The following is a 57,671-nucleotide window of genomic DNA, read 5'->3' as shown; positions in this document are numbered from 1 at the left end:
GACGCGGTGGACGAGGCAACGCGCAGCATGGACGAGCGCGTCCCGCCCAGCTGCACGGAATCCATCCCGCTGCTGGGGGCCAGCGGTTTCAAGGCCGCCTGGAACAAACGGAACAGGATGGCGGAGGAGACCGGCGTCCATGTGGCCCGGATCGAGCATCTGCTCAACCGCTACGGCGCCATGGCACCGGAAGTGCTTGCCTTGATCTCCGGCAACCCGGAACTGGGCGAGCCGCTGCCGGGCGCGGACGACTATCTGGCCGCCGAGGCCGTCTATGCCGCCACACACGAGGGCGCCCGCCATGTCCAGGACGTCCTGACCCGCCGCACCCGTATTTCGATCGAGGCGTGGGACCGGGGTGTCTCGGCCGCTCCGGTAGTCGCTAAACTAATGGGAGACGTTCTCGGCTGGAGTGATGCGCAGCGCGAGGGCGAAATCAAGCACTATCTGGCCCGGGTCGATGCCGAGCGCCTGAGCCAGCAGCAGCCGGACGACGAATCCGCCGACGCCGCACGGTTGGGCGTGGAGGATATCGTGCCCCTGCGCTGAGCCTCAGCGCCGGCCGGCAGTGCGGACAACGCTAGTCATTTGACTGCCGGCCGGCGTGAACTGACGCCACTTTGAAGGGACATCTCTTGGCGGAACCACTGGACCGGTATGACGCCGAGCTTACAACGCCCGAGATGGTGATCCTTGAAATGGACGCCACGGACAAGCTCGATGCCACGTCCCAGCTCGCAGAGCGCATGTATGCGGCCGGACGGATTTCCGATCTCGAGGGCTTCCTCAAACAGGTCAACGCCCGGGAACACCAGCTCGCCACCGGCCTGCCCGGCGGGGTGGGACTGCCGCACGCCCGGAGCGAGCTGGTTTCACAGACTTCCATCGCGGTCGGCATCACCAAATACGGCAGGGCGCTGGACTTCGGTGCCGCGGACGGGCCGGCCACCGTGATTCTGCTCATCGCCACCCCGGCGAGTTCCTTCTCCGATCACCTCGAAGTGCTGGCCACACTGGCACGGTCGCTGTCCAAGGAGTCCTTCCGCGAGTCCCTGCGCCGGGCCTACGACGCCGAAGTGATCGCCGAACTCATCAATTCCAGCCTGGTGTTCTTCGACCACTAAGGATTGGGGCAGGCCAAGCAACGCGGGGTCACCTACCGCCCATCCCAACGGCCTTGACGGGCGCTAGGTGACTCCGCGTTGCTCTTGAAACGGAGGAACCGGCCAATGGACGGCGCTTCGTGCTGCGGCGCTGGCAGCAGGCGGAGCAGGGTCTTTCGTGTCGGCTGCGTCGCCGCGCGGCTGCCAGGCCGCCCACTCGAGGGCGGCAGCCCCGTTTCGCTGTTCTACACAGGGACGAAGTACGGTTAAGAGGTGCTGAAAACCGCCCTCAAACCCCGCTGGATCGCAGGACTCGTGTTCGCGATCGCCATTTCCGGGGTCTTTGTGCTGCTGAGCCAGTGGCAGTTTGGCCGCTCAACGCAGGCGGAAGCCCCGGTTTCCACCACAACTGAGGACACACGGCAGCTCACCACGGTCCTGCAACCCGGCGGATTCTTCCCCGGTTCGGTGGCGGATCAGATCGTCTCCGCCACCGGCAGCTACGACCCCCAGAAGCAGGTCCTCGTCCCCGGCCGACTCAATGACGGGGCGAAGGGCTACTGGATCGTCTCGGCCTTCGCCGTCAAGGATGCTCCTGTCCTGAAAGGCTCGGGAGCCACGGCGCAGACCTGGATTCCGGTTGCCCGCGGCTGGGTCGCCGATCCCGCAGACGCCGTGGCGCCGCCGTCGGGCACCATCGAACTGACCGGACGGCTGTTGCCGTCCGAATCCCCGCTGCCGCAAACCGACCCAGGACCCGGCCGTGCCAGCGCCGTCTCGGTCGCCGAACTCATCAACGGCTGGAACGTCAGCAGCTACCCGGGCTTCGTCGCCGCAAGGACCGAGCTCTCCGGCGGAACCGACGTCGGGGCCTCCGCCACCAGCACTGCCGTCAAGCCCCTCCGGATCGGCCCGCAGCCGCCGGCACAGCAGGTCAACTGGCTGAACCTGTTCTATTCCGTGGAATGGGTGGTCTTCGCGGGCTTTGCCCTGTTCATCTGGTGGCGGCTCGTGAAGGATGACTACCGCCGCGACCTCGAAGAAGCGCTCGACGACGAACAGTCCGGCCAGGACCCCGGCACCTCCGATTACCGGCAGCGTCACTACGCCGCCCAACGGTCTTCAGCCCCACAGCCAGCCCTACAGCCCGCCGAACAGCCCTCAGCCGAACAGCACACGGCCGGAGCGCATCCCGCAGATCCCCATCCCGAAGCCCATCCCACAGACCCGAGAGTGCAATCATGATCGAGCCCCAGCCCGCCATCCAGCCGCAGTCAACCAACGGCACGGGGAGCACCGGCAAGAAGCGCCGCCGCTTCGGCGGCACCGAGGCCCAAATCCGGTCCGCCCTGAAGTTCTACAAGGTGCTGGCCTACCTGACGGGCTCGATGCTGCTCCTGCTGTGTGCCGAGCTGATCGCCCGGTACGGCTTCGGACAGTACCTCTTCGCCGGGGGCACCGACGCCGTGACCGGCCAGCCGTCCGGCCTGGGATTCGCCGACGCCGAGCCGCCGGGAGTGATCGGCGGTGTCAACCTCTCCATCACCGTCCTGATCGTGCACGGCTGGATGTACGTCGTCTACCTGATTTCGAACTTCCGGCTGTGGTCCCTCATGCGCTGGCCGTTCACGAAGCTGGTGGTTATGGCCTTGGGCGGCGTCGTGCCGTTCCTGTCCTTCTTCGTCGAGAAGAAGTTCCACGCCGAGGTCGAGGCCGAACTCGCGGCGAACCCGCAGGCACCCCAGCGCTACTGAACCGGGGACGGCCGGGAAACACCCGGAACCCCGGAAACACCGGCAGCCGCCGTCGGGCATGTGAGTTCGCTTACCCCGGGCCTGATTCGGGGTCCGCACCGGCTTCTCAATGTGCGGGCGGGCAGCGGCGCAAAGTAGGCTAGTGGGGTGACTACTCCCACTGCATCCCAGACGTCCCACAGGCCGGTCCTGGTTGTTGACTACGGTGCCCAGTACGCGCAGCTGATTGCCCGCCGCGTCCGGGAAGCGAATGTGTATTCGGAAGTGGTTCCGCATACCTACAGCACCGAGCAACTGCTGGCCAAGAATCCCGCCGCGATCATCCTCTCGGGCGGCCCCGCCAGTGTCTACGCCGACGGCGCCCCCAGCGTCGGCGCCGACCTCTTCGAAGCCGGTGTCCCGGTCTTCGGCATCTGCTACGGCTTCCAGGCCATGGCCAACGCCCTCGGCGGCAAGGTCGACAAGACCGGCCTGCGCGAGTACGGCTCCACCGAGACCACCGTCCTCGGCGAGAGCCGGTCCATCCTGGCCGGCATGCCGCAGAGCCAGAGCACCTGGATGAGCCACGGCGACTCTGTCCACGAGGCGCCCGAGGGCTTTGAAGTTCTCGCGACCACGGCCGGCGCCGAGGTGGCAGCCTTCGCGAACGAAGAGAAATGCCTCTACGGCGTGCAGTGGCACCCCGAGGTGAAGCACTCCGCCTACGGCCAGCAGGTCCTGGAGAACTTCCTGTTCAAGGGCGCCAGGCTGGAACCGAACTGGACCACCGGCAACATCCTGGAAGAGCAGGTCCAGCGCATCCGCGACCAGATCGGCGACTCCCGGGTCATCTGCGGCCTGTCCGGCGGCGTCGACTCCGCCGTGGCGGCCGCCCTGGTCCAGCGCGCCGTCGGCGACCAGCTGACCTGCGTGTTCGTGGACCACGGGCTGCTGCGCGAGGGCGAGGCCGAACAGGTCGAACGCGACTTCGTGGCCGCCACCGGCGTCAAGCTCTACGTCGCCAACGAGCAGGAACGCTTCCTGAGCGCCCTCGCCGGCGTCAGCGATCCCGAGACCAAGCGCAAAATCATTGGCCGCGAATTCATCCGCGCCTTCGAGGAAGCCGAACTGGCGATCATCGCCGAGGCGGCAGCGCACGGCGAGAAGATCAAGTTCCTCGTCCAGGGCACCCTGTACCCCGACGTCGTCGAATCCGGCGGCGGCGAAGGTGCGGCCAACATCAAGAGCCACCACAACGTGGGAGGGCTCCCCGAGGACCTCCAGTTCGAACTCGTTGAACCGCTGCGTGCCCTGTTCAAGGACGAGGTCCGCGCCGTCGGTGCCCAGCTTGGACTCCCGCAGGAAATCGTCGGCCGCCAGCCCTTCCCCGGACCGGGCCTCGGCATCCGGATCGTTGGGGACGTCACCAAGGAACGCCTGGACCTGCTCCGCAAGGCCGACGCGATTGCCCGCACCGAACTCACCGCGGCCGGTCTGGACAACGAAGTGTGGCAGATGCCCGTGGTGCTGCTGGCGGACGTCCGCAGCGTGGGCGTCCAGGGCGACGGCCGCACCTACGGACACCCCATCGTGCTCCGTCCCGTATCCTCCGAGGACGCCATGACCGCTGACTGGTCGCGGCTGCCCTACGATCTCCTGGCCCGGATTTCCAACCGGATCACCAACGAGGTGGACGGCGTCAACCGCGTGGTGCTGGATGTGACCAGCAAGCCGCCGGGAACCATCGAGTGGGAATAGCAATGTGAGTGGCCGGCCTTTCGAGGCCGGCCATTTCATTTTGTTCCTGGCAATTCAGGTTGAATTTCGGCTGCCTCAGTGTTGCGGCCCCGCACAGGCGGAGGATTCGGGCTACCCTCGAAAGCATGCCGGTATGGTCCAAGGCGTCCCGCGCGAGCCAGGCAACCGCGAGCACACAAAACGCGGCGGCCGGGGAAAGCACGGACGTAACACAGACGAGCGTTCACACGACGAACGCGCTACAGTCGAGCCCGCCAAGGTCCGGCACGGGAAACTCCGGCACGGCGAACGTCGGCACGGCGAACGCCAGCACGGAGAAGTCCGGCACAGAGAAGTCGAGCACAGAAAAGAAGGCAGCAGTGTCAGTTGGTCAAGGCCACCCCGAGGGCTCCGAGGAGTTCAGGAAATGGCTGTCGGGACTCAAACCCGTCACCGGAGCAGATACGATGCTGCGCTTCACCAAGACGCCCGAAGGCTCCATTGACCTGACGAATGCCCATCCGTCGGGCCTCGCCCAGCTGATGGCAGGCCGGCGCACCCGGCTCTCAACCCTGATCCGCGACCGCCAGCAGTACGTCATTGCGGCCCGGGCCTCGCGCAACCTGCGGTCCAAGATTTTCGAACTCGCCAACGACCGCGGCATCGACGCCGGGTATTTCTCCGCCGGCACGGTGGTGTGGACGTCCGCCGTCGGGGGTAAGCCGCAGCGGATCTCGGCCCCCGTCATGCTCACCGCCATCTCCCTCACGGTGCGCCCCGGCGAGGACGACTATGAGCTGCAACTCACCGAGCAGGCGCAAATCAACCCGGCACTGGTCCGGCACCTCAAGTCAGTCCACGGGATCGTCTTTGACGTCAGCGCGGTGACGCGGATGGCGTACAGCACGGCCCGCTACGACCCCCAGCCCGTCCTGGACCGTCTGGGCACCCTGGTCCAGCCGATTCATGGCGCCGAGGTTGAGCACAATCTCCTCGTCTCCACGTTCGCCGACCTCTCCGGCAACCTGGATGATCCGTGGATCAACCCGAACAATCCGCTTGTCACCGCCCTGGCGCGGACCGGTTCCGGTGAGCGGGTCGACGTACCTGCCCTCGATCCCGGCCGCTTCCCCAGCACGGACCAGCGCGACCCCGCCGAGGAGCTTTTGCTGCTCGACGCCGACACTGACCAGCAGTACGTCGTCGACGCCGTCCGGGCGGGCGACTCGCTGGTTGTCAGCAGCCCGCCGGGCACCGGCCAGACCCAGACCGCCATCAACACCATCGGGGCACTCGTTGACGAGGGCAAGACCGTGCTGGTGGTCGGTGACAGGCGGGCCAGCCTCGCCGAGATCTCCGCGCAGCTGGAAAGCCTCGGCCTCGACTCCGTGCTCCTGCAGCTCACCGGCAACGCCAGTCCGCTGCAGCTCAAGGGCCAGCTCGTCCGGGCGATCGTCCGCAACGAGAAGTCGCTCCAGCCGCAGCTGAACAACCTGCACGCCACCCTCACCGGGCACCGCCACGCCCTGATGGACCATGTCGCCTCGCTGCACAACGTCCGTGAACGCTGGGGCTGCTCCCCGTATGAGGCCATGCAGTCGCTGGCCGAGCTGACTTCCATCCAGCCGGCGCCGGCCACCACCGTCAGGCTCAAGCGCAGCGTGCTGGACAACATCCGGGACCGCGAGGAGCTCGCCGGACGGCTCCGCCGGGCCGCAGAGCTTGGCGGCTTCAGCCGCGCGTCCACCACCAGCCCCTGGCACGGAGCACGTCTGCTGACGCGCAAGGAGACGCAGGAAGCGCAAAAGGTTGCCCAGTCCGTGGCGGAGAAACTGCCATTGCTGCGCGGCCGCATGGACGACGTCGCCGAACATGCCGAGATCCGCCTCGGCGGGACGTTCGCCGAATGGGGCGGGCAGATCGAACTTCTCGTGGCCGTCCGCGAAAGCCTGGACAAGTTCACGCCCGACATCTTTGACCGGCCGGTCCACGACCTCATCTCCGCCACGGCGTCCTCCGCCTGGCGCCGCGAACGGGGGATCGAGATGCCGTCGATGCAGCGATCCCGCCTGCGCCGGGTGGCCAAGGAATATGTCCGGCCCGGCGTGCACATCGCGGACCTGCACAGTTCCCTCGTCCTCGTCCAGGAACAGCGTGCTGCCTGGTCCGGCTATGCCACGACACAGCGGCACCCCGCCGTGCCGTCCGGACTTGCCGAAATCACCGGCCTCTACCGGGAACTCGAGGCAGAACTGGCTGAACTGGGGCAGGCAGTCAAGTACACCGCCGCCGGCGGCGATCTTGAGCGCGCGCCGTACGACGAACTCCTGGCCCGGGTGAAGCGGCTCGTCTCCGACACTGCCACTCTCGAAACCCTGCCGGAGCGCACGCTGCTTGTCGAAAGCATGCGCGAACACGGCCTGGGCGAGCTGCTCGCCGACCTCGCCGAGCGTGAGGTGCCGGAGGCCTCGGTGACCGCCGAACTCGAGCTGGCCTGGTGGCAGTCGGCCCTGGAAGCCATGATCAGCGGCGATGACTACCTTGCCATGTCCGACGGCGACGCCCTGCGCCAGCTGGAAGCGGAGTACCGGCTCGCGGACAACGCCCATATCGCCAGCGGCGCCGCCCGGCTGAGGTGGAACCTCTCCGAGCGCTGGCGCACCGCAATTGCCGCGTACCCGCGTCAGGCCGAGCTGCTGCGCAGCCTGCTGAAGGACGGCCGCGTCACCCTTTCGGCCCTGAGCGGCCAGGCGCAGGAACTGCTGCCCACGCTCGTGCCCGTGTGTTCCGTCAGCCCCTACCTCATGACAGGCCTGCTGCCGATCGAGCAGACTTTCGATGCCGTCGTGATCCTGGACGCCGAGACGACGTCGCTGCAGGCTGTCCTCCCGGCCATCGCCCGATCCCGGCAGGTCATCGCCTTCGGTGACGAACAAATCGCCAACCCCCGGTCCTTTACCGTGGGAGTCGAACGGCTCGCCGCGGGGGAGAGCTCCTACCAGAGCGTTGACAGCGCCTACCGGGCACTCTCTGCCGTGCTGCCTGTGTGGAATCTGAGGACCGTGTACCGCGCGGTGGACGAAGACCTGGTGCGCCAGCTCAGCAAGGGATTCTACGGCGGCGAACTCGGCCGGCTCCCGGAAGGTCAATCCGCCACCGGCCTGGACCGTTCCCTCAGCGTGGAATATCTCCCCGACGGTACGGGGCTACCCAGCGCCGACCACGACGGCGTCGAGTCGGTTGTCGCCGAGGTGAACCGTGCGGTGGAGCTCGTCTTTGACCACGCCAGGCTCCGGCCGCGGACCTCGCTGGCCGTGGTCACCGGCAGCCTTCGCCATGCCGCGCGGATCGGCGAGGCCATCCGGGCACAGCTGCCCAACCACCCCATGCTCGGCAGCTTCTTCACGGCCGGGGACGAGTCTTTCCGCGTGGTGGATCTGGAACGGGCCCAGGGCCTGGTCCGCGACCACGTCATCTTCTCCCCGGGCTACGGCCGCACCCCGCACGGACGCACGCTTCACAGCCTCGGCCCGCTCTCCGCGGAGGGGGGACGCGCGAAATTCGCCCTGGCGATGACGCGTGCGCGCCGATCCCTGCACGTGCTCAGTTGCTTCCGCCCGGAGGACCTTGACGTCAGCCGGCTCAGCCACGGCGCCGTGGATTTCTACCAGTTGCTGGACCGTGAAATCGCGGGCAATTCAGACCTCGGAAGCCCGGCCTCCCGCGCCGCCGCCAGCGAACAGGCCCTCGGGGCCGATCCGCTCGTAGCGGACCTGGGCGACCGGCTCCGGGCCCGCGGCGCGCGGGTGTGGCACCAATACGACGGCGTCCTGAACATGGTCGCGGCCGCCGATCCAATGACCACGATCGGCCAGGACGACGCGGAGATTCCCCGTCCGGTGGCGATCGAGTCCGATGGCACCAGCCACTACCGGCGGATGAGCGTCCGTGAACGCAGCAGGCTCCGGCCCCAGCTCCTCGAGCGCCTTGGCTGGCGTTACATGCCACTATGGACCATAGAGGTCTTCACCGACCCCTCCGCCTGTGCCGACCGGATCGGCGGCTACCTTGGGCTGGAGAAGCCTGCAGTGTCCAGCCGGCTTCGGGCATCGCACGGATTCTTCGACGACGACTTCGAGAACCTGGCAAACAGCGATGCACCGGCCTCGGAAGGCAGCGCGTTCGCGGCGGCCGCGCCGGCGGGACAGGCGTTCAGTGGCAGCGGAACCGCGGGCCAGCTATTCCGCGGACATGAGTCCACGTCCCCCCGGTCTGCCGGGACACCGGGTGCTGCGTCCCAGCCCGGGACCGTGCAGCAGCCGGATCTGGGGCCCGGCATGACAGGCAGTACAGGTACGACACGCAGTGAGGAGGCCGGCGGCATGAGTGCGGACGGCGACATCCAGGACAACACCGGCGCTGACAACACTGGCGCTGACCACACCAGCCAGGGCGCCGGCGCGAACGGGAACGATGGAAGCGGCGACTCCGGACTGCAGGCGGACGGGACAGCCGCAGACCGGCCGGACCAGGACCGGACCAAGGAGACGGCCCGCCGCACGGCGGAACCGGCAGCCGTCCCGGGAGGCGTCCTGCCGAACAAGGCAGCCGAGGACGATCCCCGGCGCTGGGGCGACCAGCCCGACAACTACGACCATGATGCCTGGCTCCAGGAACAGAAGCCTCCGCACTGGGGCTGAACCGTCTGGCCGCAGCCCGATGGCTTGCGGGCTCTGAGCGTGCCGGGGGGATCGCGCCATCCTGCAGTGGCAGGGTCCGACGGGGTTCTGACGGTGGAAGGCCTGGCGCTAGTCAACAGTGGTGGCCGCCAATCGGGGCTCGGACGGTGGCGGGCGCCGAGCGGACTCCGACGCCGGCCACCGATCGGCCTCCGACGCCGGCCACCGATCGGCCTCTGACGCCGGCCGCCGATCGGGCTCCGACGCCGGCCACCGATCGGCCTCTGACGCCGGCCGCCGATCGGGCTCCGACGCCGGCCACCGGTGGTGGCCGCCGATCGGGTTCTGTCGGTAGCGGGGCTGACGCCAGCGAACGGCGCGTGGGGTTCGCCCGACTTTCAGCCGGGTGCGGCCGCCACCAGCACAAAGAACAGCTTGCCCTGCGTGGATGCGCCCGCCAGCCGTCGTGCCTGGTCGGCCGCCGCTGCCACGACAATGAGCCCGTCGGTATCTGCCGTGGCGAGCCACGGCCCAGCCGTGCCGCCCTGCACGGAAGTCCACAGCACCGGGACCGCTTCGGCCAGGACTTGGCTTTCCGCGGATTGTTCAAAGCCGTTGCCGACGGTCAGCACCACGTTGACGAGCTGTCCGGGGGAGACCAGCTGGATGGACGCCGGATCCGCCATCCTCAGCGGTACGGCTGCAGTGCCGGCCGGGCTTCCCGCGAGCAGGCCCGGTCCCAGCACCTGCGCATCAGTGAGGAGCTGGCCCCGGCGCAGCGGGGTGGCTAGCTGCTTTCCCTCGAACGCGGCCTCGCTGCCCGGGCTGCCGGATGGCACTAAATCGGGCGGAACGCTGAGCTCGCTGACATCGCCGGATTCCAGGGTCTTACCGGCAGGAAGGTCCGCCGCTGCAGCGAAGGCAATGACGGTGGCGGCGGGTGCGGGAGTAAGCTGCTGAACCGTCACGCCTACGGAGATGCACAGCAGGAGGGCAGCAAGAAGCCGCCGGTTCCGGTTCAGCCAGCCCCTCACGCGGCGCTGCCTCGGGTGACTGCGGGGCGGCCGCGGCTTCCCGGGGCCGGTCCGGCTTCCGGAGGAGCGGCCGGCCGCGGACGATGTGATGCGAGGAAATCCGGGGGTGCGGATCCCGGTGCGCGCCCAGCGGCCGGAAACCGCTGGCTGCAGCCCCCGAAACAGCAATAGCGGACACAAAAACGCACGCACGAATGCGCGCAAGAACGAAGTCGGGGAAGCCGGGTTCAGGAAAAGTGCCATGCCGCCACGCTACGGAGCAACGCATGTGCGCGGCAGACGCAGAACCGCGTATGTGGATAACGGCATGCGGGCAACGGACAGCACGGACGTGTAGCCCGGCTGGCCCAGGCGGCCCTCTGGCTGACCCTTTAGCTGGCGGTTGCGGCTGCGGGCGCCGGCGTGGGCGCGGCTGCTGGCGCGGCCGGAGCCGGGGAAACCGTGCTGCCCTTGGTGTCGCGCGAATCGTTCCGGTAGAAACCGGAGCCCTTGAACACCACGCCGACGCTGTTGAACTTTTTGCGCAGCGTGCCCTGGCACTCGGGGCAGGACGTCAGGGAGCTGTCGGTGAACGACTGCACAATCTCGAAGGCGTGGCTGCAGTCCTTGCAGGCGTATGCATACGTGGGCACTGGAAATCCTCCTCTGGGACAAACGAGCAGGTCCCGTGCTGCAGGGGCGGGATCACTGTCGATAATCACTACCGACCGGATCCGTCCTTAGCAGTCGCAGGGCCTGAGTGCTAATTCTATCACCCCGGCCGGAACCCCTTTCAGCCGAGCCGGATGATCCCGCCCGGAGTCAGTGCCGCGTCGACTTTCCGGTCAAACGACTCGGCGGGAATGCTGCCCGCGGGCAGCACCTCCGTGTCGTAGACGACGGCGGCAGTCGGCAACGCAACAGAGCTGGACTCTTCGGGGGATGCCACGGCGGACGCTACCGGGGACGCCTCAGTGGACGCGGCTGTCAGGGCGGCCAATGCCGCGAGGAACTTGTCGTAGTAGCCGCCGCCTTGCCCGATGCGGTTGCCCGAGAAATCCAGGGCTGTGGCAGGGAGGAAAATCGCGGTAGCGTCCCGCATCACTGAGGTGCCGTAGCGCTCTCCGACAGGTTCCTGGATGGGGGCGAAGCGGCTGCGGACAAACCCGGACTCCGGCGTCCAATACACCCAGCTCAGTTCCAGATGGGGTTCGCAGACCGGAAGCAGCACCCGGTGCCCGGCCCCGACCAGGGCCGACAACAGCGGCAGCGTGGGAGGCTCGGAGCCCACGCCGAGATATGCGGCGAAAGTGGCCGGGCGGCCGCCGGCCAGCCCGGATGCCCACCGGAGCCCGTGGCGGGCGATACCTCCCGCGGCTGCATCGAGTGCGGCCGGCGTGAGTGCGGCACGCCTGGCCCTGTGGCTGGAGCGTATTTCGTCTTTTGACGCCATGCTGGCCCGTTCTCCTCCTCGTGCAGCCCGCACCACACCGGCAGAGGGCCCGCGGGGCGGTGCGAATAATTACGCAATGATTGGTCCCTCCGTTAGATTAGTCGAGTGAATACACCCAACGCTTCCGTCCGCAAGGCCGTCATCCCCGCCGCGGGCCTTGGTACCAGGTTCCTTCCCGCCACGAAGGCCATGCCCAAGGAAATGCTGCCTGTCGTTGACAAACCGGCCATCCAGTACGTCGTTGAGGAAGCCGTGAATGTCGGCCTGAACGACATCCTGATGATCACGGGGCGCAACAAGCGTGCGTTGGAGGACCACTTTGACCGCGTTCCGGCGCTGGAGTCCACCTTGGAGGCGAAGGGCGACACCGCTAAGCTCGAGTCCATCCAGGCCGCCAGTAACCTCGGCGACATCCACTACGTCCGCCAGGGCGATCCGATGGGCCTCGGCCACGCTGTCCTCCGGGCCAAGCAGCACGTCGGGTACGAGCCGTTCGCGGTTCTCCTGGGCGATGACCTCATTGACGCCCGCGATGAGCTGCTGAGCACCATGATCGAAGTCCAGGCCAAGACCGGCGGGTCGGTCGTCGCGCTGATCGAGGTGGACCCGTCCCAGATCAGCGCCTACGGCTGCGCCGACGTCGAAGCAATCGGCGGCGAGGAGTACGTCCGCATCAAGCAGCTCGTGGAGAAGCCCGACGTCGAGGACGCTCCGTCGAACCTCGCCGTGATTGGCCGCTACGTGTTGCACCCGGCTGTCTTTGAAGTGCTCGAGCGCACCGCTCCCGGCCGCGGCGGAGAAATCCAGCTCACGGACGCGCTGCAGGAACTTTCGGCCGGCACCGGAGAGGGCTACGGCGTTTACGGGGTCATCTTCCGGGGCCGCCGCTACGACACCGGCGACAAGCTCAGCTACCTCAAGGCCTGTGTCCAGCTCGCCTGCGACAGCGAGGACCTCGGCCCGGGCCTGCGCGAATGGCTGCCCGGTTTCGCGTCCACCCTGGCCCCCAGCCTCGCCAAGTAACTCCCGTGGGGGGCAGTTTCACCTGGCCGGTGACCCTGGAGAGTGGCGATATTGTGTTGCGCCCGATCCGGTACCGGGACCGCAAGGAGTGGACCGAGCTTCGGTCCCGCAACTGCGAGTGGCTGGCCCCCTGGGAGGCATCAAACCCGGTCCCCGGCGGCGGTCTGCCGGATTACCGGCAGATGGTGCGGTCGCTGAAGTCCCAGGCGGCGCAGGGAACGGCGCTGCCCTTCGTGATCGCCGAATGGCGGCCCGGACACGAGAAACCGGTGATGGTCGGGCAGCTGACCGTATCCTCGATCGTGTGGGGATCGGCCATGATGGCGACTCTTGGCTATTGGGTCGACAAGGACCGGGCCGGGCGGGGGATCGCCCCCACAGCGGTGGCCATGGCAACGGATTATTGCTTCGGCACGCTCGGCCTGCACCGCATGGAGATCAACATCCGGCCGGAGAACGGACCGAGCCTGCGGGTGGTGGAGAAACTCGGGTTTCGCGACGAGGGATTCCGGCCCCGGTTCCTGCACATCAACGGTGAATGGGCAGACCACCGCACCTTTGCGCTCACGGCGGAGGAAGTGCCGGAAGGTCTTCTTGCACGGTGGTTGCGAAGCCGCCCGGCCTGAGCCCCTGATGACCGGCTGACCAGCGACAACGCCCCGGCTCCGGCCAATTGGCGTCGCGCGTGCGACACACCCCTGACAATGCGGCGCAGCGCCCCATATACCTCATACGGTTTTGAGTGTGGACTTCCCTCTTAGCAGCTCTGTGATCCTTGTCATTGCTGTTGCGCTCTGGATTGTGTGGGTGGCACCCTACGTTCTCCGGAACGGGCGCCACCAGCTGCAGCCTGCAGGAGAATTCCTGGCGGATGTCATCGACATTGAACCGGCAGACCCACAAGCGGGGAAGGTTATGAAAATGGCGGCGCACCAGGAGAAACCCATGATCAGCAACCAGCGCGAGGAACCTGCCGGCGGCACCGCAGGGCCCCGGCCGACGCCGGCGGCAAGCCCGATCGCCGCCGCTTCCCCGGCCTTCAGGATCCGCTGGGGGCGGCTGGTGGTTGCGCTGGCCGGGCTGCTCGCCTTGCTCACGGGAGTCGTGTCCGCGGGCCTTCGACTGTTCGGCATCGGGTCCGGCTGGCTCCCGGTGACCGCCCTGCTCGGCACCGTCGCGGCCGTGGCACTGCTCCGGCGCCTCGCTGTCCGCGACCGGCGGCGTAAGATGCACGCCGCGTTCCGGGCCGCCATGGGCGGTCCGGACCACCGTACCGCGCGGCCCGCAGCGCCGGAACAGGTCCGCACCGTTCCTGCCGACCGGCCCGGTGCGCGGCCGGAAAGCCCGCTCTTCGACGCCGAAGCGGACCGAGCTAGCCCGGAACCAGCGCCGGCGCCTCTCACCGCACTGGATCTCCGCCAGGCCGCCCTGGCCGAGGCCGCAGCCTCCGGAGACAAGGCAGCGGCGGCTGCCGGGCCGGTGGCACCGGCAGAGGGCACCAGCTGGGAGCCGGTTGACGTTCCCAAGCCCACCTACGTGGAAGCACCCAAGGCCGAACGCGCGGCGCCCATGCCGCTCGACCTTCCGGAGGCGCCGAAAGCTGTCGGCAAGCCGTCGCTCAAGCAGGCCTCGTCGCGGCCGGCCTCGTCCGATCCGCGGCCCGCGGACGATGCGGAGGGGAAGCCGCTCAGCAAGGCCCAGAGCGCCTTGAGCAACCTCGACGACGTCCTCCAGCGGCGCCGCGCCTGACATCTGGCACGCATTGTGCGGTCTTCGCCCCGGGCAGCCTGTAACGGCCGCCCGGGGTTTCCTTTGTCCCCGTCACGTCTCCGTCGGCGACCGCTGCGGTAGCCTCGGGTCATGACAAGGATCTGTGTAGCCGGCGGAACAGGCCAAGCAGGCAGCGAAGTGGTGCGCCGGGCCCTCGACGCCGGGCACGCCGTGGCCGTTCTCAGCCGCAATCCGCCGCCCTCCGGTTCCGCCGGCAGGATCGGGGGCGCGGAATACTTCCGCGCTGACGTGACGACGGGGGAGGGGATCGCGGCCGCCGTGGCCGGAGCCGACGTCGTGATTGACTGCCTGGAGGGGCGCTCGGGGAAGGCGCGCAAGGACTTCGCCGACGGCGGTGCGCGGCTACTGGCCGCCGCCCAGGACGCCGGCACGGCCAGGGCCGTGATGTTGTCGATCGTGAACTGCGATCGCAGCGACTATGCCTTCTACCGGTCCAAGGCGGCCAAGGAGCATGTCTACGAGCTGTCCGGGCTGGAGACGGTGGTGGTCCGGGCCACCCAGTTTCACTCGTTGCTGGCGATGATGTTCCGGGCCGGCGCGAAGGTGCGGATCGTCCCGGTGGTGCGAGGCGCCAGGTTCCAGCCCGTCTCGCCGGGAGACGTGGCCGCCATGCTTCTGGAAGCCGCCCTGGAACCGTCCCCGTTTCCTGCTGAGGGTCCGAGCCACCGCGTGCTGACCTTCGGCGGCCCCGAGGCCAAGGACATGGCCGACTTTGCCCGGGAGTGGCAACAGGCCACCGGTGCGAAGGGGCGTTTGGTGCGTTTGCCGCTGCCGGGGCCGATGGGCCGCTACCTGCGGGCGGGGCTCAACGTGGTGCCGGAGGCGCGACACGGCAACGAGACATTCCGTGGCTGGCTGGAAAACAACGCAGATAGTTTGTAGCCTAGGGACACCGGCAACGCCGTTCCGTCAGGACCGGCGTTGCTTCGGGGCTATAGCTCAGTTGGTAGAGCGCTTCGTTCGCATCGAAGAGGTCAGGAGTTCGAATCTCCTTAGCTCCACAATTGATGGGTGGGCCGGTGACGGACGGCCCTGCGGAATCTCGCCTCACGCGGCGGGCCCGTGAACCGACCGTTCCGCGGCAGCGACGCCAGCGCCGAATCCAGTGCATGCGTCCAGTGCACACGTCCAGCCCCGACATCCAGGGCAGACAAGGCCACAGACCATGAAAAGCACCACCGCGATCACCCTTGCCCTCTCGACGCTACTGCTGACCGCCGGCTGCTCCGCCTCACTGAGCCCCGAGCCGCCCGCCGACAGCCCGTCCCCCGGTCTGGCGGCTTCGCTTCCCGACCTGGATCCGGCCGAACAGGACGCGCTCCTGGCCGCGCTCGCCAAGATCAACCCCGGCCTGCAGGATGACCAGGCAGTCGACAAGGCCCGCCGTCTGTGCGGCCGCCTGCTGGGGCAATCGTCGGAGGACCAGTTGATCGCCGCCGCAAAGGCGGAGTTCAGCAGCGCCCGCGTCCAGAACGTCCCGGACGAGGACGCCCGGCGGATTCTCTCGGTGATCGGGGCCAACGGGTTCTGCCGTTAGCCTTATTAGTGACACGAGGAGAACAATGACCACCCTGAAAGAACGCCTGCACGCCGACGTCGTGAGCCACATGAAGGACCGCAACAAGGTTGCCCTCACCACCGTGCGCAACGTCCTGGGCGAGATCGAGACCCGGGAAAAATCCGGCAAGACCCCGATCGTGCTGGACGACACGCAGGTGACCTCCCTCCTGCAAAAGGAAGCGGCCAAGCGCCGCGACACGGCCCGCATCTACACTGAAGCCGGCGAAGCCGAGCGCGCCGCCGCCGAGATCGCCGAAGCCGAGGTGATCGAGGCCTACCTCCCCAAGGCACTCACGGCGGCCGAGGTCGAGGCAATCGTGGACGAGGCCATTGAGGCGCTCAAGGCCGACGGCGTCGAGCTGTCCCTGCGTCAGCTGGGGGCCGTGATGAAACCAGTCACCGCCAAGGTGGCCGGTCGTTTTGACGGCAAGGCCGTCAGCGAAATCGTGCGCAACCGTCTCGCGCAGCAATGAGCCTGATCCGGCTGCACGACGTCGGCGTCCGCTTCGAGAACACACAAATCCTCCGCGAGGCATTCTTCCGTCTGGAGCCCGGCGACCGGGTCGGCCTGATCGGCAAGAACGGCTCCGGGAAAACCACCATCCTCAAACTGGTCCTGGACCAGGTCTCCCCGGATACCGGAACGGTCACCGTGGAGCAGGGAACCAAGGTGGGGTACTTCTCCCAGTTCTCCGAACTGGACGGCGAGGTGACCATCCTTGAGGTGCTTGACGGCTTGTTCGTCGAGATCAAGGCTGCCGAGGCCGAGCTGGCGGCCATCGACGCCGCTATTGCCGCCGACCCTGCCGGCGCCGAGCTGGACCGGCTGATCCGGCGTCAGGCCGAGCTGTTTGAGGACATGGACCGTCTCGACGGGTGGGACTACACCCGCCGCATCGATACCGTCCTGACCACGCTGGGGTTCAGCGAGGCCCACCGGACATGCGCGATCGACGAACTGTCCGGGGGCTGGCGCAACCGTGCCGCCCTCGCCAAGATCCTGTTGGAGGGCCCGGACGTACTGCTCCTGGACGAACCCACCAACTACCTCGACGTGGCCGGCGTCGAATGGCTTGAAAGCTGGTTCCGCGACTACCGCGGTGCCGCGATCATCGTCTCCCACGACCGGAAGTTCCTCGACGCGGTGGTCACAAGGATCATCGAGGTGGAGAACTTTCACCTCCATGAGTACCCGGGAAATTTCGCCGAATACGTTGTCCAAAAGCAGTTCCGGCTCAAGACGCTCGAGGCGCAGTTCGTCCACGAATCCGAACTCCTGGCCTTCGAAGCCGAGGGCATCGCCGACCGCCGCGAAGCCGCCAAGGCCGCCAGCCGCGGGCTGGGGAACCAGCTGGCCAAGATCAAGAAGGCGCGCACGCCCCGGCCCGTCGACCAGATCGTCACGGAGATCTACGGCGGCCTGCACGTGAAGGATGTCCTCTGCCGGGTGGACAGGCTGGGCAAGACCTATGGCGAAAAAGTGCTCTTCGAGGACCTGAGCTTCGAGGTCCGCCGCGGCAACAGGATTGTGGTCTTGGGCTCCAACGGCAGCGGCAAGTCCACCCTGTTGAAGGTTCTGGCCGGCGAGGAGCCGGCAGATTGCGGTGATGTGGTCTGGGCCAAGGGGCCCGGCTTTGTTTCGTACAACAAAATGCTGGAAGAGCTCGACGACGCCGATACCGTTTCGCACGCGGTCAACGCGCTGCCGGACAGCCTGGCCTTCAGCGCCACGAAGAAGTCCGTCAACAGGTTCCTCGCGATGTTCCAGTTCTCCGAGGCCGACCTCAAACAGAAGATCGGGAACCTCTCGGGCGGACAGAAAGCACGCGTCGCCATGGCTCAGTGCCTGCTCTCGGGAGCCTCGGTGCTGCTTCTGGACGAACCCACCAACCACCTCGACATGTCCAGCACCCAGGTGATGGAGCGGGCGCTGCTGCACTTCCCGGGGGCGGTGGTCGTGGTCAGCCACGACCGCTTCTTCAGCGAGAAGATTGCGAACCGGCAGCTGGTCTTTGGCAGCGACGGCTCGGAACCCGGAGAAATCGACGTCCGGGCCGCTTAACGGAACATGGAGATGAACGCGGGCGCAACGTTGGCTCAGCATTGGCACAAGATGTGCCAGATGCAGGCGAACGGCCGGGAAGTGCCGGGTTCCTCCCGGTAACGTGGCGGTGGCTGCCGATGGGGGACGGCGGTGGTCTCACTCTCCGCGTTGAAAGGAATCTCCCATGGCAGGAATCTTCGGCTGGCTTGGTGCGCTGGGCACCACCGGCAAAGCAGTGGTAGTGGCATCCGTCGTCGTCACCGGCGGGGCAGGAGCGGCAGCCGCTACCGTCACCTCCGGTCTCCCGGCAGACCCGACGTCGAGCACGACGTCGACCAGCCCTGAGACGTCTGAGCCGGCTGACCCGATCGAGACGGAGACGCCGGCAGCTGACGATCAGGAATCCGCCGAGCCTGCCGATCCGGCCGGGTCGGAGACCCCGGAAGCCGAGGACCAGACGTCCGGCGATACCGAGTCCGGCGACCAGGAGTCCGCCGATCCGGCAGGGTCGGAGACCCCGGAGGCCGAGGATCAGACGGCCGACGGCCAGACAGCCGACGACCAGGGCACGTCCCAGGGCTTGGATGAGCAGGGGTCGAGTGCTCCGGCCCCGGCTACTCCCGATGTGCCGGTTCCCGCCACGCCCGAGGCGCCGGCCGCCCCGGCATCGGATGCTCCCTCGGCGCCCGCCGAAGACGATGGTCAGGATTCGGCCGAGGCGCCGGAATCCGAGGGGTCCCACGAAGGGACCGGCAACAGCGGATGGGCGCACCAGAACGCTGAAGATCACCGCGCCGCTGGCCAGGCCAACGCCTCCGAACACCGCGGCGACGTCGAGGACCGGGGCGATCACGCCGGCAAGTCCGGCGGGCACCGCGCCGCCGGCCAAGCACACGACTCCGAACACCGGCACGACGATTAGCCCGAACAGCACTGAAACGGCGGCCCGGACCAGTGGTCCGGGCCGCCGTTGTCTGGTCGCCGCCGTCTGGCCGCCGTCGTGACGGCGCAAAGCGCCGCGGCGGGAAACGCCGCGGCGGACCGGCAGCCGCGTAGGAGCCCGGGCCGCGGGATAATGGATGTATGACCGACCAGCAGCAGGACCGCGACCCGTGGGAAGAGTTTGACAGCCTCAAGCCCGCTGGCCCGGACCGCGTTGCCGGCTACCCCGGAGGGGAACCTCAAGGCTTTGGTTTCCGGACGGGCGTCCGCAGCGCCCGGGTTGCCTTTGGCTTTGCCGTCTACTCACTGGCGCTCGGAAGCATTCTGGTCCTCACCGGGGCCATCGTCTTCATCGCCAGCGGGAAGTGGCTCCTGCTCGGGCTCATGGTGCTGATAGAGGTGGTCTTTATCCTGGCCTTCCGCCGGCTCGTGGCCCAGGCCCGGAACCGGCGCTCATCCGGCTAGAGCCAGCCCTTCTTCTTGAAGATCGCGTACATGAGCGCCGCCGTGCCGGCCATGAGCGCGACTGCCATCGGATAGCCCAACGTCCAGTGCAGCTCCGGCATGTGGTCGAAGTTCATGCCGTAGAGTCCGGCCACGAAGGTCGGTGCGAAGAAGATGGCGGCCCAGGAGGAGATCTTTTTGACCTGCTCATTCTGTTCGGCGCTGGCCTCGTTCTGGCGGTTGGCGGTGAGGGTCCCGTCCAGGGTGAGCGCGTTCTGCAGCAGGTCGCGGAATGAATCGGCGCGGGAAATCAGCCGCTCCACATGGTCCTCGACGTCGCGGAGGCTGTGCTGCAGTTCGATGTCCACCTGGTACTTCTCGAAGCCGCGCCGGAGCTGTTGCATCATTGCCGGGAGGGGATGAATGGCGCGCTGGAAATGGATGACCTCGCGGGCGAGTTCGTAGATGCGCCGGGACACCAGCGGGTCGCCGCTGAAGAGCTGGTCCTCGATCTCGTCGATGTCGTTTTCCAGCCCGGCCACCACGGGGCTGTAATCATCCACCACTTGGTCCATGAGGGCATACAGGACGGCCTCGGGGCCGTGGGACAGCAGGTCCGGGCGGCGCTCGAGCCGGCGCCGGACCTGGCCCACCACCCCCGTCTCGGCGTGCCGGACAGTGACCACGAAATTCCGGCCCGTGAAGACGTGCAGCTCGCCGAACTCCACTGTCTCGGTTTCATCCAGATAGCGGGCGGGGCGGAGCACGGTGAACAGGTTGTCGTCGTAGCGTTCCAGTTTGGGGCGCTGATGGGCTGAAATTGCGTCCTCCACCGCCAGCGCGTGCAGGCCGAATTCCGCCGCGACGGCAGCCATTTCGTCCGGCGTGGGCCGGTAGAGGCCAATCCAGGCCATGCCGCCGTGCTCGTTCAGGGCCTCGAAGGTCTGTTCAAGGTTTCGCGGCTCGACTCTGCGGATGCCGTCAACGTAGACGGCGTTGTCGATGATAGTCACCGGGACATTATCCAGTGTTCGCCTGATGTTCGGCGGAACCGGCCCGGCGCGATGCGGTCCGGCCGGGGGCGAGCGAGTTGCCCTGGGCAAGCCGGCTGATGAGCGGCTCGGTGCGGTAGGGGATATGGGTATGCAGAGCCAGCACTGTTTCAGTGCGGATGACCCCCTTGATCCGAAGGATCGACCGGAGGGCCGCCTGGAGGTTGTGGGTATCCGTCGCCACGACGCGGCACCAGACGTCGCCGCGTCCGGAGATCTCATGGACTTCCAGGACCTGGGCGATCAGGCGCAGGGCCCCCACGACGCCGTCGAGCTCCCGGTGGTTGACCTCGATCGTCACGAACGCCACGACGTCGTAACCCACCGCCTCCAGATCAATTTCGCGGCCGCCGTCGTGCAGTATGCCCGAGCGCAGCATGCGCCGCACGCGTGACTGGGCGGTGTTCCGTGCGATGCCCAGGGCATCACTCAGCTCGCCGATCTGGATCCGCGGATCCCGGATCAACTCCAGCAGGATCTTGAGGTCGGTGGGGTCCAGACTGTTCAAATCATCACTCCGGTTCACTTCAGCAGCCCTAGAATGACTGTTTTGCTCAATTTTGACACAGAACTTGCCCATGCAGATCACTGGTATTGCATTCTGTAGATACCAATCTTCGACCGGGCCGGGCGCTTCCCCCACAACAGGGAAAGCCAGGCCCTGCACTTTGCAAGGGCACGCCCATGACTGTCTTGAGTGAACTCCGCATGCGACCGGCCACAGCTGACCGCCGGGGCTGGGACGCGTCCACCACCGCGCGTCTCGTGATGGCCGGAGTCGTGATCTTCACATTGCTCGTCGGCGCGAATCTGGCGACGCCGTTGTACCCCCTGCTGCAGGCAAAACTCGGGATTACGGCGCTTGACGTTACGGTGGCGTTCTCGGCCTATGTCCTGGCGCTCGTTGCCACCCTGGTGCTGGCCGGCCACTGGTCCGACCACATCGGGCGCCGTGCCGCCCTGGTGCTGGCGGTTCTGGTGGGCCTGGCCGGCGGCTTCGTCTTCGCCACCGCGGACAGCCTCGTGGCACTCTCCGCCGGGCGCGCGCTGCAGGGCGTCGCCGTGGCGCTCGCCACCGGCGCCAGCTCGGCGGCCCTGCGCGAACTCCTGCCCAGCCGGCCGGAGTGGGCCTCCCGGTTCACGCTGCTGGCCTCGGCCGGGGGAGTGGCCGCCGGCCCTGCGATCGGCGGAATGCTCTCGCTACTGCCCGGCCCGACCTCGACGCCGTACTACCTGCACTCGGTGGTCCTCGCGGCCGTGCTGGTGCCGCTCTACCTGCTCAAGGCCAGGCCCGCCATCAGCCTGCATGCCGGTCCGCAGCCGCTGCGCGTCCTGGCGCCGCGGCGGCCGTCCGTCTCCAGTGACGCTCGCGGCGCCTTCTGGCTGGCCTCGTCCGTAGGCTTCCTGAGCTTCACGGTCTTTGGCTTCTGCCTCTCGCTCGCGCCCGGCTATTTTGCCCAGATTGTCCACGCCGATTCGCGGCCGCTGATCGGCCTGCTGGCCGGGCTGACGCTGGGCTCCTCGGCCCTGAGCCAGCTGCTGGCCGTCCGGGGACGGTTTGCCGTGCCTGCCGGCCTGGCGGTCCTGGGCGTCTCAGTCCTGCTGATCGCCGGGGCCGCCGCCTGGGGCAGCCCGTGGCTGCTGATTCTGGCCAGCATCGCGGCCGGCGTCGGACAGGGCGTGGCCTTCCGGACCGTCTTCAACGATGTCGCCGGCAAGGTGGAGGCAGCCCGGCACGCCCAGATCATCAGCACCGTCTACGTCATCACGTACCTCGGCAGCGCCCTTCCGGTGATCGGGCTGGGGCTGGCGGCCGGCATCGTCGGGCTGCAGGCCGCCGTCGCAGGTTTCGTCACGGTCTGTGCCGCCGCCGCGCTGACCCTCGCGGCCATTACGTTGCGGACCGCGCTGCGCCGCCGGGCCTGACCTGGCGCCGGGCCTGATCTGCTGCCGGGCCTTGTAGGCGAAACCGCCGACTGAGACCGCCGGAACCCGCCTGGTGAGCCAGCGGCCGATTATGCAGGGCCCGGTTGGCAAGCGGAATCTTTACGGCAGCGGGCCGTGGTTGCCCTGGATGTGATCGAAGACCAGTGTGGTTTCCGTGTGGCCCACCACGGGGTCGGTGGCCAGATTGTCCAGTACCCAGTCGCGGAGGTCCTCGGTGGTTGCCACGGCGATGTGAAGCAGGTAGTCCACCGACCCGGAGGTATGGAAAGTGGAGAGCACTGCCGGGAGCTTGGGGACCCGGGCGGTGAACCGGTCGATCTGCTCGCGGTCGTGGGCCCGGAGCCGGACGGCGATGAGGGCCTGGACGGAGCGGCCGATCGCGGAAAGGCTCAGTTTCGCCTCGAAGCCTTCGATGATGCCGCGTTCTGACAAGGCACGGGTGCGCATCAGCGCCGTCGACGGGGCGATCCCCACGAGCTCTGCCAGCTGTTTGTTCGAGATCCGGGCATCCGCGACGAGGGCCGCGAGCAGGCGCTCGTCGATCGCGTCCAGCGGCTCGCTGGTTCCCGGCCGAACATTCTTCGCACTGCTGCTCACGGATCCTCCTTGTGGTGTTGTCAGTTCATCATAAACGGCACAATCCGACCGTTCCATTCAGGACCCCTACAAAACCTCGAATTATTGCCAGATACTTGCGGAATTCAATGGCGAATATTCGTAAGGAGTTAGGGTGCTCTCTCAAGATTCACTGGCGGTACACGCAGGCCGGGACGGGCTCACGGAACTGGGGGTTCACGCGGTGCCCATCGACCTGTCCACGACCGCGCCCCTTCCCTCCGTGCACGACGGCGGGCTGGCCTACGAGCACATGGCCACCGGGGGACCGCACGTGGCAGGCCAAAGCACTGTCTATCAGCGGCTGTGGAATCCGACCGTGGCACGCTTTGAGGAGGGCGTCGCCGTACTGGAAGGGGCCCCCGAGTCGGTTGCCTTTGCCACCGGAATGGCGGCGCTGAGCGCAGTGCTTCTCGCCGTGGTGGCGGCGGGCAAGAAGCATGTCGTGGCTGTGCGGCCCCTGTACGGCGGCAGCGACTACTTGCTCGCCTCAGGTGTCCTGGGCAACGAGGTCACCTTCACGACGCCGGAGGGCCTCCGCGGGGCCCTCCGGCCGGATACGGGCCTCGTGATCCTGGAAACGCCGGCCAACCCGACCCTGGAGCTCGTCGACATCGCCCAGGTGGCTGCCGACGCCGACGGCGTGCCCCTTTTGGTGGACAACACGTTCGCCAGCCCGGTGTTGCAGCAGCCATTCAAATACGGTGCCGCCATGGTGCTGCACAGCGCCACGAAGTTCCTGGGCGGCCACGGCGACGCCATGGGCGGCGTGGTGGCCACGGCCCCGGAATGGGCGGTGCGCCTGCGCCAGATCCGGGCCGTGACCGGCGGAATCCTGACCCCCTGGCCGGCCTATCTGCTGCACCGCGGGCTCGCGACACTCCCCGTTCGGGTCCGCGCGCAACAGGCCACCGCAGAAAAGGTTGCGGTTGCGCTGGCCGGGCACGGGCTCGTGAAACGGGTCTTCTACCCCGGACTGGCCGAATGCGATCCGCAAGGCCTCATCGGCACGCAGATGTCCGGGCCCGGATCGCTCATGGCCTTCGAGCTCGCCAGCGCCGAGCACGCCGAACGGATCCCCGCCGCCGTCGGCATGATCACGCACGCCGTTTCCCTCGGCGGGATCGACACCCTCATCCAGCACCCGGCCGGACTTACCCACCGGCCGGTCGAAGCCTCGGCCAAGCCGCACGCGAGCCTGCTGCGGATCTCGGTGGGGCTGGAGGATCCGGCCGATATCGTCGCCGATCTCGTGCAGGCGATCGAGGCCACCCGGTAGTCCGCGGGCCCGGTGCTCAGCGGCGTCCTTTGGCTCTGGGGGCGGCGGCCGGGGTGGATTCCGCTGCGGTTCCGGCTGCGACTGCGGTTCCGGTTCCGGTTGCGGGCGCCGACGCCGGATGCGCGACGGCGGTGATCACCGCCGTCGCGCCGGCCAGCCCGATGACCGTCAGGGCAAGGGCCGTCCAGCCCAGTCCCTGGAAGACCAGACCGCCGGCCCAGCCGAGCACGCTGGAACCGAGGTAATAGGCGAGGTTGTACAGCGAGGCGGCCTGCGCCCGGCCTGTCGTGGCGATCAGCCCGGTCCAGCCCGAACCGATGCTGTGTGCCGCGAAGAAACCGCCGGTGAACAGCAGCAGTCCCGTCAGGATCAGGACCAGCAGCTGTGTCAGCGTCAAGGCCAGGCCGCCCGCCATCAGTACGGTGCCGGCGAGCAGCACGGTCCGCCGGCCGAACCGCAACGTCAGTCCTGCCGCCCAGCGCGCCGAGACCGTGCCGGAAAGGTAGGCCAGGAAGATCAGGCTGATCGTGGTGGCGGGCAGGCTGAAGGGCTCCCCGGAGAGCCGGAATCCGAGGTAGTTGTACACGGCCACGAAGCCGCCCATCAGCAGGAACGCCTGGACGTACAGGGCCAGCAGCCGGGGATTGCGGGTATGGCCGGACAGCGTCCGCAGGCCCGCGCGGAAGCCGCCCGCCGCCGCTGCCGTGAACCCCCGCGCCCGCGGCACAAGCACGAGGAACAGCAGCGCCGCAGCGGTGGCCAGCACGGAGACGGCCAGGGCCGCGGCACGCCAACCCCACAGTTCGCCAGCCGGTCCGGCGACGAGCCGGCCGGCCAGCCCGCCCAGGGTGGTCCCGGCGACATAGCTTCCGGCTGCGAGTGCGGCGTGGGCCCTGTCGACTTCCTCGTTAAGGTACGCGATCGCGATCGCCGGGATGCCGCCCAAAGCCATGCCCTCCAGCATCCGCAGGCACAGCAGCATGGGGAAGCTGTACGCCAGGGGGACCAGCAGACCCAGGACCGTGGCCGCCGATATGCCCCACATCATCGCCCTGACGCGGCCGATCCTGTCGGCCAGGAAGGACCACGGGAGCACCGTCACGGCCAGGCCCACGGTCGCCAGCGAGATCGTCAGCGCCGCCTCGGCGGCGGAAACCTTCAGATCCGCCGCCAGGATGGGCAGCACTGCCTGGGTGGAGTAAAGCTGGGCGAAGGTTGCGACGCCGGCAAAGGCGAGCCCAGCGAGGATCCGGCGGTAGGCCTCGGACCCTTTCGGATGGCCCGCCCACACGGCAGCCCTGACTGCAGGACCGGCTGCAGGAACGGACACGGGACCGGGACCGGGGTCTACGGGCATGGAAGAGCGTGGCATGCCCTCAGGGTAGAACCCGCCGAGGAATGCTTCCAATGCATGATTTCCATAGAATAGATAGCAAATCTGGAACGGTGTGGGGTCAGGGGGCATATGGACGTGGAACACAAGCAGCTGGTGCAGCTGCTGCCCCTCCTGCCGTTGCTGGCAGAACTCGGGCGCACGGAGCACATCACCGAGACCGCCGAGCTCCTGGGCCTGCCGCAGTCGACGGTGAGCCGGGCGATTGCGCGGGCCAGTGCCATCGTGGGGACGGAGCTGGTGATCCGGAACGGCCGCGGCGTGCGGCTGACTCCGGCGGCGAAGGCGCTCCTGCCCCACATTGAGGCCGCACTGGCCGAATTCCAGGCAGGGCTGGATATTGTCCGGCACGAGTCGGAAGTGGTTCGCGGCCGGATCTCTGTGTCTTTCCAGCACACGTTCGGCGAGGCGATGCTGCCGCTGCTCATCAGCGCGTTCCGGAGCCGCTACCCGCAGACGGCCTTTGACCTCAGCCAGGGCGCCCGGGACGGCTGCCTTGCGGAACTCGCCGCCGGCTCCGCGGACCTGGCGCTCACGGCACCCGTGGCCACACCGGGACGGACCATCGGCTCCGCCGCCCTGTACCGGGAACCGCTGCGCCTGGTGGTGCATCACCGGCATCCCCTGGCCGGCCGCCGTCGGGCCCGGGTTGCCGACATCCGGCAGGAGCCGTTCGTGGCGATGGGACCCGGTTACGGCATGCGCTCGCTCACCGACGCGCTGTTCCGCGAGGCAGGATTCCGCCCCCGCATTGCCTTCGAAAGCCAGGACTCGCATACTGTCCGCGGACTTGTGTCGGCCGGCCTTGGTGTCAGCATCCTGCCGCCGGGCGGCTCCGCGCCGGGCGGCTCCGCACCGGGCGGCTCAGCACCCGGCAAAGCCGCGCCGGGCAAAGCCGCACGGGCCGGCCACCACCGGCCGCAGGGCGCCGGACCCGACGACGGCGGGCCCGGGTGGGTGGAGATCCCCCTGGATTCGGCCCTCGCGTTCCGCGAGATCGGCCTCGCCTGGCGGGAACGGAGGGGCGGCGCCGATGCCGAGCCCGACCCCGTGCGGTTGTTCCGCGAACTCGTGCTGCGCGACGGGCCGGCCCTCCTGGCGGGTTTCGTGCGCGAACGCTCGGGAGGTTGATCCGGGGCCATTGGGTTCGTCGAAACAGCGGGAAGATGCCGGGGACGCCGTAAATTTTCGGCGTCCCCCAGGGGTTTCCAGCGAATTCGACGTTATGCGCCTTGCAGCGATTCAGTACTCTGTTCGAGTGACTAACACTGACAACCCGCCGGCGGCGGACTCCGTTCCATCTTCCACCACGTCAACTTCCCCGGCGGCGGACGCAGCCCCTTCGGCGAAGGGTGCCGTGATCGGGCTGGACATCGGCGGCACCAAAACCCGGGGAGTCCGGTTCGAGGACGGCACGCCCGTGGCCGACGAATCGGTCGGCAGCGCCAATGTCCAGAACGTCAGCCCCGAGGCAGCCGCCTTCAACCTGGCCGAACTCTTTGCACGGATCGGCGGGGGAGAAATCGCCCAAGTCTACGCCGGAGCCGGCGGCATCGACACCGACGACGACGCCGCGGCGCTCGCCGCGCTGATTGCCCCGCACGTGCCCGGCGCCCGGATCACCGTGGTCCATGACTCCCGGCTGCTGCTCGCGGCTGGTGGCGCCAGCACCGGCGTCGCCGTGATCGCCGGCACCGGCTCGGCCGCGTGGGGCAGGAACGGCCGCGGCGAGGAAGCCCGGGCCGGCGGCTGGGGCTACCTGCTCGGCGACGAAGGCAGCGGTTACTGGCTGGGCCGGGAGGCCGTCCGCCACAGCCTGCGCCGGATGAACCAGGGGCTGGAACCGGACGAGCTCACCAAGGCCCTCCTGGCGTCCTGCGGGGTGGACCACCCGAACAAGCTGATCGCGCTGTTCCACTCGCCCGAGACCGGACGCCGCTTCTGGGCCCAGCAGGCCCGGCTCGTGGTGGAGGCCGCAGCCGCCGGCCATGCACCCAGCCAGGCTCTCGTGGACCAGGCCGGGCGCGACCTCGCCGCACTGGCCGAGCAGACCGTCCGGCAGCTCGGCATCGAGGGCCCGGTCATCCTGGGGAGCGGGCTCGGCATGAACGTGCCGCGCCTGCAGGAGTCGTTCCGCACTGCACTGGCCGCCGCCGGGATTACCGACGTCCGGGTCCTGCAGCAGGAACCCGTCTTCGGGGTGCTCCAGCTCGTCGCCGAGCAGGAGTAGCCGGAGCAATTCCCGCGGCTACTACGCTGGAGGGATGAGCATGCAATTCGATACCAGGCCCGCCGCCTACGCGGTCATCATCCGCGATGCCGAGATCCTCCTGGCGTACTGGAAACAGGACGGACGCGAAGGCTGGACGCTTCCCGGCGGCGGCCTTGACCTGGCCGAACACCCGGTGGACGGGTGCCGCCGCGAGATCCACGAGGAAACCGGCTACGACGCCGAGATCGGCGCCATGCTGGGGATCGACGTCGGGCACTGGCCTTCCGAGGTCAGGCTCGACGGCGGTGAGCGGGACTTCCAGTCGCTCCGGCTCGTCTACGAGGCCACCATCACGGGCGGGGAACTGCGCCACGAAATCAACGGGAGCACCACCCACGCGGCCTGGATCCCGCTGGACGCGGTGGCGGAGCTGAACCGGGTCTCGCTGGTGGATGCCGGACTGCGCCTGTTCCGGGAGAGGCCGCTGGACGGAAAACTTTCCGGCTAATTCCCTAGCCAGGCGCCGGCCGCTTGGCTATTCTGTAGGAGCCGCCGGGACCAGCCCCTGCGGAATCAAGCAACGGACAAACGACGGGGAGGTGGAAGCAATGAATGCGATATTTCTGAGCGCGCAGCGCACCGATACAAGCCATGTCATTATTCCTGTCCCGTCCCGCGGCGCGGCCTAGCCATCCAGCGCTAGCCTCCACGCATGCGCGGCCTAGCCATCCAGCGCTAGCCTCCACGCATGCGCGGCCTAGCCATCCAGCGCTAGCCTCCACGCATGCGCGGCATCCTACGCCGCCGGCACGCTTTCGCGCCGCGCCACGGGGCCCCATCAAAGGGTTTTTCGTTGACAAATCATGCTGCAATCCCGGGCGCCCGCGGCGCCCTCCAGACCACCCCGCCTGTGCTCCATTCATCCGCGCCTGTTCAGTCCCACAGACCCGGTCCCATGCCCGAAGCCACCCTCGAGGGGCCTGTCCGCTACGGCTTCACGGCAGGCATCGCGGAGCGGTTCGCGGCCGCTCCCGTGCCGGGAGGCCGCCGTCCGGGCCGCGTCATCCGGGTGGACCGAAACCTCGTCCTGGTGGCCGACGGTGACGGGACGTCCCATGTGCCCTACCCGCGCGGCGGGGAGCTTCCGGCCACCGGGGACTGGGTCTGGCTGGGACTGAACGCGGCGGGGGAGCCCGCCATCGCGGGTGTCCTGCCGCGCCATTCCGAGCTGAGCCGCAAGCGGGCCTTCGAGTCCTCCTCCGACGCGCAGGTCCTCGGCGCCAACATGGACGTCGTGGGCATCGTCGTCCCGGTGGACCGTCCGCTCACGCACAACCGGCTGGAGCGGACGCTGGTCGCGGCCTGGGACTCGGGAGCCGCGCCGCTGGTGATCATCACGAAGGCGGACCTCGCAGACGTCGCCGACGACGTCGTCGGCACGGTGGTGCGCCAGGCGGCCGGCGTCGCCGTCGTCACCACCTCGGCCGAGCACGGCGACGGACTCGACGAACTGCTGGGTCATCTGCCGCCCGGCGGAACCCTGGTGCTGCTCGGTCCTTCGGGCGCCGGGAAATCCACACTCATCAACGCCCTCGCCGGCGTTGCGGCCCAGGAGACCGGGGCGGTGCGCGCGGGCGACGGCAAGGGCCGGCACACCACCACGTCCCGCGAGCTCGTTCCCCTTCCCGGCGGCGCCGTCCTGATGGACACTCCGGGTGTGCGCGGCTTCGGGGTTTTCGACGCCGAGGACGGCATGGGGGAGATGTTCGGCGACCTCGAGGAACTCTTCGCTCAATGCCGCTTTTCGGATTGCGCGCACGACCGGGAGCCAGGCTGCGCCGTCCAGGCCGCGCTCGCCGACGGCGTCCTCGATGACCGCCGGTGGGCCAGCTACCTGAAGCTGCAGCGAGAACTCGCCGCACTGGCCCGCCGCCATGACGCCGCGGCCCGGCGGGCCTACCAGCGCGAGTGGCACCAGAAGATCGCGGTGGCGGGCAAGAGCCAGCGGTCGGCCGAACGGGACAGCCACGAGAACGCGCGGGAGAACGGCGGTGGCAAGAGTGGTTCCAGGGGCGGCCGGCGCCGCTCCCGCTGAAGCCCGCCGCGGCCTGTTACGACGGTCCGGGTGGTGCGCCGGAACCTCTCCGGTGCGCCACCCATCCGAAATCGTCGTGCTTCCGAAGCCTTTGGGGAGCCGCGGCGCCGCTGACTGCATTTCCATGACTTTGTCATGAGTGCTCGCTACGCTAAGTGCTAACTGCTCCATGGCCAGCACACTGACGAACAGTCGGCTGGTCACTTTTTGTCGCCGCCAACAGTTAGGTAAGCCCGGAAATGGCCGAAGCCATGATCGAGTTCCAAAACGTCACAAAGCAGTACCAGGGCGGCCAGCCCGCCGTTGACGGGCTGACCATGTCCATCGATAAGGGCGCCATCACGGTCTTCGTTGGCCCCTCCGGCTGCGGGAAGACCACCTCCCTGCGGATGATCAACCGCATGGTCGAGCCCACGTCCGGCATCATCACCGTAGGCGGGGCCGACGTCACCTCCGTGCCGGCCGCCCAGCTGCGGCGTTCCATGGGCTACGTCATGCAGTCCTCCGGCCTGATGCCGCACCGCTCCGTGCTGGACAACATCGCCACCGTCCCCCGGCTCAACGGGGTGTCCAAAGCCGATGCCCGCAAGCGCGCGGAAGAGCTGCTCGACGTCGTCGGGCTGGCCCCGTCGCTCGGCAAACGGTACCCGTCGCAGCTTTCGGGCGGCCAGCAGCAGCGCGTCGGCGTGGCCCGGGCACTCGCCGCCGATCCTCCCGTACTGCTCATGGACGAACCCTTCAGCGCCGTGGACCCCGTGGTCCGCGACGAACTCCAGCAGGAGCTTCTCCGGCTCCAGCGCGACCTCGCCAAGACCATCGTCTTTGTCACCCACGACATTGACGAGGCCACTGTGCTGGGGGACAAGGTGGCCGTGTTCGCCCTCGGCGGCAAGCTGGCGCAGTACGCCGCCCCGGAAGAGATCCTGCGCGCGCCCGCCACCGACTTCGTGGCCTCCTTCGTGGGCCGGGACCGCGGCTTCCGGCACCTGGGCTTCAGCCCGTCCGACGGCGTCACCATCCACCCCGTCCGCACGGTCACTCCCGAACAGCTCCGGGAGCAGGGCGGCTCCGACGACTGGCAGCTGGTTGTCGACGACGCGCTCCGTCCCCTTGGCTGGGCGGGGCCCGGGGCCGGCACCGCGATGGTTCCCGGCGGCTCCCTCTTCCGCAAGGGGGACACGCTCCGCCGCGCCCTGGACGCGGCACTGTCCTCGCCGTCGGGCCTTGGCGTCGCCGTGGACGACGACGGCCGGGCGGCCGGGGTTATCGCCGCCGCCGAAGTCCTCGCCGTTATCGAGTCGGACCGCAACGTCCGGCACGGAGTGCTCTAATGGAGTGGTTCCTGGCCAACCGTACGGAGGTCTTCACCCTCGCCGGCCAGCACCTGGTCCTGGCCATCCTGCCGATGGTGTTCGGGGTTCTCATTGCCATCCCGCTGGCCCAGGCCGCCCGACAGAGCCGCGTGCTCCGCTCCGGCGTCCTGACAGCATCTTCACTGCTCTACACGATCCCGTCCCTGGCGCTTTTCATCATCCTGCCGACCATCCTCGGAACGCGGATTTTGGATCCTGTCAACGTCGTCGTGGCCCTGACCATCTACGCCGTCGCCCTCCTCGTGCGCGCCACACTGGATGCCTTCGACTCGGTGGACGAGGACCTCCGGCAGGCCGCCGTCGCCATGGGTTTCAAACCCTTCGCCCGCTTCATGCAGATCGACCTGCCGCTGTCCCTGCCGGTGCTTTTTGCCGGACTGCGTGTGGTCTCGGTCAGCAACATCTCGCTGGTCAGTGTCGCGGCCCTGCTCGGCATCGGCAACCTCGGAATGCTCTTCACCTCCGGCCTGCAACGTGATTTCGTCACCGAGGTGGTGGTGGGCATCATCGCCATCCTGATCCTCGCGCTGCTGATGGACGCCGTCCTGGTCCTGCTCGAACGGTTGCTGACCCCCTGGACCCGCGCCGCGGGGACCACGGGTGCCGGCACCGGCGCCGGCGCCGGCCCGGAGAAGGCCGGTGCCGCTGCCGCGGCACTGCGGCTTTCGCGCCCCAAGACCGGAGGGGGCAACGCATGAACAATGTCGTCACGGACACCTTTGCCTGGCTCGCCGATCCTGCGAACTGGTCCGGCAGCGCCGGGATTCCGGTGCGGCTGGCGGAGCACCTGCTCTACACGGGCCTGGTGATGGTGATCGCCATCGCGATCGCCGTGCCGGTGGGCCTGTTCGTGGGGCACACCGGCCGCGGGCGGGTGGCGGTCGTGGCGGGGGCCGGCGCGCTGCGCGCCCTGCCGACCCTCGGCCTGCTCACCTTGTTCGTCCTGGTGGCCGGCATCGGGCTGATGCCGCCGATCTGGGCCCTCGTGATCTTGACGGTCCCGCCCCTGCTGGCCGGTACCTACGCCGGGATCTCCAGCGTCGACCGGAACGTGGTGGACGCCGCCCGGGCGATGGGCATGACCGAGATGCAGGTGCTGTTCCGCGCGGAATTCCCCAACGCGCTGCCCGTCATGTACGGCGGGTTCCGGACCGGGGTGCTCCAGGTGATCGCCACCGTCTCGGTGGTTGCCTACATCAACCTGGGCGGCCTGGGCCGCTACCTGTTCGACGGGCTCGTGCTTTCCGACTTCCCGCAAATGCTGGGCGGTTCCCTGCTGATCGCGGCCCTCGCGATCAGCGTCGACCTTGTCCTTGCCCTAATCCAGAGGCTGTTCCTGTCACGGGGCGCCTCTTCCCAGCCGAACCGCAGCCAGCAGGCTGCGGTTGATCTCACAGACCCCGCACTCGTGGAGACTGTTGTTCAAGGAGGTACGTCATGAAGGAATCCCGCCAAAGAGCCCTCGGCAGGCGCGCATTCGGCGGCCTGGCCGCCGGCGTGGGCCTGGCCCTGGCCCTCTCCGCCTGCGGAGGCTCATCCAACCCGCTGAGCTCGGCTCCGGCCAGCAGCGGCGCCGCATCCGGTTCAGGCGGCGCCCTGGTGATCGGCTCCGCTGATTTCCCCGAGAGCCAGATCATGGCCGAGGTCTACGCCGGCGCCCTGAACGCCGCCGGCGTCACGGCCAGCACCAAGCCGAACATCGGCTCGCGCGAGGTCTACTTCAAGGCAGTCCAGGACGGCTCGGTGGACGTCGTTCCCGACTACAGCGGCAACCTGCTGCTGCACGTGAACAAGGACGCCACCGAGGTTTCCGCCGAGGACATCGCCAAGGCGCTCCCGACCAAGCTGCCGCAGGGCCTGGCGGTGCTGGACGCCTCCAAGGCCGAGGATAAGGACGCCATGGTGGTCACCAAGGCCACGGCCGAGAAGTACCAGCTCAAGTCCATCGAAGACATGGCCAAGGTCTGCGGAGACCTCGTCATCGGCGCCCCGGCGACCTTCGCCGAGCGCGCCTACGGCCTGCCCGGCCTGGCGAAGAACTACAACTGCGTGCCCAAGAAACTGGAGCCGTTCAGCGACGGCGGCGGCGCCGTCACGCTCAAGGCCCTGCTCTCGGACCAGGTCCAGGTCGCGGACATCTACACCACCACCCCGTCCATCCCGGACAACGACCTCGTGGTCCTGGAGGACCCGAAGAACAACTTCATCGCCCAGCAGGTCCTGCCCCTGTACAACACGGCGAAGATGACGGACAAGGCAAAGGAAGCCCTCAACGCCGTGTCGAAGGTCCTGACCACGGAAGACCTCATCAACCTCAACCGTGCGGTCAGCGGCAGCCAGAAGCAGAACCCGAAAGATGCCGCCGACGCGTGGCTGAAGGAGAAAGGCATCGTCAAGCAGTAGCTGGCACTTCCCTGATGCGTCACTGACGCGTCAGCAATACGTGGGCCGCGCCGGCGGCCGGGCACACAGCCCGGCCGCCGGCGTCCTTGTTACTGCCCGGTCCGCGTGTGAGTCATGTCTCAGCGGAAGTACATCCTCCATATGGCATATTTGATGAATGGCAGATTTCAAGCAGTCCACCAAGCTTCATAATGTCCTTTACGACATCCGTGGACCGATTCTTCAGGCCGCCCAGCAGATGGAGGCGGAGGGTCACCGGATCCTCAAACTGAACATCGGAAACCCGGCCCCCTTCGGGTTTGAAGCGCCGGACGCGATCCTGGTGGACATGATCCGCCACCTGCCGCATGCCCAGGGCTACAGCGACTCCCGCGGCATTTTCTCTGCCCGCACCGCAGTCTCGCAGTACTACCAGACCCGCGGGATCCAGAACATCCACGTGGATGACATCTACCTCGGCAACGGCGTCAGCGAACTGATCACGATGTCGCTCATGGCCCTGCTCAACGACGGCGACGAGGTCCTGATCCCCACCCCGGACTACCCGCTGTGGACTGCCTCCGTTGCCCTGGCCAGCGGAAAGCCCGTGCACTACCTCTGCGACGAGGAATCCGGCTGGCAGCCCGACCTCGAGGACCTGGAAGCGAAAATCACCCCGCGCACCAAGGGCATCGTGGTCATCAACCCCAACAACCCCACCGGTGCGGTGTATCCGGAGGCGACGCTGAAGAAGATCGTGGCCCTCGCCGAGAAGCACGGCCTCGTGCTCTTCGCCGACGAAATCTACGAGAAGATCCTCTACGAAGACGCGGTCCACGTAAATCTCGCCGCGCTCACGGGCGACGATGTCCTGTGCCTGACCTTCAGCGGGCTCTCCAAGGCCTACCGGGTCTGCGGATTCCGGGCCGGCTGGATGGCCATCTCCGGGCCGAAGAAGGACGCCGCGGACTACCTCGAGGGCATCAACCTGCTGGCCAACATGCGCCTCTGCGCCAACGTGCCGGCCCAGCATGCCATCCAGACCGCCCTCGGCGGCTACCAGAGCATCAACGACCTCATCCTGCCCGGCGGACGGCTCCTGGAACAACGGAACAAGGCCTACGACATGCTCAACGCCATCCCCGGTGTCAGCACGCAGCAGGCCCGCGGTGCCATGTACCTTTTCCCGCGGCTGGATCCTGAGGTGTATCACATCCGCGACGACGAGAAATTCGTCCTGGACCTGCTCCGCGAGCAGAAGATCCTCCTCTCCCACGGCCGCGCGTTCAACTGGGTGCGGCCGGACCATTTCCGGATGGTGACGCTGCCCAACGTCAAGGACCTCGAAGAAGCGATCAACCGGATGGCGGACTTCCTGAGCCGGTACAAGGGGAACTAGGCTTCGGTCAGCAGCGCAACGGGGCGCTCGCCCCGCGGGCCACGGCTGCGGCAACCGGAAAGAGGCATTGATGGCAGGCACCGCGACATTCGATGACCACCCCTCGAAACTCCTGAAGGTCGGGAAGGGCTTCAGCCTGAAGGACCTGGACCCGGGCTCGACGCCCGGCTACGACGGCGACAAGCCCGACGGCGAGCAGCTGCTGGACGCGCTGGACGACAAACTCGCCCAGCTCCAGGAGCAGCTCTTCGCCGAGTCCCGGTTCGGCGGGACCAAACGGATCCTGCTGATCCTGCAGGCCATGGACACCGCCGGCAAGGGCGGAATCGTCACCCACGTCATGGGCGCCATGAATCCGCACGGAGTCCAGCTGAAGTCCTTCAAGGCGCCGACTGCGGAGGAAAAGTCGTACGACTTTCTGTGGCGGATCGAGAAGGAAGTGCCGGCGGCCGGGATGGTGGGGGTCTTTGACCGCTCCCATTACGAGGACGTCCTGATTCACCGCGTCCACCGCTGGGCCAGCCCCGAGGAACTGGAGCGCCGCTACCGGGCCATCAACGAGTTCGAGGCCCGGCAGACGAGCGCCGGGACCAAGATCGTCAAGGTCATGCTGCACATCAGCCGAGACGAGCAAAAGGAACGGCTCCTGTCCCGGCTGGACGACCCCGCCAAACTCTGGAAGTACAGCAGCACGGACCTGAAGGAACGGGCTTTCTGGGCGGACTACATGGATGCTTACCAGAAGGCCTTCGACAAGACCAGCACCGAGCTGGCGCCATGGCACGTCGTGCCGGCCAACAAGAAGTGGTACGCGCGGATCGCCGTGCAGCAGCTCCTCCTGGAAGCGCTGGAGAGCCTGAAGCTGCAATGGCCGGTTCCGGATCTCGACGTCGACTTGGAACGCGAACTGGTGCTGCGGTCTTGAGCTTCACTCTCTGACGGGCTCTCTGACAGGCGGGCCGTGAAGGGCCGGTTCCTAGCCCTCGTCCGCCGCCTGGTCCCGGGCCGCGGCGAGCCGCTTGCGGGCGCCTTCCAGCCACTGTTCGCAGCGCTTGGCCAGTGCCTCGCCGCGTTCCCACAGCGCGAGCGATTCCTCCAGGCTGGCCCCGCCAGCCTCCAGCCTGCTGACCACGCCGACCAGTTGCTCGCGGGCGTCCTCGTAGCTGAGAGCCTCAATGTCGGGGTTCGGAGATGATTCTGCTGCCATGGGGGTGCTCCTAAGTTGTGTCTGGGCTGTGTCTGGTGTGGCTGTGTCTGGTGTGGCTATGTCTGTGTCGGCGGTGGCTGGTGCCGCGCGTGGTTCTTGGGATGCTGGCGTTCTAGGTGGTGTGGTGTGATGCGGTGTGGAGTGGACCCAGGACCGGGCGCCGGGTCACTCCTCGGCCGGCTCCGGGCTACCGGTGGACTGCGCGGCGAACCGTCCGCCGGCCACCCGAACCGTGAGGTCCGTGCCGGCCGGTGCCTGCGACGGGTGCCGCACCACGTCGCGGCGGGCCCCCGGCGCGCTTCCGGCGTCGGCGAGCTGGACCACAGCGTAGCCGCGGTCCAGCGTCTTCTGCGGAGAGAGTGCGCGCACCTGGGCCTTGAGGTGGACCAGCTGGTCCGCGGCCCGCACCACGGCGGTGCTGATGGCGGCGTGCGAGCGGACTTTGAGCCGCTCGACGTCGTCGTGGCGCTGGGTGATCATGACGTCGGGGGACAGCAGCACCGGGCGGGAACGCAGGGACGCCAGACGGTCGACCTCCCGTTCCACGAGCCGGGTGACGCCGCGCCGGAGCTGATCCCGCGCCTGCCGGACCCGGGTGAGCTCCTCGGCGACATCCGGGACAATCCTCTTCGCGGCGTCGGTGGGCGTTGAAGCCCTGAGGTCGGCAACGTCGTCCAGGATCGGCCGGTCCGCCTCATGCCCGATCGCGCTCACCACGGGGGTGGACGCGTCCGCGACCGCCCGGATAAGCTCCTCGTTGCTGAACGGCAGCAGGTCCTCGAGGGCGCCTCCGCCGCGGGCAATGACGATGACGTCGACCACGGGGTGGGCGTCGAGTTCCCGCAACGCCGCGATCACCTGGGCCACGGCGGTGTTGCCCTGGACCGCCACCTCGCGGATCTCGAATTCGACGGCCGGCCAGCGCAGGGCAGCGTTGCGCAGCACGTCCTTCTTGGCATCGGAGTCGCGTCCGGTGATCAGGCCGATCCGGTGCGGGAGCAGGGGGAGCCGTTTCTTGCGCGAGTCGGCAAAGAGCCCTTCGGCGGCGAGGGCCTGGCGCAGCCGCTCGATCCGCGCCAGGAGGTCGCCGAGCCCGACGGGACGGATGTCCTTCACGGACATGTTGAGCCGGCCCGTCTTGAGCCAGAATTCGGCCTTGATCAGTGCCACAACCCGGGAACCGCGTTCCAGCGGAGCATCCTGGCGGTCCAGGACGGTGGTCCAGACCGACGCCGGCAGCGAGATCTCGGCGTCGATGTCCCGCAGCGTCAGGTAGGCGTTGCTGCCGCGCCGGTTCAGCTCGATCACCTGGCCCTCGACCCAGGCCGAGGGCGCGCGGTCGATATGCATCTTGAGCTTCTGGGACAGCAGCTGCAGCGGCCAGGGGTTGTCCGGGCTGGTTTGGGCCGCAGTAGCCGGTAGCGTCGTGGCCGCCGCCGCGTCCTCAGGCACGCGGGGGCTCCGCGGCGGAGAGTGCCTCGTGGAGTGCCTTGTGGCGAGCCCTGTGCATATGCGTGCGTTTCCTTTGCTGCGTGCCCTTATGAGAGGGAGACTCCCGGCGGTCCGCTCCCCGGCGGGGAGGGCCGGCCGGCAGCCGGAAGTTGTCTCTTTCAACTCTATCCATAGCTCTACCACCGGGCGCCGACTTTATGGCCATGCCCGGACCCGCCATAGGATGGGAGGCATCCCAACGACCTCCTAGGAATCCCTTGCGCACTTTTGTCTCCGCCGCCGCCGTACTTGTCGGGCTCTTGATGGCCGCCGTCGCCGTTCCAGCCATGTGGGCGGACCGGAACATCGTCCAGGAAGACGGCTTCGTGGCCCTGACCGCGCCGCTGGGCAAGGATCCCGCGTTCCAGCAGCGGCTGGCGACGGCAGCCGTGGACAGCGTTGCCTCCGGCGCCAACATCCCCGATTTCCTCAAAGAACTTGCCCGGCCGGTCCTGGACAACGCGGCACAGTCGCTCACCGGATTGCCCGGCTACTCCGACGCGTGGGCCGAAACCTTGCGCAGGAGCCACCGCCTCACGTTCTCGGACCCCAGTACGCTGCCGCCGGAAGCCGACGGCACCTCCTCGCTCACTTTGGATGTCGCACCCCTCGTGGGACTTGTGGCGAAGCAGGTTTCCGCCGCGACCACCCTTCCACTGGAAGCCCCCGGCCAGGTGCTGATCCAGATTGGGCAGTCCGACCAGCGCCAGCTGATCGAACGGGTCACCGTCTACGCCCCGATGGGCTACGCCGTCGCCGTCGGCGCCGGCATCGCCTTCGTGCTGGCATTCGTTGCGGCCCGACGCCGGTGGACCGTCCTGGCCGGCATAGGCGCAGGAGCGCTGGTGCTCGCCGGGGCGTGGAAACTGGCCAGTGACGCCGCCGGCGCCGCCATCGCCGCGACCTCGAGCGGCAACGATGTGGCAGAGCTCTTCAAGAATGAGTTTGTCGCGGCATGCTCGGCCAGCTTCGGCCAGTGGATTGTTGCCGCCGCCGTGGCAGGTGCGGCCCTGCTGGCCACCGGGCTTGCTGTCCGCGTTGCCGGCGGCCGCAAACGGGGCAACTTTGAACACCGGTAGCATGGGAGCATGACCACCACCGCTGTTTCCGTTCCGATGCCATCCGTCCCGCGCCGGCGGCGTTCACCGGAAGATGTCCTGGCGGCTGCCCCGGTCGCCGGTCCCAAAAAAGTCCTGCTGGCAGCCCCGCGCGGCTATTGCGCCGGCGTCGACCGGGCGGTCATCGCGGTGGAAAAAGCCTTGGAGCACTATGGACCGCCCGTCTACGTCCGCAAGCAGATCGTGCACAACGTCCACGTGGTCAGCTCCCTGGAGGAGAAGGGCGCTATCTTCGTCGACGAAACCGACGAGGTCCCCGAGGGCGCCCTCGTGATCTTTTCCGCGCACGGCGTCTCGCCCGCCGTCGTCCAGTCCGCCGAGGACCGCGGCCTGCGCACCATCGACGCGACCTGCCCGCTGGTCACCAAGGTGCACCGCGAGGCCGTCCGGTTCGCCAAGGATGATTTCGATATCCTGCTGATCGGCCACGACGGCCACGAGGAAGTCGAAGGCACCGCCGGTGAGGCGCCGGAGCACATCCAAATCATCAACGGCCCGCATGAGGTGGACAAGGTCACCGTCCGTGACCCGGAGAAGGTCATTTGGCTCTCGCAGACCACGCTCAGCGTGGACGAGACCATGGAGACCGTCCGCCTCCTCAAGGAGCGGTTCCCCACCTTGCAGGATCCGCCCAGCGACGACATCTGCTACGCCACCACGAACCGCCAGGTGGCCATCAAGAAGATCTCACCCCAGGCGGACCTCGTGATCGTGGTGGGCTCGGCCAACTCGTCGAACTCTGTCCGCCTCGTGGAGGTCGCGCTGGAATACGGCGCCAAGGCCTCCTACCGGGTCGACTTCGCCAACGAGGTCGACGAGACCTGGTTCGAGGGCGTCGCCACGGTGGGCGTGACCTCGGGGGCTTCAGTTCCCGAAGTGCTCGTCAAAGACGTGCTGCGGCTCCTGGCCGACTACGGCTACGGATCGGTGGAGGAGGTCGTTACGGCGGAGGAAGACCTCCTGTTCTCCCTGCCGAAGGAGCTTCGGGCCACCCTGAAGCAGGCCGGCGACGTCACCCGCGCCCTCGGCGGCCGCGGCACCCGCCCCGAACAGTCCTAGGCACCGAACAGTCCTAGGAACGGAACAGTCCTAGGCACGGAACAGTCCTAGGCACGGCGCAGTCCTAAGCACTGCGCCGTCCTGGACGCCGCAAGTCCTAAGCCGCCGACTCTTCCGACTCGTCACGGGACTGCAGTTCCGGGGCCGCAACCGCCCGCGGCGTGACCTCGACGGCGGGGGGAGTCGCCAGGCCCGCGGCTTCGAGGGCGTTCAGCTTCCTGGCGGTGGGCAGGACCCGGGCCTCAAGGGTGCCAACCATGGAGTTATACCGCTCCACCGAGGTCTTCAGCGAGGACCCCAGCTTGGTGACGTTCTCGCCGAGCGTGCCCATCCGGTCGTAGAGCTGCCGCGCAAGTTCGAAGAGTTCGCGGGCACTGTCGGTCAGCACGTCCTGCCGCCAGGTGAACGCCACGGACTTCAGTACAGCCAGCAAGGTCCCGGGCGAGGCCAGGACCACATTCTTGGACAGGGCATAGTCCAGCAGCGCCGGGTCCGCCGACAGGGCGGCGGCCAGAATGGACTCCGCCGGCAGGAAGCAGACCACCAGCTCCGGCGAGTTGCCGGGGATGTCCCAGTACTTCTTGCTGCCCAGCGCATCCACATGGGCCTTCAGGGCCTTGGCATGGGCGGCAAGGTGCGCCTGCTGGCTGCCGGGCAGCGGCGAGGCCTGCCGGCCCGGAGCGGACGCGCCGAGCTCCTGGGCAGCCAGATAGGCAGCCAGCGGCACTTTTGCATCGACGACCAGCTGCTTGTCGCCGGGCAGCTGCACCACGAGGTCGGGCCGGAGGCTGCCGTCGGGTCCGGAGCTGTGGGACTGTCCGCTGTGGACCTGTTCGTGGAAGTCAACGTGCCGCAGCATGCCTGCCGCTTCGACCACCCGGCGCAGCTGGACCTCGCCCCACTGGCCGCGGGCGCTGTTGGAGCGCAGGGCAGATTCCAGCGCATGCGTGGACCGCAGCAGCTGCTCATCGGACAGGCGGGCCTCCTGCAGCTGCTGGGCCAGCTGGCCGTACTGCTCGAGCCTGTCGCGCTCCAGCAGGGCGACCTGCTGCTGCACGGCCGTGAGCTTTTCGGCCACCGGTGCCAGCGCACGGAGCACACTGCCGTCCTGGTTCCGGGATTCGCCCAGTTCCCTGTTCTGGGCAGCCAGAAGGCGCCGCTCGGCGTCGGCGGCGGCGAACTGCGAGCTGACCTCAGACAGGCGCGCCGAGACGCCGTCGAAGTCCTCTTCCACGGCGAGGTAGCGCCGGCGGAGCGGGACGTAGACAGCCGCGGCGCCCGCAACGGCGCCCAACAGCAGCATGAACAGGGCAAGAATCAGTGCGAAAGCATCCATGACTTCACTGTGGCATGCACCTGTGACACTTTTGGTTTCGACGCCCGGAAGGCCCCGGAACTGGCTCCACCATGTTCTGAGGGCGGCCGCACGGACGCCCGCATGGCGGCGGCCATGGCGCCGGCCGGCGGCAGCACCGGCGTCCGCTGCGGTGCTCGTGCCGGCCGCCGCCACGATCACCGGCCCGGGCGGGTAGAATATATGTTCGTGGCACTTACTATTGGCATCGTCGGACTGCCCAACGTCGGCAAATCAACCCTTTTCAACGCACTGACCCGCAACCAGGTCCTCGCGGCGAACTACCCGTTCGCCACGATCGAGCCCAACATCGGCGTCGTGAACCTGCCGGATGCCCGGCTTGAAAAGCTGGCGGGCATCTTCGGCTCCCAGCGCCTGCTGCCGGCCGCCGTGTCCTTCGTGGACATCGCCGGCATCGTCAAAGGCGCATCCGTTGGCGAAGGCCTGGGCAACCAGTTCCTCGCCAACATCCGCGAGGCCGAGGCCATCGCGCAGGTTGTCCGCGTGTTCGATGACCCGGACGTCATCCACGTCGACGGCAAGGTCGATCCCCGCTCCGACATGGAGACGATCAACACCGAGCTGATCCTGGCCGATCTGCAGACCATCGAAAAGGCGATCCCCAGGATCGAAAAAGAAGTCAAGATCAAGAAGCGCGAGGCGGCCGAGCTGGCAGCCATCCTGGCGGCCCGGGCCGTGCTGGAACGCGGCGACACCATCTTCTCGTCCATCAAGAGCGACAAGCTGGAGATGGAGCACCTCAAGGAGCTCGGCCTGCTGACGGCCAAGCCCTTCATCTACGTCTTCAACGCCGACGAGGGCATCCTGGGCAGCCCGGAGAAGCAGGCGGAACTGCGTGCCCTCGTGGCCCCGGCGGACTCCATCTTCCTGGACGCCAAGCTCGAGTCCGACCTGGTGGAGCTCGACGAGGCGGAAGCCCGCGAGATGCTGGAAATGAACGGGCAGGATGAATCCGGGCTGGACCAGCTGGCCCGCGTCGGCTTCCACACCCTCGGGCTGCAGACCTACCTCACGGCCGGTCCCAAGGAAACCCGCGCCTGGACCATCCGCCGGGGCGACACCGCCCCGCAGGCGGCCGGCGTGATCCACTCCGATTTCCAGCGCGGCTTCATTAAGGCCGAGGTCGTTTCCTTCGACGACCTCATCGAGGCCGGCTCCATGGCCGAGGCGAAGGCCCGCGGCAAAGTGCGGATCGAAGGCAAGGAATACATCATGGCCGACGGCGACGTCGTCGAATTCCGCTTCAACGTCTGACGGCCGCCGCCTGGTGGTGCGGCAATTCTGCCAAGTAATGCGGGATTAACTGGAGGGCCCTGATTTTCGGATCGGGGCCTTTCCTGTGCCCGGATCTTTTATCCTTTTGTTACGCCGCCGTCAATGTTTTTGTGTAAAGCTGCTCTTGCGGATCCTGTCCAATGTTGCAGCTCGGTAACGAACTTTACAGTGAGTCAACTTTGGTGGCTCCCAGCGGCATTTGGGGTTTACGCTTCATGCCATGTGAGACGGGCCACACTGCCGCTGGGGGAGTGTGGACGTCTGTCTGGCGCTTCCGGCGCCGGTCTCACCCACACCACAGAAACAAGGAGGCGGAATGCGCTTGGGTCGTATTTCCAAAGCAGTGGGCGTGGCAGCAGCAGCTGCCATCGCCCTCAGCGCCTGCGCAGGCAACAGCGGCGGGACAACCCCGACCACCGCGGCCGCAGCAAGCAAGCAAGGCGGATCGGCTACCGTCGTAGAGGTCAACGCGTTCAACACGTTCAACCCGAACACGGCCGACGGCAACACTGACATTAACTCCAAGGTCAGCTACGCCACGCACTCGGGCTTCTTCTACATCGACAACAAGCTCAACGTTGTCCGCAACGAGAAGTTCGGCAAGATGGAAAAGGTCTCCGACGATCCGCTGACGGTCAAATACACCATCAACGACGGCGTGAAGTGGTCAGACGGCACGCCCGTCACCGCGGCCGACCTGGTGCTGCAGTGGGCCGCTTTCTCGGGCTACTACAACGACGCCGATGCCGACGCGAAGACCGGCACGTCCTACTTCTCCTACGCCGGTGACCCGACCGGCATTGCCCTCACGGACTTCCCGGAGCTCGGTGACGACGGACGCAGCATGACCCTGAAGTACTCCAAGCCCTTCGCGGACTGGGAAATCGCCATTGGCGGGCCCGGCGTCGACATCCCGGCCCACATCCTCGCCAAGAAGGCGGGCCTGGCCGACACCAAGGCGTTCATCGACCTCCTCAAGGGAATGCCCCGCGGCGACTCCAAGGCCCCGAAGCCGGCGAACGCGCAGCTGAAGGCCATGGCGGACCTGTGGAACACCGGCTTTGACACCAAGACCCTGCCGGCTGATCCGAGCCTCTACCTCTCCAACGGCCCGTTCATCGTCAAGAGCATCAACCAGGACCAGTCCCTGACCATGGTCAAGAACAAGGACTACAACTGGGGTCCGGTAGCCAACCTGGATGAAATCACCGTCCGCTACATCGGTGAGGCACCCGCCCAGGTCCAGGCACTGAAGAACGGCGAAGCCGACATCATCGCCCCGCAGGCATCCGCCGACACCGTGGAGCAGCTCAAGGCACTCGAAAGCCAGGGCGTGACGGTCGAGGTCGGCAACCAGCTCGCCTACGACCACATCGACCTGAACTACTCGGGCCCGTTTGCCGACAAGAACGTCCGCGAGGCGTTCATGAAGGCCGTCCCGCGCGCGGACATCGTCGACAAGATTGTCAAGAAGCTTGACCCGAAGGCCGCGCCGCTTGACTCCCAGCTCTTCGTTCCGGACCAGGCCCCGTACGCCGACTCCGTGAAGAACAACGGTTCCTCCGCGTACCAGGGTGTGGACATCGAGGGCGCCAAGAAGCTGCTCAACGGTGCCACCCCCGAAGTTCGCATCATGTACAACAAGGACAACCCCAACCGTGTCGACGCCTTCTCCCTGATCAGCGAGTCCGCCACCAAGGCCGGCTTCAAGATCGTTGACGGCGGCCTCGGCAAGTCCGACTGGGGCAAGGCCCTCGGTGACGGCAGCTACGACGCCACCATCTTCGGCTGGAGCAACTCCGGTGTCGGCGTGTCCGGCGTCCCGCAGATCTTCAAGTCCGGCAACGACTCCAACTTCAACCAGTTCAGCGACCCGGCAGCGGACAAGCTGATGGATGAACTGATTGTCACCACCGACAAGAGCAAGCAGGACGGCCTCGTTGCGCAGATCGACAAGATGATCTGGGATTCGGCCTACGGCCTTCCGCTCTTCCAGTCGGTTGGCGTGGACGCTTACAGCGACCGCATCACCGGTGTGAAGTACATGCCGAACCAGACCGGCGTTTGGTGGAACTTCTGGGAATGGGCACAGAAGTAGCCCGCGACCCCAAGTAACACTGCTGGAAAGGCGTCGGGACCACAGTTCTTCGGTCCCGACGCCTTTCTGGCGATATCCTGGCGATGCTGTGGTCCCGCCGCCACATCGGCGGGAACCGGCCAAACTCCGCGACCGGTCCGGGCAATCCCTGGGCCCGAACTCCGAGGTTCAATTCCAATGGTGACCTACATCTTCCGGCGGCTTGTGACTGCCGCCCTCATTCTTCTTGGCGCCTCCTACTTCGTGTATCTCCTGACAGCGGCGTCCGGCGATCCCCTGGAGGAATTCCGCGCCAACCCCACGCCGCAGAAGCAGCAGCTCATCGACGCGAGGACCGAGCTCCTGCAGCTGGACACCCCCGCCCCGCTGCGGTATTTCAAATGGTTTGGCGGCGCGGTCCAGTGCCTCATCCCGTTCGCCAACTCCTGTGACCTCGGGAAAAACATCGCCGGCCAGCCCATCACCGATGCCCTCGGCAACGCCCTGGTCCAGACCCTGACCCTGGTCACCGCGGCCACCGTGCTCGCCATCCTGATCGGCATCACCCTGGGCATCATCACCGCCCTGCGGCAGTACAGCACCCTGGACTACGGCGTGACCTTCATGGCCTTCCTGTTCTTCTCCCTGCCGATCTTCTGGGTCGCCGTCCTGCTCAAGGAATTCGGCGCCATCGGCTTCAACAACTTCCTGCGCAACCCCGACGTGCCGTTGCCCTCGGCGCTCGGCATCGGCGTCGTCGTCGGCGCACTGACAGCCGTCGCGGCGGGCGGGCCCATGAAGCGCCGGCTGCTGACCGGCGCCGTCGTCTTCGCCTTCGTCACCGCGGTGCTCATCTACTTCTCCGCCACGGAATGGTTCAAGACCCCGGGCCTCGGCCCGGTGATCATCGCCATCGCCGGCGCGGGCATCGCCTTCGCCGTCACCCTGCTCTCCGCCGGACTGAAGAACCGCAAGGCCCTGCAGTCGGCGCTCATCGCCGTCGGCGTCGGCGTCGTGCTGTACTTCCTCCTTCAGCCGCTGCTCAACGAGGCCACGTTCCTGATGATCGTGCTCCTGGCGGTCGCCTTCGTCCTGATCGGCATGGGCATCGGCTACCTGGTGGGCGGCTACGACCGCGGGCAGTCCATGCGCGCCGCGGCGATCACCTCGTTCCTGGTCGGCTTCCTGATCCTGCTGGACCGGTACATGCAGGCGTGGCCCACCTACTTCAACAACAGCCGTGTGCGTGGCCGGCCCATCGCCACCATCGGTGCCAGCACACCGAACATCGAGGGCGACTTCTGGGTCCTGGGCCTTGACTCCTTCACCCACCTGATCCTGCCCACCCTGGCCCTGATCCTCATTTCGCTGGCCAGCTATACGCGCTTCACCCGGGCCTCGATGCTGGAAATCATGAACATGGACTACATCCGCACGGCCCGGGCCAAGGGCCTGAGCGAGCGGACCGTCGTCATGCGCCACGCCTTCCGCAACGCCCTGATCCCGATCGCCACGATCGTGGCCTTCGACATCGGGGCACTGATCGGCGGTGCCGTCATCACCGAAACAGTCTTCTCGGTCCGCGGCATGGGCTTCCTGTTCCTGGACGGGATCGCGCACGTCGATCCCAACCCGGTCATGGGTGTCTTCATCTGCGTGGCCATCACGGCCATGGTCTTCAACCTCATCGCGGACCTCGCCTACTCCGCACTGGATCCGCGCGTAAGGGTAAAAGCATGAGCCAGCCAAGTCAGCAGGAAGTAATCATGGCCGAAGACGCCTCGCGCATGTCAGCCGCGGCAGGCATTGAGCCGGTCCTCGAGGCCAAGGGCCTCAGCCAGGGCCAGATCGTCCGCAAGCGGTTCCTCGGACACTCCGGCGCCATCATCGGCCTGGTGGTCTTCGCCCTGATCTTTGTCATGGCCTTCACCTCGGTGGGCTACCTGGGCATCCCGGGATGGTGGAAGTACACCCACGAGCAGGTCTCACCCCTGGTCAACGACGGCGCGCCGACCTCCTCGCTGTGGCCGCTGGCCTGGGGCGAACATCCGTTCGGCCAGGACCGGATCGGCCGCGACCTCTTCGCCATGACCATGCGCGGCGCGCAGCAATCCATCACCATCATGGTCGTGATCGGCCTCATTGCCGGCCTGATCGGCGTCGTCGTCGGTGCCATCTCCGGCTACTTCCGGGGCTGGGCCGAGGCCATCCTGATGCGCCTGACCGACGTCATCATCATCATTCCGGCCCTGCTCCTGGCCGCCGTCATGGCGCAGCTCGCCGGCCGCCGGGACCAGGGGAGCTGGTTCGCCTCCTTCGCCAGCACCAACGGCGTCCTGGCCCTCGGAATCTTCCTGGGCCTGATCAGCTGGGTCAGCCTGGCCCGCCTGATGCGCGGTGAATTCCTGTCCCTGCGCGAACGCGAGTTCGTGGATGCGGCGCGGATTTCCGGCGCCAGCAACGCGCGGATCATCTTCAAGCACATCCTGCCCAACGCCGTCGGCGTGCTGATCGTGAACGTGACCCTGACGATGTCCGCGGCGATCCTCACCGAGACGGCGCTGAGTTACCTGGGCGTGGGGGTCAAGGCCCCGGACACGTCCCTGGGCCTGCTCATCTCGCAGAACCAGCAGGCTTTCGCCACCCGGCCCTGGCTGTTCTGGTTCCCGGGCATGTTCATTGTGCTCATCTGCCTCAGCATCAACTTCATCGGTGATGGCCTGCGGGACGCGTTTGACCCGCGGCAGCGTAAATTCAACGCCAAGAAGGCGGCCGATCACGGCGGTCCCGCGGCGCAGGCAAGCGCTGTCACCGCCCTCGACGGGCCCGAACAGGAGGGTCCCACGCATGAGGGATACCGGCCCGGCGGCCCGGCTGACGGAACCCAGGGCAAGTAGATGCCCGCCCCCTGCAGGTCCGTGCTAGCCGGCGGTGACAGCCAGGTAGCTCGCCGCCAGGAGAAGTACGACGGCGCCAATCGCCACCCAGCGGACGGTGACGGTCGCGTCGGTGCCGTCCGCGTCGCCGGAGGAGAGCCGTCCGCTTTCCACCAGCTCGTGCCACCGTGCCCGCACCAGCATGGCAGCCTGGCCCGAGTCCGTGGTCTTCAGGTCGCCGGGACGGACCGACCTGCCTGGCCCGTACGTGGTGGCCGGCAGGCCGTGGAGGTCTTCCGGGCGGGCGTGGCGGCCACCCCAGATTCCGGGGGCGGGCGCGGCCCAGGAGGTGTAGCTCTTCTTCGCGGTGACGAGGGTGAGTGCGAAGCGGGTATCGACGTGCACCAGCGCGGCCCACGGGACCTCGATCGAGCGGAACGGATTTTCCAGGGTGACGCCGGCATCGTGCACCACAACGGACGGCATCCAGAACAGCTGCCAGCCCATGAAGCCGATGAACGCCAGCGGCGCGATGCCTGCCAGCGCTCCCGGGCCTGCCATGACCACCGTGACCACAACGCCGAACGCGGCTACCGCCCAGGACAGCCAGGCGAACCATTTATTCGTTCGTGCCTTGAACACTTCAACATTTCCGGCGTGCGGCGCAGAGCTCATGCCCCTAATAATTCAGTATTCCGAGCCGCAGCACTAATCCCCGGTGCGCCGGCGGCTCGGGCGGAAGGATGGCCTCATCATGACTGACTTCATCACCCTCGATCCGCCGGCGGCACCCGTGCCCGGCAAAGGTGAAACCATCCTGGAGGTCCGTGACCTCAGCGTGGATTTCGGCGTGGACAAGAAATGGGTCCCGGCCGCGATCGGCCTGAACTACGAGGTGCGCTCCGGCGAAGTCCTCGCCATCGTGGGGGAGTCCGGGTCCGGAAAAAGTGCCAGCTCCATGGCCCTCCTGGGCCTGCTCCCCAGTAACAGCCGTGTGACAGGAAGTGTCAAGCTCGCCGGCCGTGAGCTGCTGGGAGCCAACGAGGCCAATATCCGGGCCGTGCGCGGCAAGGACGTCGCGGTGATCTTCCAGGAGCCGATGACGGCCTTGAACCCGGTCTACACCGTGGGGTCGCAAATTGTGGAAACTGTGCGCCTGCACAACGAGGTTTCGCCGGAGGAAGCCCGGATCAGGGCCCTGCACATGCTGGATCTTGTCGAACTGCCCGATCCGGAAAAGGCCTTCCGCTCCTACCCGCACCAGCTCTCCGGCGGCCAGCGCCAGCGTGCCATGATCGCGCAGTCGCTCTCCTGCGACCCGAAGCTCCTGATCGCCGATGAACCCACCACGGCGCTCGATGTGACCGTCCAGGCCGAAATCCTTGACCTCATGCGCAATCTGCGGAACAAGCTGGACAGCGCAATCGTGCTTATCACCCACGACATGGGCGTGGTGGCCGATCTCGCCGACCGGATCGCCGTCATGCGCAAGGGCCTCATCGTGGAGACCGGGACGGCCGCGCAGATCTTCCACAACCCGCAGCACGAATATACCCAGGCGCTGCTGGCCGCGGTCCCGCACCTGGGCCAGGGCGGTGCGGATTCCGTGACGGAAGTGGACGTCACCGCCGCCCTCGCCGCGGCCACCCACGCCGAGATCCTCTCGATCCCGGAAGACGAGCTGATCCGGCGCGAGCGGGAGAACGCCGCCGCCCTGGCCGCAGCCGAGGCGGCCAGGCCGAAGGGCGAGCCGGTCCTGGAGCTCAGCGACGTCGCCATCGAGTACCCGAAGCAGGGCCGCGTGCCGGCCTTCCGGGCCGTGGAGGGGGCAAACCTGGTCATTTATCCCGGACAGGTGGTCGGCCTCGTGGGCGAGTCCGGCTCGGGCAAGACCACGATCGGCCGGGCCGCCGTCGGCCTCCTGCCCGTGGCGGCGGGCACCATGCGGGTCGTCGGGCAGGACATTTCCGCAGCCAAGAGGAACGGCCGTCAGCTCCACGAGATGCGCCGGCACGTCGGGATGGTGTTCCAGGACCCGTCCTCCTCCCTCAACCCCCGGCTGCCCATCGGTGAAAGCATCGGGGAGCCGATGTTCCTGGCCGGTGTCGCCAAGGGTGCCGAGCTGCAACACCGGATCGAGGCGCTCCTGGACCAGGTGGAACTCCCGCGCGATTACCGCAACCGCTACCCCCACGAACTCTCCGGCGGGCAGAAACAGCGCGTGGGCATCGCGCGTGCCCTCTCGCTCAAGCCGAAGCTGATGGTCGCCGACGAACCCACCTCCGCCCTTGACGTCTCCGTTCAGGCCAGGGTGCTCGATCTCTTCCAGAACCTGCAGAAAGAACTGGGATTCGCCTGCCTGTTTGTCACCCACGACCTGGCCGTCGTGGACGTGCTCGCGGACCGGATCTGCGTCATGCAGCGGGGCAGGATCGTGGAGCAGGGGACCCGGGACCAGATCCTGCGCAATCCCCAGGAGCCCTACACCCAGCGGCTCCTGGCGGCGGTTCCGCTGCCGGATCCCGACAAGCAGCGGGAGCGCCGTGAACTGCGCGCGCAGCTGCTTTCGGGGGCCAGCTGAGGCGTGCCCCGAGGGCCAAAAAACGGCTGATTCCAGTTAATCGAGGGTAACCCGGATCACATGACGGGCGAATACTACCAGCCGGTAGCGTGTGACTTGAAATACTTTGCGCTTGACGCTAACCGTCACGAGACTGTCGGATCACGGTTTGGCAACGGAGTTCCAACATTTGGACATTTAAGGGCTAGGCTACTTCCATATGTAGGCCACGTCACAGGGGATACCCCTGTGCCTGCTTACGGGGAAGCATAAGTTTTTCCCTCACGAACTCCCACAACTCATAGGAGGCGGAATGCGTTTTTCGCGCACTTCCAAAGCACTGGGCATGGTGGCCATCGCCGCCCTCGCCCTGACCGGATGCGGTGCCAGCGGCTCCGCAAACGGTAGCGGCAGCACCGGTGGCGACACCAGCAAAGTGATCCTCGCCGACGGCTCAGAGCCCCAGCGTCCCCTCATGCCGGCCGACACCAACGAGGTTGGTGGCGGCAAGGTCATCGACATGATCTTCGCGGGTCTGGTCAGCTACGACCCCAGCGGCAAGCCGGTCAACGAACTCGCCGAGTCGATTGAAGGCAAGGACGGCCAGCACTTCACCATCAAGGTCAAGAAGGACCAGAAGTTCACGAACGGCGAGGTCATCACGGCCAAGACCTTCGTCGATTCCTGGAACTTCGGCGCAGCAGCCAAGAACGCGCAGCTCAGCGGCGGGTTCTTTGAAAGCATCAAGGGCTATGACGAGGCCAGCGCAGAAGGCTCCACCGTCGAGACCATGTCCGGCCTGAAGGTCGTTGACGATCAGACGTTCACCGTCGAACTGAAGCAGCCGGAATCCGACTGGCCGCTTCGCCTGGGCTACACCGCGTTTGTTCCGGTTCCTTCCGGCGCCCTGAAGGACCCGAAGGGCTTCGGCGAGAAGCCGGTCGGCAACGGCCCGTACAAGCTTGCGGACGGCGGCTGGCAGCACAACGTGCAGATCCAGCTCGTCCCGAACCCGGACTACAACGGCCCGCGCAAGGCCAAGAACGCCGGCGTGACCTTCAAGATCTTCCAGAACGACGACGCCGCCTACCAGGACCTGCTGTCCAACAACCTGGACATCCTGCAGACCATCCCGACCAGCGCGCTGAAGAACTTCAAGTCTGACCTCGGCGACCGCACCATCAACAAGCCGTACGCCGGCAACCAGACCATCGCCATTCCGGAATACTTGCCGGAATGGACCGGCGAGGCCGGAAAGCTCCGTCGCCAGGCGATCTCCATGGCAATCAACCGCGACGAGATCACCAAGGTCATCTTCAATGGCGCACGCCAGCCCGCCAAGGACTTCACGGCTCCCGTGCTTGACGGCTACAGCGACGCGATCCCCGGTGCTGACAACCTGAAGTTCGATGCCACCAAGGCCAAGGAAGCCTGGACCAAGGCAGACGCGATCCAGAAATGGGACGCCAACGAGACCTTCACCATCGCCTACAACGCCGACAAGGGCGGACACAAGGCATGGGTTGAGGCAGTCGTCAACCAGCTCAAGAACACCCTCGGCATCAAGGTTGAAGGCAAGCCGTACGCCACCTTCAAGGAAGCCCGCAACGACGCCACCGCCAAGACCCTCACCGGCTCCATCCGCGCCGGCTGGCAGGCAGACTACCCGTCGCTGTACAACTTCCTCGGCCCGATCTACAAGACCGGTGCCGGCTCCAACGACGCTGAGTACGCGAACCCGACCTTCGACAAGGCTGTCTCCGACGGCCTGAACGCCTCGTCGGTCAGCGACGGCAACAAGGCCATGAACAAGGCCCAGGAGATTCTCCTCCAGGACCTGCCGGCCATCCCCCTGTGGTACCAGGTTGCCCAGGGCGGCTGGAGCGACAAGGTCACCAACGTTGACTACGGCTGGGACGGCGTCCCGCTGTACTACAACGTAACCGGCAAGTAACAACAAAACGACGGCGGGGGCCGCCCATACCGGGGCCTCCGCCGTCGTCGTGTTTCCCCCCAATTATTTTCTTGACGCCCGGTTCTTCGGGCGAACTTTTCGCAGCCCTGCCGCCGTGAGTGAACCGGCGCCGGCCTGCATCCATAGTGAAAAGGTTCTTTGATGAACAACTCCGCCGCATCCCTGGACAGGGTGCCTGCCAACGAGGGTGTGACTCGCTGATGTCGACCTACATCCTCAAGCGTTTCCTGCAACTGATTCCCGTCTTTTTGGGCGCAACACTGCTGGTGTACTTCCTGGTCTTCAGCCTGCCCGGCGACCCCATCGTGGCCTTGTTCGGCGACAAGCCGGTCAACGAGGCCGTGGCAGCCAAGCTGCGGGCGCAGTATCACCTGGACCAGCCGTTCTGGATGCAATACCTGCTTTACCTCAAGAGCATCTTCACGTTCGACCTCGGCCAGGACTTCTCCGGCCGTCCCATCGCCGCCGTGCTCGGCGAGGTCTTCCCCGTCACGGCGCGGCTGGCCATCATGGCGCTGATCTTTGAGGGTGTTTTCGGCATCGTCTTCGGCCTCATCGCAGGCCTGCGCAAGGGCAAGTTCTTCGACGCCACGGTTCTGGTCGCCTCCCTGGTCGTGATCGGCATCCCGATCTTCGTCCTCGGCTTCCTGCTGCAGTTCACCATCGGCGTCCAGCTGGGCTGGGCCAAACCGACCGTCAGTTCCGCCGCGACCGTCCAGGACCTCATCCTGCCGGCGATCGTGCTGGGGCTGGGCTCCTTCGCCTATGTCCTGCGCCTGACCCGCACGTCCGTCATCGAAAACATGAACGCCGACTACGTGCGCACCGCCACCGCCAAGGGCCTCTCCCGGTTCCAGGTGGTCCGCGTCCACATCCTGCGCAACTCCCTGATCCCCGTCATTACGTTCCTGGGCGCCGACCTCGGCGCCCTGATGGGCGGGGCAATCGTCACGGAAGGCATCTTCAACGTTCCGGGCGTGGGCAACCGGCTCTACCGGGCTGTGCTGTCGGGCGAAGGCCCCACGGTGGTCTCGATCGTCACCGTCCTGGTGCTGATCTACTGCCTCTCCAACCTGCTCGTTGACCTGCTTTACGGCTGGCTTGACCCGAGGATCCGCTATGACTCCTGAGAACACCCCCGCACGCCACGCCGTTTCCGTTCGTCCGGGCCGCCGGATCGAGCACTTCGTCGCCGACGTCTCCGAGACCCCGCTCCAGGTGACGGACCGGGTCAAGGACGAAGCCGCACCGCTGAGCCTCTGGGGCGAGGCCTGGAAGAACCTGCGCAAGCAGCCGCTCTTCCTGATCTCCGCGTTCCTGATCCTTGTGGTCGTGGCGGTCTCCATCTTCCCCGGACTCTTCTCGCCGATCGACCCGACGGCGGAGGCGTGCCAGCTGGCCAACTCCGACGCCGGACCGGCCGCGGGTCACCCCCTGGGCTTCACCCAGCAGGGCTGCGACGTCTACGCCCGTGTCATCTTCGGCACGCGCTCCTCGGTGACGGTGGGCCTTTTCACCACTATCGGAGTGCTCCTGATCGGCGGCATCATGGGTGCCGTGGCCGGCTACTACGGCGGCTGGATCGACTCCATCCTGGCCCGCATCAATGACATCTTCTTCGCCCTGCCCCTGATCCTGGGCGCGATCGTGCTCATGCAGCTGCCGATGTTCCGGACGAACCGGACGGTCTGGACGCTCGTGCTCATCCTGGTGGCCTTCGGCTGGCCGCAGATCGCCCGGATTACCCGTGGCGCCGTCATCGAGGTCCGCAACGCCGACTTCGTCACGGCCGCCAGGTCGCTCGGCGTATCGAAGTTCGGTGCCCTCATGCGCCACGTCCTGCCGAACTCGCTGGCTCCGATCATCGTCGTCGCCACCATCTCCCTGGGCACCTTCATCGTGGCCGAATCCACGCTGTCCTTCCTGGGCATCGGGCTGCCGCCCAGCGTCATGTCCTGGGGAAATGACATCCAGGCGGCACAGGCCTCGCTCCGGTCCAACCCGATGCCGCTGCTCTACCCGGCCATCGCGCTGTCCATCACCGTCCTGAGCTTCATCATGCTGGGCGATGCCCTGCGTGACGCGCTCGATCCCAAAGCCCGCAAGCGATGAAAGGGGACACCATGAGCGCCTCTGTTGATATCCAGGAAGTGGAGGTCGTCACCGACCGGCCGCTGCTCGAAATCCGGGACCTGGCCATCGGCTTCACCACCAGCAACGGTGAGGTCAACGCCGTCCGCAACGCCCACCTCACCGTCATGCCGGGCGAAACCGTCGCGATCGTGGGCGAGTCGGGCTCCGGCAAGTCCACCACCGCCCTGGCTGCCATCGGCCTGCTCCCGGGCAACGGCCGCGTCGCCGCAGGCCGGATCCTGTTCGACGGCGAGGACATCTCCAACGCCAGCGAAAAACGGATGATCGAACTCCGCGGCAACAGCATCGGCATGGTCCCGCAGGACCCGATGTCCAACTTGAACCCGGTGTGGAAGATTGGCGACCAGGTCCGCGAGACGTTGAAGGCCAACGGACTCCCGAGCGGCCCCGACGACGTCGCAAAGGTCCTGTCCCAGGCCGGGCTGCCGGACGCGGCAAGCCGTGCCAAGCAGTACCCGCACGAGTTCTCCGGCGGCATGCGCCAGCGCGCGCTGATTGCGATCGGGCTCTCCTGCCAGCCGCGCCTGCTGATCGCGGACGAGCCCACGTCGGCGCTCGACGTCACCGTGCAGCGCCAGATCCTCGATCACCTGGACAAGATGACGACGCAGCTCGGCACCGCGGTGCTGCTGATCACGCACGACCTCGGCCTCGCCGCCGAGCGAGCCGACCAGGTGGTCGTCATGTACCGCGGCCAGGTCGTCGAATCCGGGCCCTCCCTGGAGCTCCTGCAGAACCCTCAGCACCCCTACACGCAGCGGCTGGTGGCCTCGGCGCCGTCGTTGGCGTCCCGTCGTATCCAGGCCGCCAAGGAACTGGGCGTGGAAACCGACGACATGCTCGCCCCCACCGACACCGGTGTGGTTGAGCCGTCCAAGAGGGACGAGGTCCTGCAGATCCAGAACCTCAAGAAGGTCTTCAAGCTCCGCTCGGGCCTGGGCAAGTCCACGGACTTCACCGCCGTCGACGACGTCTCCTTCAGCGTCAAGCGGGGAACCACGACGGCGATCGTGGGGGAGTCGGGATCCGGCAAGTCCACGGTGGCGCAGATGGTCCTGAACCTCCTGACGCCGACCTCCGGCAAGATTATCTTCGACGGCGTGGACACCTCCACGCTGAACAGCAAGGAAATCTTTGCCTTCCGGCGCCGTGTGCAGCCGATCTTCCAGGACCCGTACGGTTCGCTGGACCCGATGTACAACATCTTCAGGACCATCGAGGAGCCGCTGCGGACCCACAAGATCGGGGACAAGGCCAGCCGCGAGAAGAAGGTCCGGGAGCTGCTGGACCAGGTGGCGCTGCCGCAGTCCACCATGCAGCGGTACCCGAACGAGCTCTCCGGCGGCCAGCGCCAGCGCGTCGCGATCGCCCGCGCCCTGGCCCTGGACCCGGAAGTGATCATCTGCGACGAGGCCGTCTCGGCGCTGGACGTGCTGGTGCAGGCGCAGGTGCTGAACCTGCTCGCCGAACTGCAGTCACGGCTCGGCCTGACCTACCTGTTCATCACCCACGACCTCGCGGTGGTCCGGCAGATCGCCGACCACGTGTGCGTCATGGAAAAGGGCAAGCTGGTGGAGACCGGGTCCACGGACGATGTTTTCGAATCGCCGCAGCGGGAGTACACCAGGGCGCTCCTTAACGCCATCCCGGGCGCCGGCCTCATGCTGCCGCCGGAAGTGGCCTGAGCCCGACGCTGTCCCGGGGCTCTGGACGTAATTCCAGCTAGCCCAGCACGCCAGTGGCACCACACGCCATTAACACAGGAGCCGGTGTCTGCCCGTCGGGCAGGCACCGGCTCCTTTGTTGTGCTGGCTGGTGTGCCGGCTGGTGTGCCGGCTGCTGCGCTGGTTGCTCTGCAGCCGGGTTCCTGTGCCGTGCAGCTTGCGGTTCGTGCTGCGGGGCCGGGGCTTCGTCCGGTGCCCGGTCCGGCGCTAGTGGTACAAACCGGCGAGGAGCGCCGGGTCCTGGTATTCCAGCCCCATCGCCTCCAGGCGCTGGCCGAAAACGGCGCCCAGGGCCGCGTGGCCGTGCCGGTTCAGGTGCACCCCGTCCGCCATCGAACCCGTGAGGTTGTACCGGGTGAGCCAGTCGCCCGCGCTGACGAACGGCAGCCCGTGCCGGTTCGCCACTTTCCCGAGAAGCGTGTCCACCTCGCTCCGGCGGCCTCCGCCATAGTGGGCGCCGCGCGCGAGGGTGCCGACCATCAGCACCCGGGCCGCGGGGTAGCGCTGCTGGATAATGGCGATCAGCCGCTCGGCATTTGCGACGATCTGCGCGTCCGAGGCGCCGCGCGCGGCGTCGTTCCCGCCGCCTTCGAGCACGACGAGGGGAGGAGTGCCGTACGGGAGTTTCCAGTCGCCGCGCTGGAGAGCGTCAATGTAGTTGCCCGTTTTGCCGTTCGACGCCACGTAGCCGGTGCCTCCCCGGCCGCAGAAGAAAACCTTGTAGCCCGCCGCGGCCAGCCCCTGCCTGGGCCATCCAAACGACGGTTCCGATTGCGAGTCGCCAATCAGCACCGCGGTGTTGCTGGAGTCCTTGACGATGACCTCGTTGCGGCCGTTGGCGGGATTGCGGTAGACGGAGCCGCCCGGCAGGCTGGCGGGATCGATACCGGAACCGATCCGCGCTTTGGCCGCGGAGCCTGCGGAGACAGGACCGCCGGAGCCTGCGGCGACAGGAACGCCGGCGCCGTTTGCCGCTCCGGCCTGGCCGGCGGATGCTTGCACGCCCGAAAGGCCGACGTCGGAAGAACCCGCGTCGTGCTCGGGTGAGGAAGGGGCCTGCCCGCAGCCGCTAAGAAGTGCGCCTACGGCGATCATCGTTGCGACGAAGCGGGACAGAGCCGAGGCGTTTCGCATGAATGTCTCCGGGCTTGCTTGCTGCTACTGAGCAATGATGGTGCATGCGGGCGGGAAAATCCAGTGACTTTACTCACGCGTAATGTATCAATTTGGCGCGCCCTTCCCGCGCCGGGAACGGCGGGGGAACCGGCGGCCGGACGGATTGCCTGGCGGGCGGGTGTTGGCATTTTAGGCCAATAAATGGCCTAGCCCTTAGACTTGTATCAGGTGCCCTGTGTCGAAAGGGCGTACCCGTCGTGCGTTCCGGTTGGAAATGTCGCGATACCACAGCTGACTTCACCACTGAATCGAGCAATAACGCATGTCTGAAACCACCACCAACACCGCGGTAGCCACTGCATCGCGCAGTGACCTGCGCAACGTCGCGATCGTGG

Annotated in this window: 51 protein-coding genes and 1 tRNA gene (2 of these 52 running past the window's edge); 40 read left to right on the top strand and 12 right to left on the bottom strand. The window is 67.1% G+C overall.

Annotated features, from left to right (window positions below; genetic code table 11):
* The 6 genes from LDO15_RS16225 to LDO15_RS16200 all read left to right on the top strand — a co-directional run.
* A protein-coding gene (locus tag LDO15_RS16225; protein ID WP_223980118.1) for a glycerol-3-phosphate dehydrogenase/oxidase crosses the window boundary here: on the top strand, positions 1-549 show its 3' portion. Its footprint begins 1,203 nt before the window's first position; the window shows 549 of its 1,752 coding nt (coding positions 1,204-1,752); its start codon lies off the left edge, out of view; it ends in the stop codon at positions 547-549.
* Positions 550-635: 86 nt separating this feature from the next.
* The gene (locus LDO15_RS16220) at positions 636-1,124 is read left to right on the top strand and encodes a PTS sugar transporter subunit IIA (protein WP_223980117.1); all 489 of its coding nucleotides are present in this window, start codon (positions 636-638) and stop codon (positions 1,122-1,124) included.
* A gap of 252 nt (positions 1,125-1,376) precedes the next feature.
* A complete protein-coding gene (locus LDO15_RS16215) occupies positions 1,377-2,348 on the top strand; it encodes an SURF1 family protein (protein WP_223980116.1) in 972 nt (323 codons plus the stop codon).
* A complete protein-coding gene (locus LDO15_RS16210) occupies positions 2,345-2,857 on the top strand; it encodes a DUF3817 domain-containing protein (protein ID WP_223980115.1) in 513 nt (170 codons plus the stop codon). Before LDO15_RS16215 ends, LDO15_RS16210 begins: the two co-directional genes overlap by 4 nt.
* Positions 2,858-3,004: 147 nt before the next feature.
* Positions 3,005-4,594, top strand: coding sequence for a glutamine-hydrolyzing GMP synthase (gene guaA, locus LDO15_RS16205; protein ID WP_223980114.1), 1,590 nt, complete (start codon positions 3,005-3,007; stop codon positions 4,592-4,594).
* Positions 4,595-4,953: 359 nt separating this feature from the next.
* Positions 4,954-9,273: an AAA family ATPase gene (locus LDO15_RS16200; RefSeq protein ID WP_223980113.1), complete on the top strand. Its 4,320-nt coding sequence runs from the start codon at positions 4,954-4,956 to the stop codon at positions 9,271-9,273.
* A 377-nt stretch (positions 9,274-9,650) separates the two neighbouring features.
* On the opposite strand, the gene LDO15_RS16195 is transcribed toward LDO15_RS16200, so the two are convergent.
* The 3 genes from LDO15_RS16195 to LDO15_RS16185 form a co-directional block, all read right to left on the bottom strand.
* Complete coding sequence (locus tag LDO15_RS16195) at positions 9,651-10,286, bottom strand: RcpC/CpaB family pilus assembly protein (RefSeq protein WP_223980112.1); 636 nt, start codon at positions 10,284-10,286, stop codon at positions 9,651-9,653.
* Between the two features lie 371 nt (positions 10,287-10,657).
* Entirely contained in the window at positions 10,658-10,918 is a 261-nt protein-coding gene (locus LDO15_RS16190; protein ID WP_223980111.1) for an FmdB family zinc ribbon protein, read from the bottom strand.
* A 140-nt stretch (positions 10,919-11,058) separates the two neighbouring features.
* Complete coding sequence (locus LDO15_RS16185; protein ID WP_223980109.1) at positions 11,059-11,718, bottom strand: 5-formyltetrahydrofolate cyclo-ligase; 660 nt, start codon at positions 11,716-11,718, stop codon at positions 11,059-11,061.
* Positions 11,719-11,823: 105 nt separating this feature from the next.
* On the opposite strand from LDO15_RS16185, the gene galU reads away from it, so the two are divergent.
* From galU to LDO15_RS16135, 10 genes are all read left to right on the top strand, one after another.
* Complete coding sequence (gene galU / locus LDO15_RS16180) at positions 11,824-12,741, top strand: UTP--glucose-1-phosphate uridylyltransferase GalU (RefSeq protein WP_223980108.1); 918 nt, start codon at positions 11,824-11,826, stop codon at positions 12,739-12,741.
* A 5-nt stretch (positions 12,742-12,746) separates the two neighbouring features.
* Positions 12,747-13,367 carry a GNAT family protein gene (locus LDO15_RS16175; protein WP_223980106.1) on the top strand — a complete coding sequence of 207 codons (621 nt, stop codon included), beginning with the start codon at positions 12,747-12,749 and terminating at the stop codon, positions 13,365-13,367.
* Positions 13,368-13,686: 319 nt separating this feature from the next.
* Positions 13,687-14,490, top strand: a complete 804-nt coding sequence (locus tag LDO15_RS16170; protein ID WP_346655964.1) for a hypothetical protein — start codon at positions 13,687-13,689, stop codon at positions 14,488-14,490.
* A gap of 111 nt (positions 14,491-14,601) precedes the next feature.
* On the top strand, positions 14,602-15,414 hold the full coding sequence (locus tag LDO15_RS16165; RefSeq protein ID WP_223980104.1) for an NAD(P)H-binding protein: 813 nt from the start codon (positions 14,602-14,604) through the stop codon (positions 15,412-15,414).
* A gap of 46 nt (positions 15,415-15,460) precedes the next feature.
* Positions 15,461-15,533 (top strand) — tRNA-Ala (locus LDO15_RS16160).
* Positions 15,534-15,697: 164 nt separating this feature from the next.
* A complete protein-coding gene (locus LDO15_RS16155; RefSeq protein WP_223980102.1) occupies positions 15,698-16,069 on the top strand; it encodes a hypothetical protein in 372 nt (123 codons plus the stop codon).
* Positions 16,070-16,094: 25 nt separating this feature from the next.
* Positions 16,095-16,565, top strand: coding sequence for a GatB/YqeY domain-containing protein (locus LDO15_RS16150; protein ID WP_223980101.1), 471 nt, complete (start codon positions 16,095-16,097; stop codon positions 16,563-16,565).
* A complete protein-coding gene (locus tag LDO15_RS16145; RefSeq protein ID WP_223980100.1) occupies positions 16,562-18,154 on the top strand; it encodes an ABC-F family ATP-binding cassette domain-containing protein in 1,593 nt (530 codons plus the stop codon). The genes LDO15_RS16150 and LDO15_RS16145 overlap by 4 nt, the downstream gene beginning before the upstream one ends.
* Before the next feature lie 166 nt (positions 18,155-18,320).
* The gene (locus tag LDO15_RS16140) at positions 18,321-19,058 is read left to right on the top strand and encodes a hypothetical protein (RefSeq protein ID WP_223980099.1); all 738 of its coding nucleotides are present in this window, start codon (positions 18,321-18,323) and stop codon (positions 19,056-19,058) included.
* Between the two features lie 161 nt (positions 19,059-19,219).
* Positions 19,220-19,543 (top strand): hypothetical protein, encoded by a 324-nt coding sequence (locus tag LDO15_RS16135; RefSeq protein ID WP_223980098.1) that lies wholly within the window; start codon positions 19,220-19,222, stop codon positions 19,541-19,543.
* Here the strand turns inward: LDO15_RS16135 and corA are convergent.
* Positions 19,540-20,535, bottom strand: a complete 996-nt coding sequence (gene corA, locus LDO15_RS16130) for a magnesium/cobalt transporter CorA (RefSeq protein ID WP_223980097.1) — start codon at positions 20,533-20,535, stop codon at positions 19,540-19,542. The genes LDO15_RS16135 and corA overlap by 4 nt on opposite strands.
* A 7-nt stretch (positions 20,536-20,542) precedes the next feature.
* Positions 20,543-21,082, bottom strand: coding sequence for an Lrp/AsnC family transcriptional regulator (locus tag LDO15_RS16125; RefSeq protein WP_223980096.1), 540 nt, complete (start codon positions 21,080-21,082; stop codon positions 20,543-20,545).
* A gap of 176 nt (positions 21,083-21,258) precedes the next feature.
* Here LDO15_RS16125 and LDO15_RS16120 point away from each other — a divergent pair, with 176 nt between their 5' ends.
* Positions 21,259-22,500, top strand: coding sequence for an MFS transporter (locus LDO15_RS16120; protein ID WP_223980094.1), 1,242 nt, complete (start codon positions 21,259-21,261; stop codon positions 22,498-22,500).
* A gap of 120 nt (positions 22,501-22,620) precedes the next feature.
* Here the strand turns inward: LDO15_RS16120 and LDO15_RS16115 are convergent, their stop codons facing one another.
* Positions 22,621-23,118 carry an Lrp/AsnC family transcriptional regulator gene (locus LDO15_RS16115; RefSeq protein WP_223980092.1) on the bottom strand — a complete coding sequence of 166 codons (498 nt, stop codon included), beginning with the start codon at positions 23,116-23,118 and terminating at the stop codon, positions 22,621-22,623.
* Positions 23,119-23,251: 133 nt separating this feature from the next.
* Here LDO15_RS16115 and LDO15_RS16110 point away from each other — a divergent pair, with 133 nt between their 5' ends.
* Complete coding sequence (locus tag LDO15_RS16110; RefSeq protein ID WP_223980090.1) at positions 23,252-24,415, top strand: PLP-dependent aspartate aminotransferase family protein; 1,164 nt, start codon at positions 23,252-23,254, stop codon at positions 24,413-24,415.
* A 16-nt stretch (positions 24,416-24,431) separates the two neighbouring features.
* Here the strand turns inward: LDO15_RS16110 and LDO15_RS16105 are convergent, their stop codons facing one another.
* Positions 24,432-25,787 (bottom strand): MFS transporter, encoded by a 1,356-nt coding sequence (locus tag LDO15_RS16105; RefSeq protein WP_223980088.1) that lies wholly within the window; start codon positions 25,785-25,787, stop codon positions 24,432-24,434.
* Between the two features lie 93 nt (positions 25,788-25,880).
* On the opposite strand from LDO15_RS16105, the gene LDO15_RS16100 reads away from it, so the two are divergent.
* The 10 genes from LDO15_RS16100 (at position 25,881) to LDO15_RS16055 (ending at position 36,194) form a co-directional block, all read left to right on the top strand.
* Positions 25,881-26,939: a LysR family transcriptional regulator gene (locus LDO15_RS16100; protein ID WP_223980086.1), complete on the top strand. Its 1,059-nt coding sequence runs from the start codon at positions 25,881-25,883 to the stop codon at positions 26,937-26,939.
* 127 nt (positions 26,940-27,066) lie between these two features.
* Positions 27,067-28,038, top strand: coding sequence for a BadF/BadG/BcrA/BcrD ATPase family protein (locus LDO15_RS16095; RefSeq protein WP_223980085.1), 972 nt, complete (start codon positions 27,067-27,069; stop codon positions 28,036-28,038).
* A gap of 34 nt (positions 28,039-28,072) precedes the next feature.
* Positions 28,073-28,528 carry an NUDIX domain-containing protein gene (locus LDO15_RS16090; RefSeq protein WP_223980083.1) on the top strand — a complete coding sequence of 152 codons (456 nt, stop codon included), beginning with the start codon at positions 28,073-28,075 and terminating at the stop codon, positions 28,526-28,528.
* A 447-nt stretch (positions 28,529-28,975) separates the two neighbouring features.
* Positions 28,976-30,115 (top strand): ribosome small subunit-dependent GTPase A, encoded by a 1,140-nt coding sequence (gene rsgA, locus LDO15_RS16085; RefSeq protein ID WP_223980081.1) that lies wholly within the window; start codon positions 28,976-28,978, stop codon positions 30,113-30,115.
* A 239-nt stretch (positions 30,116-30,354) separates the two neighbouring features.
* Positions 30,355-31,446, top strand: coding sequence for an ATP-binding cassette domain-containing protein (locus LDO15_RS16080; protein ID WP_276572926.1), 1,092 nt, complete (start codon positions 30,355-30,357; stop codon positions 31,444-31,446).
* Positions 31,446-32,186, top strand: a complete 741-nt coding sequence (locus tag LDO15_RS16075; RefSeq protein ID WP_223980080.1) for an ABC transporter permease — start codon at positions 31,446-31,448, stop codon at positions 32,184-32,186. The genes LDO15_RS16080 and LDO15_RS16075 overlap by 1 nt, the downstream gene beginning before the upstream one ends.
* Positions 32,183-32,929 (top strand): ABC transporter permease, encoded by a 747-nt coding sequence (locus tag LDO15_RS16070; RefSeq protein WP_223980079.1) that lies wholly within the window; start codon positions 32,183-32,185, stop codon positions 32,927-32,929. Before LDO15_RS16075 ends, LDO15_RS16070 begins: the two co-directional genes overlap by 4 nt.
* A complete protein-coding gene (locus tag LDO15_RS16065) occupies positions 32,926-33,891 on the top strand; it encodes an ABC transporter substrate-binding protein (RefSeq protein WP_223980078.1) in 966 nt (321 codons plus the stop codon). Before LDO15_RS16070 ends, LDO15_RS16065 begins: the two co-directional genes overlap by 4 nt.
* A 157-nt stretch (positions 33,892-34,048) precedes the next feature.
* Positions 34,049-35,269 carry a pyridoxal phosphate-dependent aminotransferase gene (locus tag LDO15_RS16060; RefSeq protein ID WP_223980077.1) on the top strand — a complete coding sequence of 407 codons (1,221 nt, stop codon included), beginning with the start codon at positions 34,049-34,051 and terminating at the stop codon, positions 35,267-35,269.
* 70 nt (positions 35,270-35,339) lie between these two features.
* The gene (locus LDO15_RS16055) at positions 35,340-36,194 is read left to right on the top strand and encodes a polyphosphate kinase 2 family protein (protein ID WP_223980076.1); all 855 of its coding nucleotides are present in this window, start codon (positions 35,340-35,342) and stop codon (positions 36,192-36,194) included.
* Between the two features lie 51 nt (positions 36,195-36,245).
* On the opposite strand, the gene LDO15_RS16050 is transcribed toward LDO15_RS16055, so the two are convergent.
* Together LDO15_RS16050 and xseA are read right to left on the bottom strand one after the other, a co-directional pair.
* Entirely contained in the window at positions 36,246-36,476 is a 231-nt protein-coding gene (locus LDO15_RS16050; protein WP_223980075.1) for an exodeoxyribonuclease VII small subunit, read from the bottom strand.
* A 165-nt stretch (positions 36,477-36,641) separates the two neighbouring features.
* Positions 36,642-37,928: an exodeoxyribonuclease VII large subunit gene (xseA, locus tag LDO15_RS16045; RefSeq protein ID WP_223980073.1), complete on the bottom strand. Its 1,287-nt coding sequence runs from the start codon at positions 37,926-37,928 to the stop codon at positions 36,642-36,644.
* A gap of 257 nt (positions 37,929-38,185) precedes the next feature.
* Between xseA and LDO15_RS16040 the strand changes: the two genes are divergently transcribed.
* Positions 38,186-39,046 carry a hypothetical protein gene (locus tag LDO15_RS16040; RefSeq protein WP_223980071.1) on the top strand — a complete coding sequence of 287 codons (861 nt, stop codon included), beginning with the start codon at positions 38,186-38,188 and terminating at the stop codon, positions 39,044-39,046.
* Positions 39,047-39,055: 9 nt separating this feature from the next.
* Positions 39,056-40,144 (top strand): 4-hydroxy-3-methylbut-2-enyl diphosphate reductase, encoded by a 1,089-nt coding sequence (locus tag LDO15_RS16035; RefSeq protein ID WP_018773787.1) that lies wholly within the window; start codon positions 39,056-39,058, stop codon positions 40,142-40,144.
* A 97-nt stretch (positions 40,145-40,241) separates the two neighbouring features.
* Here LDO15_RS16035 and LDO15_RS16030 read toward each other — a convergent pair whose 3' ends face one another.
* Entirely contained in the window at positions 40,242-41,480 is a 1,239-nt protein-coding gene (locus LDO15_RS16030; protein WP_223980069.1) for a DNA recombination protein RmuC, read from the bottom strand.
* 207 nt (positions 41,481-41,687) lie between these two features.
* Here LDO15_RS16030 and ychF point away from each other — a divergent pair, with 207 nt between their 5' ends.
* The 4 genes from ychF (at position 41,688) to LDO15_RS16010 (ending at position 47,768) form a co-directional block, all read left to right on the top strand.
* Positions 41,688-42,773 (top strand): redox-regulated ATPase YchF, encoded by a 1,086-nt coding sequence (gene ychF, locus LDO15_RS16025; RefSeq protein ID WP_223980067.1) that lies wholly within the window; start codon positions 41,688-41,690, stop codon positions 42,771-42,773.
* A gap of 337 nt (positions 42,774-43,110) precedes the next feature.
* Complete coding sequence (locus tag LDO15_RS16020) at positions 43,111-44,892, top strand: ABC transporter family substrate-binding protein (RefSeq protein ID WP_223980065.1); 1,782 nt, start codon at positions 43,111-43,113, stop codon at positions 44,890-44,892.
* Between the two features lie 177 nt (positions 44,893-45,069).
* The gene (locus LDO15_RS16015) at positions 45,070-46,611 is read left to right on the top strand and encodes an ABC transporter permease (protein ID WP_223980063.1); all 1,542 of its coding nucleotides are present in this window, start codon (positions 45,070-45,072) and stop codon (positions 46,609-46,611) included.
* A 26-nt stretch (positions 46,612-46,637) separates the two neighbouring features.
* Complete coding sequence (locus LDO15_RS16010; RefSeq protein ID WP_223987475.1) at positions 46,638-47,768, top strand: ABC transporter permease; 1,131 nt, start codon at positions 46,638-46,640, stop codon at positions 47,766-47,768.
* A gap of 24 nt (positions 47,769-47,792) precedes the next feature.
* Here LDO15_RS16010 and LDO15_RS16005 read toward each other — a convergent pair whose 3' ends face one another.
* Positions 47,793-48,422 (bottom strand): PH domain-containing protein, encoded by a 630-nt coding sequence (locus LDO15_RS16005; protein ID WP_223980062.1) that lies wholly within the window; start codon positions 48,420-48,422, stop codon positions 47,793-47,795.
* 79 nt (positions 48,423-48,501) lie between these two features.
* Between LDO15_RS16005 and LDO15_RS16000 the strand changes: the two genes are divergently transcribed.
* From LDO15_RS16000 to LDO15_RS15980, 5 genes are all read left to right on the top strand, one after another.
* Entirely contained in the window at positions 48,502-50,328 is a 1,827-nt protein-coding gene (locus LDO15_RS16000) for an ABC transporter ATP-binding protein (RefSeq protein ID WP_223980061.1), read from the top strand.
* A 292-nt stretch (positions 50,329-50,620) separates the two neighbouring features.
* Entirely contained in the window at positions 50,621-52,261 is a 1,641-nt protein-coding gene (locus tag LDO15_RS15995; RefSeq protein ID WP_223980060.1) for an ABC transporter substrate-binding protein, read from the top strand.
* Between the two features lie 221 nt (positions 52,262-52,482).
* Entirely contained in the window at positions 52,483-53,412 is a 930-nt protein-coding gene (locus tag LDO15_RS15990) for an ABC transporter permease (RefSeq protein WP_223980059.1), read from the top strand.
* Positions 53,402-54,394 carry an ABC transporter permease gene (locus LDO15_RS15985; protein ID WP_223980058.1) on the top strand — a complete coding sequence of 331 codons (993 nt, stop codon included), beginning with the start codon at positions 53,402-53,404 and terminating at the stop codon, positions 54,392-54,394. The genes LDO15_RS15990 and LDO15_RS15985 overlap by 11 nt, the downstream gene beginning before the upstream one ends.
* Before the next feature lie 11 nt (positions 54,395-54,405).
* The gene (locus LDO15_RS15980) at positions 54,406-56,121 is read left to right on the top strand and encodes an ABC transporter ATP-binding protein (protein ID WP_223980057.1); all 1,716 of its coding nucleotides are present in this window, start codon (positions 54,406-54,408) and stop codon (positions 56,119-56,121) included.
* Between the two features lie 246 nt (positions 56,122-56,367).
* Here LDO15_RS15980 and LDO15_RS15975 read toward each other — a convergent pair whose 3' ends face one another.
* On the bottom strand, positions 56,368-57,294 hold the full coding sequence (locus tag LDO15_RS15975; RefSeq protein ID WP_223980056.1) for an SGNH/GDSL hydrolase family protein: 927 nt from the start codon (positions 57,292-57,294) through the stop codon (positions 56,368-56,370).
* Between the two features lie 304 nt (positions 57,295-57,598).
* Between LDO15_RS15975 and typA the strand changes: the two genes are divergently transcribed.
* On the top strand, positions 57,599-57,671 hold the start of the coding sequence (gene typA, locus LDO15_RS15970; protein WP_223980054.1) for a translational GTPase TypA. 1,856 nt of this gene lie beyond the right edge of the window; 73 of the gene's 1,929 nt are visible here — the first part of the coding sequence; its start codon is at positions 57,599-57,601; its stop codon lies off the right edge, out of view.

The sequence above is a fragment of the Arthrobacter sp. NicSoilB8 genome, assembly GCF_019977355.1.
Taxonomy (GTDB): Bacteria; Actinomycetota; Actinomycetes; order Actinomycetales; family Micrococcaceae; genus Arthrobacter.
This window is presented reverse-complemented; position numbering and strand designations above follow the sequence as displayed.

What these genes read in the sequence shown, in the direction of transcription:
- LDO15_RS16210 (WP_223980115.1), top strand. Translation starts at nt 2,345, where the DNA reads ATGATCGAGCCCCAGCCCGCCATCCAGCCGCAGTCAACCAACGGCACG.
- LDO15_RS16185 (WP_223980109.1), bottom strand. Translation starts at nt 11,718, where the DNA reads ATGGCGTCAAAAGACGAAATACGCTCCAGCCACAGGGCCAGGCGTGCC.
- LDO15_RS16170 (WP_346655964.1), top strand. Translation starts at nt 13,687, where the DNA reads ATGATCAGCAACCAGCGCGAGGAACCTGCCGGCGGCACCGCAGGGCCC.
- LDO15_RS16165 (WP_223980104.1), top strand. Translation starts at nt 14,602, where the DNA reads ATGACAAGGATCTGTGTAGCCGGCGGAACAGGCCAAGCAGGCAGCGAA.
- LDO15_RS16155 (WP_223980102.1), top strand. Translation starts at nt 15,698, where the DNA reads ATGAAAAGCACCACCGCGATCACCCTTGCCCTCTCGACGCTACTGCTG.
- LDO15_RS16150 (WP_223980101.1), top strand. Translation starts at nt 16,095, where the DNA reads ATGACCACCCTGAAAGAACGCCTGCACGCCGACGTCGTGAGCCACATG.
- LDO15_RS16145 (WP_223980100.1), top strand. Translation starts at nt 16,562, where the DNA reads ATGAGCCTGATCCGGCTGCACGACGTCGGCGTCCGCTTCGAGAACACA.
- LDO15_RS16140 (WP_223980099.1), top strand. Translation starts at nt 18,321, where the DNA reads ATGGCAGGAATCTTCGGCTGGCTTGGTGCGCTGGGCACCACCGGCAAA.
- LDO15_RS16135 (WP_223980098.1), top strand. Translation starts at nt 19,220, where the DNA reads ATGACCGACCAGCAGCAGGACCGCGACCCGTGGGAAGAGTTTGACAGC.
- LDO15_RS16120 (WP_223980094.1), top strand. Translation starts at nt 21,259, where the DNA reads ATGACTGTCTTGAGTGAACTCCGCATGCGACCGGCCACAGCTGACCGC.
- LDO15_RS16105 (WP_223980088.1), bottom strand. Translation starts at nt 25,787, where the DNA reads ATGCCACGCTCTTCCATGCCCGTAGACCCCGGTCCCGGTCCCGTGTCC.
- LDO15_RS16100 (WP_223980086.1), top strand. Translation starts at nt 25,881, where the DNA reads ATGGACGTGGAACACAAGCAGCTGGTGCAGCTGCTGCCCCTCCTGCCG.
- LDO15_RS16090 (WP_223980083.1), top strand. Translation starts at nt 28,073, where the DNA reads ATGAGCATGCAATTCGATACCAGGCCCGCCGCCTACGCGGTCATCATC.
- rsgA (WP_223980081.1), top strand. Translation starts at nt 28,976, where the DNA reads ATGCCCGAAGCCACCCTCGAGGGGCCTGTCCGCTACGGCTTCACGGCA.
- LDO15_RS16080 (WP_276572926.1), top strand. Translation starts at nt 30,355, where the DNA reads ATGGCCGAAGCCATGATCGAGTTCCAAAACGTCACAAAGCAGTACCAG.
- LDO15_RS16075 (WP_223980080.1), top strand. Translation starts at nt 31,446, where the DNA reads ATGGAGTGGTTCCTGGCCAACCGTACGGAGGTCTTCACCCTCGCCGGC.
- LDO15_RS16070 (WP_223980079.1), top strand. Translation starts at nt 32,183, where the DNA reads ATGAACAATGTCGTCACGGACACCTTTGCCTGGCTCGCCGATCCTGCG.
- LDO15_RS16065 (WP_223980078.1), top strand. Translation starts at nt 32,926, where the DNA reads ATGAAGGAATCCCGCCAAAGAGCCCTCGGCAGGCGCGCATTCGGCGGC.
- LDO15_RS16060 (WP_223980077.1), top strand. Translation starts at nt 34,049, where the DNA reads ATGGCAGATTTCAAGCAGTCCACCAAGCTTCATAATGTCCTTTACGAC.
- LDO15_RS16055 (WP_223980076.1), top strand. Translation starts at nt 35,340, where the DNA reads ATGGCAGGCACCGCGACATTCGATGACCACCCCTCGAAACTCCTGAAG.
- LDO15_RS16050 (WP_223980075.1), bottom strand. Translation starts at nt 36,476, where the DNA reads ATGGCAGCAGAATCATCTCCGAACCCCGACATTGAGGCTCTCAGCTAC.
- LDO15_RS16035 (WP_018773787.1), top strand. Translation starts at nt 39,056, where the DNA reads ATGACCACCACCGCTGTTTCCGTTCCGATGCCATCCGTCCCGCGCCGG.
- LDO15_RS16030 (WP_223980069.1), bottom strand. Translation starts at nt 41,480, where the DNA reads ATGGATGCTTTCGCACTGATTCTTGCCCTGTTCATGCTGCTGTTGGGC.
- LDO15_RS16020 (WP_223980065.1), top strand. Translation starts at nt 43,111, where the DNA reads ATGCGCTTGGGTCGTATTTCCAAAGCAGTGGGCGTGGCAGCAGCAGCT.
- LDO15_RS16015 (WP_223980063.1), top strand. Translation starts at nt 45,070, where the DNA reads ATGGTGACCTACATCTTCCGGCGGCTTGTGACTGCCGCCCTCATTCTT.
- LDO15_RS16010 (WP_223987475.1), top strand. Translation starts at nt 46,638, where the DNA reads ATGGCCGAAGACGCCTCGCGCATGTCAGCCGCGGCAGGCATTGAGCCG.
- LDO15_RS16005 (WP_223980062.1), bottom strand. Translation starts at nt 48,422, where the DNA reads ATGAGCTCTGCGCCGCACGCCGGAAATGTTGAAGTGTTCAAGGCACGA.
- LDO15_RS16000 (WP_223980061.1), top strand. Translation starts at nt 48,502, where the DNA reads ATGACTGACTTCATCACCCTCGATCCGCCGGCGGCACCCGTGCCCGGC.
- LDO15_RS15995 (WP_223980060.1), top strand. Translation starts at nt 50,621, where the DNA reads ATGCGTTTTTCGCGCACTTCCAAAGCACTGGGCATGGTGGCCATCGCC.
- LDO15_RS15990 (WP_223980059.1), top strand. Translation starts at nt 52,483, where the DNA reads ATGTCGACCTACATCCTCAAGCGTTTCCTGCAACTGATTCCCGTCTTT.
- LDO15_RS15985 (WP_223980058.1), top strand. Translation starts at nt 53,402, where the DNA reads ATGACTCCTGAGAACACCCCCGCACGCCACGCCGTTTCCGTTCGTCCG.
- LDO15_RS15980 (WP_223980057.1), top strand. Translation starts at nt 54,406, where the DNA reads ATGAGCGCCTCTGTTGATATCCAGGAAGTGGAGGTCGTCACCGACCGG.
- LDO15_RS15975 (WP_223980056.1), bottom strand. Translation starts at nt 57,294, where the DNA reads ATGCGAAACGCCTCGGCTCTGTCCCGCTTCGTCGCAACGATGATCGCC.